Below are 55,571 nucleotides of genomic sequence, written 5' to 3'. Positions count from 1 at the left end.
CTTCGTTGTTGCCCCTTCTATGAGGCTGCGTCGCGCGGCGATCGCATTGAATATCGCAGACTCCGTGACATGGGATTTTCCCTGCGATCGGAGATGCTTCAGTGCCGCCTTTTGCTCCCACAGGGAGATTCGGTCACGCCGCAAGTCGGCAAAGCTTGCCTCAACGTATTCCTTGCCATCGGCACTGACGAAGACTTTCGATAAGTCCTCCGGATAGTATCTCACCACGACGCGACGATTAGCTGCGCGCCAGGCGGCGAAGATCGGATGCCAATAGTGCAGATAGAACAGCATTAAGCCGTCAGCCTGGATGGTGCGACGGGCTATTGGCAGGAACTGAATAAGGAAGCGAAGCTCTTCGGCAGCCGAGTCGGGAAGAAGCCGCGGCTTCGATGCTTCAGACAACGTCGACCACGCTGAGTATGGTGTTGCGCCGCTTAACCCTCGATGGGCACTGTGATGGTAGGTCTGACCGATTTCATACATCAACCATTGCTCAAACTCTCGGAGGGTCAATGCGGCCTCCGCTTCTGGCTTGCGAGCATTTCGTCCTTTCGTCGAGGATCCGGTCGAGCCCGGCAGACTGTGTACCTTTTCCATCATGGTCCGGTTCAGTCTTTCTATATGGCCCCCGAAGTAGGGTCGGCCAGGCGGGCGATACATCAGCTCGATTCCGTACTGATTGCAGCCCGCTTGCAGTGCCCTACTCTTGAACTCGGCAGCGTTGTCGAGATGCAATACCTTCGGCACGCCATGCATCGGCCAATCTACAGCGACGTCTCTGCTCGCCAACCAGGGCACCTTCGGCAGAGCCATCCGCGTGAGAAGTAGAGCGACAGTCGCCGCGTTAGGGCGGTCGAAGCCGACATACAGGGCCACGACTGATCGTGTGGCGACGTCGATTGCCAAAGTTAGCCACGGTCTGCCAATCGTGTGGCGAAACACCTCATCGACCAGCATGATGTCGGCAAGTGTGTGATTGATCTGAACAATACCCAAAGGATGCTGTGCCGCAAAGTGGCCCGGCGCTGCGCCGGAAAGCTTCATGTTTTCCTTGTCACGGTGGTCGGCCCACCGGCGGGATATCGTTGGCCGTGAAGGTGGTGTGGCGCATGCAGCGGCGCACCGCATGTGAACCTCTCGGCAAATCGCATCAAGGGGATGCGCGAGATGCTTCTGCCGCGGAAGCCAATCGGATAGGACATCCTGAACGATTGCCTCCACTTGTTCCGACAACATGTATTGCCCTCGCCGTGGTCCTGACGGAGATAGGAGCAATGACGCTGTCACCGGGTCTTCTAGAAAGCGTCGGCGCAACCGGTAAACGGAAGAACAGTGCAAGCCTAATAGCTGTCCTGCAAGCGCTGCCTGCTTGCGGGTGAGTGGCGCTTGGCCAAGCGGGCGGAAGATTTGCGCCGCTGCCAGTTCGCGCTTGCCGGGCTCCTCTTTCATCGAAGGCCCCAGTGGTTTTTCGTCGTCTTACATTAGGCGATTTTTGGTCGTTTCGACGTAGTCTCAAGAATGTTGGGCATCCAAGGCTCCGGCGTTGCTTTTCAGCAACTGTCGTAAAGCGTTCTTCCGGACGAATTTCGCTTAGAAATCAAAGCATTCTGGCAATCTGCCGCGATGTGCTTGCTCTTACACAATGTGTGCATTGCTCGCACGAACCTTGTTCCTCTACACTAGCGGCCGGCAAGAAGCTGGCGCTCAGCCATCGGGACTGGCGCCCCTTTGCCGGGCCGCTGTCGCCCACCCAACAGCGTGCGCCGGCGATGGTGATCCTGAACGCGCTCTTTGCCTGGCTGACCGAAGCCGGCTACTTGGCCGGCAACCCGCTCGCGCTGGCCCGCCGCCGGCGCGCGCTTGTGGGCGACGTGAAAGACGCCGTCGAGGCGATGCCGACCGCGACCGAGCGCGAGCGCCCGCGTGCGGCGCGCTGTCGCTGGCTCTGTACGGTGCTCTATCTGGGCGGACTGCGGGCGTCGGAGGTCACCAGCACGGCCATGGGGGGCGTTCTTCTTCCGGCGCGATGCCCAGGGCATCGAGCGCTGGTGGCTGGAGGTGAACGGTAAGGGCAACAACACCCGGCTGATGTGACGAACTGATTGCCGAGTTGGCGCGCTACCGCCGCGCCAACGGGCTGGCGCCGACCCCGCAGCCCGGCGAGACGCGTCTGCTGGCGGTCATCGGTCGCGACAAGGGCAGCGACAAGGGCAGCGACAAGGCCGCGGACCCTCCCCGAAACTCTATCTTTGCCGCAAGAACCGGCATTACGTACCACATAAGACTTATCGCTGGGAAGAATGACCTTCGATGCTGCTTGAAGATACGGCGCGCGCAGGACGGCGTCGACTCAGGCTATCGCACTGGCGCGACTGGTCAAAGTAGCCGACCCGGCGATGGTAATCCCCAGAATGAGACGAATGAGCATTCTATTGAGCATCCAAGGGCTTATACGGATCACCGTTGCGACTTAAAGTGCAGGCTCCTACCCACCTGATAAAAGGAGTAACGCCATGAGCCGTATCGCCGTACGCGCCATCGCATCTGCCACCGGCGCCACCGCCGAAGTCTATGCCCAAGTCAAGAAAGCCGCTGGCGGCATCCCCAATCTGTTCGCCGCGCTGAGCGTCGCGCCGTGAACGTGCGTACGGGTAACCTGACGTGCTTCGACAACACGAAGATGCGGCTCGCGCCCGAGCATTTCATGGCGTCCGGCGCGCTTCCGAGATGTAGGGCATGTTCCGCGGAAAACGACAAACCGATGAGACCAGGGGTCAAGGAGAAGCGACTATGACCAGCAAGATTGAGGCGCTCATAAGCGAGTGCGCTGCAAGTGGCGCAGGTGGGGAACCGCCGGCGCTGCCCGGGCAGGTCGTACTGGTTCTGCAAGGAGGGGGCGCACTCGGCAGCTACCAAGCCGGGGTTTATCAGGCACTTCACGAAGCTGGCATCGAGCCTGACTGGGTCATCGGGACGTCGATCGGTGCAATCAACGGCGCAATCATTGCCGGCAACCGCCCCGAGGACCGTTTGGCTCGCTTGCGCGAGTTCTGGGACGGGGCGACCTACCGCGACCGATGGCCGCCGATCGGCCTTTACGCCGGCGCCGGCGACAGCTTCCGCAAGCTGGAGATCATGGTGCATGGCATTCCGGGATTCTTCAAACCCCAGGGCGGCGCCTGGCTCAGCCCGCACGTGTCGTTCGGCGCCGAGTCGGCGTCGTACTATTCGACGGCTCCGCTCAACGCATCGCTCGGCAAACTCATCGACTTTTCATACCTGAATGAAAGGCGCGTGCGGCTCAGTGTCGGGACCGTCAACGTTCGCGCGGGCGCCCTGCGCTATTTCTCCAATCGCGACACCTCGCTATCCGTGGAGCACGTCATGGCCTCCGCCGCGCTTCCCCCAGCCTTCCCGGCGGTGCGCATCGACGGCGATTCCTACTGGGATGGCGGGGTCCATTCCAATACGCCGATCGAGGCTGTGTGGGACGACTCCCCGCGGCGCGATGCCGTTGTTTTTGCTGTCCAGCTATGGCCGATGAGTGGTCCGGAACCGGAAACGATTTGGCAGGTGATCAGCCGGCAAAAAGACATTCAATATGCGAGCCGGACCGAAAGCCAATTGGCGCGGCAGCGTCAAATTCACCATTTGCGACATGTCATCCGCGAGCTTGGGCGCCACATGACTGCCGACGAGCGCGAGACGACCGCAGTGAAGAAGCTCTTGGACTGGGGTTGCGGCACCACCATGCACGTCGTCCAGTTGAAGATGCAACGAATGCGGGGAGAGGATCACACCAAGGATATCGATTTCAGCGTCGACGGCTTGCGGGCCCGTTGGGATGCCGGTTACGCCGCGGCGCGCGGCGTGCTGGAGAGCGCCCCGTGGCGCCAGGCAGCGGACCCGATCGAGGGTATTGCCGTCCATGAGGCGGCTCTTCCGGTCGCTTAGTCTGGTCATTAACCGCAGGAGCGGAATCCCACGAAGAGGTCTTGCGGTACGGCAGAGAGAAGTTTCGGTAGCGAGGGTGACGCATCCGCTCGTGTGTGGCGAAAGAGCCGCCACGTACGGAGCGGTGTGTCCGAAACCACGGCGCCGAATAGTCCTGATACAGGTCAGCTGAAAATCCCGGGTACGGTTCGAACGGATCCGCAGTCCACTCCCACACTGATTCGCCCCAGCGGAACAGCTCATGGCACGCGGCATGTTCCCGATCATCTCGACGTTGCTGGAGCAGTTTCTGCTGAAAGAAGTCGCGCTGTTGGCCGCATGCTTGATGCTGCTTCTATGCTCTTTGTCGCCGCGCTCTACGGCTTCGTGAGGGGGCCGCGCGGAAGTGCGGCCTATCCCTCATGACCGGACGTTCGCGAACGGATGGCGGCGGAGCGCTCATGTCGAAAGCGGGCACCCGTGAGTCCTGACCGCTGGTCGTGCCGCTGTGATGTTCTCGCTCAATGTGGTTCATGGGCGATGTTATCGGGCTGTTCTCAAATAATGTTGGCCCGTTCTCACGTAACGTGGTCCCGAGCGCTCGGATATTCTCAGCTAATGTGGTCCCGAAACCACCGATGTAATCGGTCCCGACCATTTTCGTAATCGGGCCGCTACACATAGCCATCGCCGTTGGCGCCAGAGGCACTAGTAACCAGAATGCGCATGTCGAATCCTGCGAGGTAGACCGAATGTGGTGCGGCGAAGTCCATTTTTGTCGCATGAACGGCGCTATGCGCTTCGGGGCGTAAGACTTATTGTGCGGAAGAATAATCGTCAATGCTGCTGGAAAACACGGGGCGTGCGCGACGGCGCCGGCTCGGGCTAATCGCCCTCGCGAGCCAGTGAGAGCAGTCGATCCTGGAAGTATGGCAATCCCCGAAATGATACTAATCAGCATTTTATCGAGCGTTTAAGGTCTTATGAAGATTATTGGCTCGGCTTAAAGTGGAAACTCCTACCCACCTGATAAAGGAGTAACACCTGAGCCGCATCACCGTACCCAATATCGCATCTGCCACCGGCGCCACCGCCGAAGTCTATGCCCAGGTCAAGAAAGCCGCCGGCAGCGTCATCTGTTCGTCGCGCTTGGTGCCCTGTCACCCGAAGTGCTCAAGGCGTTCCTGAATGCCGAAGGCGTGCTGGCTTCGGGCACGCTGAGCAAGCAGGAAGTGGAGACGATCAAGCTGCTGGTCAGTGAACTGACTGGGTGCGACTACTGCGTTGCCGCATTACGTTATTGGGCAAGGTGACGGGCCTGTCGCCGGAAACGCTCAAGCAGATCCGCGCCGGCCAGCCTACGGGGGACGCCAGGCGCGACGCGCTGGTGCGCTTCGTGCAGAACCTGCAGCAAACCAGCGGCACGATCAGCGCAGACGAGTTCGCGGCGATCAAGGCGGCCGGCTACACGGACGCGCAACTCGCGGAAATCACATTGGCCATCGCGTTGACCGTTTTCACGAACGCCTTCAACCGCATCAACGACACCGACGTGGACTTCCCGCTGGTGAAGTAATGCGCAACGGGCAGGTGCTCCTTTCCAGCGCCTGTTGCAGTCTAATCGAAGAGTGGGATGCGTCACGAGCCGTCTGGACGAATGCATCGCAATTTTTACGGACACGGGATGAAAGATCATGAACATTCATTTTCGAGTGGCAGAAAAGAGGTGTGTCGGGCTCGTATCTGTAAGGTGTATTTCGCGCTCCCTTTGTATCGCGCATGTGTCCCATTTCGACGGGCTTCTATGGCCAGTGAAATGCGCGCGGTCGTAAGGAAAACCAGGGACCTCTTCATGATCGCCGGCTCGCATCGCGGCATACCGGCTTATTGCGGGTGGCCGTCGCGATGCCCGAGAAACATCACTAAGGATGGAAACCCAAATGAAACACGCCCGACTCTTTTCACTCGCCGCTATGCTCATTGTCTCGGCGCTCACTTCGGCAGCCCATGCGGCTGATGGCGGCGGCACGGCACATCAATTGACACGTGAAGAGGTACGCGCCGACCTCGACGCATGGTACCGTTCGGGCCTTGCAGAACTTTGGAGCGGGGACGTCACGCCCGACGTCAGCAGTGCCGATTATCAACGACGGCTGGCAAGCTATGAACGTCTGCGTGCGGCCCAGGCCCCCAAAGCCAAGCATTGATCTCTCATGGCAGCCACGGCACGCTGATGGAAAGCGTGCCACTGGCCGCGTCGAGACCCACCCCGACACCACCAATCCGTCACCGTGGCTGCCTGCGCCCGCAATGTACGGTCTCAGCGCACCTCGACGATAAGCACGCGCCGTGTGGCAACTGCACTATTCCAACCGCACTTCGCGCATGACGCCCCCTGTCGGCAGACACTGCGGCGAAAAGATCGCTTGCGGCGTTCGTCACTTGACGCTGCGCGGTGAAGTCCGCGGTCGACTGCACAAACCTTGTTAGCTTGACGATCCGCGATCCTCTCGGATTTGCGGCCAAACTGCATACGCTGCAACTTGGCAATCCACAGCTTCAGATGCTCGATCTCGAGCGCCCTGTCCGAGACGGTCTTCTGTAACGTCGAGACAGTGCCGCGCAATTGCTCGAGGTCGCTGTCGCGCTCGCGCAGCGCCGGGGCCTTCTCATGGTCGTCCTCCGCAGGTTATCCGGCGCAGCACGAGAGCTGCTTCACATCCTTCGAGAAGGTCTGCGCGGCGAGCTTGAGCCCCTCGACCATCGTCAGATACGGGAACAGCTGGTCGGCGAGGTCCTGCACGGTCATCCTTGCGCGGATCGCAATCGCGGCCGTCTGGATGAGTTCGCCTGCCTCGGGTGCCACCACATGCACGCCGATAAGCCGGCCGCTGCCGGCTTCCGTTACTAGCTTGATGAAGCCGTGTGTGTCGAAGTTCACCAGCGCGCGCGGGACGTTATCGAGCGTCAGCGTGCGACTGTCGGTCTCGATGCCCGCCTGGTGCGCCTGCGCCTCGCTGTAGCCGACCGTTGCAACCTGTGGCTCGGTGAAGACGACCGCCGGCATCGCGTGGAGATCGAGCCGCGCATCGCCGCCGGTCATGTTGATCGCCGCACGCGTGCCGGCGGTCGCCCCGACATAGACAAACTGCGGTTGATTCGTACAGTCGCCCGCCGCATAGATGTCCGATGCGCTCGTGCGCATGCTGGCGTCAATCACGATTGCGCCGCGCTCGTCGAGCTGCACATCGGCGCTCGCCACTTTCAGACTACCGGTGTTGGGAGCGCGGCCCGTTGCCACCAGCAGCTGGTCGGCCCGCACCTCGCCGTGGTTCGTGGTGAGGACGAACTTGCCATCAGCGTGCGACACGTGGCTCGCCTGGGTCTGCGTCAACACCTCGATGCCCTCGGTGCGAAAGGCCACCGTCACGGCTTCGCCGATCGCCGGGTCCTCCTGGTAGAGCAGTGTGTGACGGGCCAGGACGGTGACATGACTGCCCAGCCGTGCAAAGGCCTGGGCCAGTTCCACCGCGACCACCGACGATCCGATTACGGTGAGCCGTTTGGGGATGACGTCGCTCGCCAGCGCCTCGGTCGAGGTCCAGTACGGAGTGTCCTTCAGACCCGGAATCGGCGGCACCGCCGCCGTTGCACCCGTGGCAATCAGGCAGCGATCGAACGACACCGTGCGTTCGCCGCCGGCGGTCAGCATGACAGTGAGCGTGTGGCTCCCCGTGAAGCGCGCCTCGCCATGCAGGACGTTGATGTTCGGGCTCGTGTCGAGAATGTTTTCGTATTTGGCGTGGCGCAGCTCGTCCACGCGCGCCTGCTGTTGGGCGAGCAGGCGCGGCCGGTCAATGGCCGGCGCCACGGCGCTGATCCCTACATCGAAAGGGCTTACCTGCCGTAGATGCGCGATGTGGGCTGCACGGATCATGATCTTGGAGGGCACGCACCCGACGTTGACGCAGGTGCCGCCGATGGTGCCGCGCTCGATCAGTGTCACCTGCGCGCCGTTTTCGGCGGCCTTCAGCGCAGCTGCCATGGCAGCGCCACCACTGCCGATGACGGCGACCCGCAGCGCGCCGTCACTGCCGCTACGCTTCCCCCCAGTCCCCACCCAGCCGGGCGCCCTGTCGGGCAGGCCTGCGGATTGGGTCGGCACGTCGGCAACTCTGGCGTGGTAGCCGGCTGTCCTCACCGCGGCAGCCAGCGTGTCGTGGCTGACTCCTCCCTCGACCGTCACATCGGCCAGCGCTCTGGACCAGGAGACCGCTGCCGAGCGCACGCCGGGCACGTTTTCCAGCGCCTGCCGGACGTGCTCCGCGCAGGAAGCACAGGTCATCCCGTCGATCTTCAAGGTTGTCATGGGCTTGCTCCGCTCTTTCATGGATTGAGTTGGCTGCGTCACGGCTCAGCCTTTGCGCACGTTGCTCGTGCTCAAATTACACGATTCGGTGGTACAGACGCGGTGCGCCGGGGAGATCAGGTCCCAGACCGAGGTCGCCAGCATGACGGCGAGGCCGGGATAGAGCAGCCAGCCGCTGCGCTCGCCGTAGGCCCGCATCACAAACACGGCCGTCAGCACCAGTACCGGGCCGCTCAGGCCGGGCGCGGTACGGCGCCACTGCCGATGATTGAGCCACCCGATCGCATTGGCGAACAGCGCGATACCGGCAAAGGCTGGTAGCAGGATGCGGATGAACACCCCTTCATACTGGTTCAGGAAGCCAAGACCAACGGCCGCACCCAGACTGGCGATCGCGGGAAAGCAGCTCGCACAGCCCATCGCCGACACAATGCTGCCAATCAAACCGGCCTTATCAGCCGCGCGCGTGACGAATGACATTGCAGTATCTCCGTAACTTCAGTGCTTGACCGACGACGGATAGCCCGCGACCGCCGTGGCTTTGGTTAGCATCTGGACATTGGTCTTGTCGTCGTCGAACGTCACGATGGCTTCCCTCTGCTCGAAACGGACGTCCGCTTTTTCGACGCCGGCAACTTTGGACAGCGCGTGTTTGACCGTGATCGGGCAGGCCGCGCACGTCATGCCGGGCACAGACAGCGTGACCGTCTGCGTCGCGGCCCAGACCGGGACGGCAACTACGGCGAGCGCGAGTGCAGCAAACATCTTTTTCATGATGAACTCCAGGTTCAATAGAACAGGGGCAGTACGTAGGGGAAACCGAGCGCGATCAGTACTAGCGAGACCACGATCCAGAAGATGAGCTTGCACGCGGCGCGCACCTGTGGAATCGCGCACACCTCGCCGGGCCTGCATGCCGCAGCGGGCCGGAAGATGCGCCGTCCGGCGATGAGCAGCGCCACCAGCGCGGTCCCGATGAAAGCCGGCCGCCAGGGTTCGAGCAAAGTCAGGTTGCCGATCCAGGCGCCGCTGACACCCAGCGCGACGAGCACCAGCGGCCCGAGGCAGCAGGTCGACGCGAGGATCGCGGCCAGTCCACCGGCAGCGAGCGCGCCGCGCCATTTCTGTGGTTCCGCCATACACTTGCCCTTCCAGATTTCAGATGAGTAGCATAACGTTACTTCCGTACCTATGTACGGAGTCAATCGGTATGGAAAACGGTAGCGAAAATCTGACCATCGGCGCCTTCGCGAAGGCGGCCGGCGTCAACGTGGAGACGATTCGGTTCTATCAGCGCAAGGGCCTCCTGCTCGAGCCGGAGAGGCCGTACGGCAGTATTCGTCGCTACGGCGCAGCGGACGTGACGCGGGTGCGGTTCGTCAAATCGGCCCAGCGGCTCGGCTTCAGCCTCGACGAAATCGCGGACCTGCTGAAACTGGAGGATGGGACGCATTGCGATGAGGCGAGCAGCCTCGCGGAGCACAAGCTCCGCGACATTCAGGACAAGCTCGCCGATCTCGAGCGCATGGAATCGGTGCTCACCCAACTCGTGCGCGCGTGCCATTCGCGCAAGGGCAATGTGTCATGTCCGCTGATTGCCTCGTTGCAGCGAGGCGAAGAACCGCGTGACGCCGGCGCCGTGTAAAGGGGCATTCGGCCTTAACGTACGCAAAAGTCCGTTTCGTGAGGCCCCCCCCGATTGGTCCGACACACCAAAACGCTATGGAGCGGAGAATGCCGCCCCGATTTGGCGGGCTCGTTTCGCCTAGTCGCCGTGCAGGTAGCGCAAATGTGCTGCAGCACATTTTCTCTCCCCCAAAGTCGCCACCAACACCACTTTCTCCACCTCCAGTCCCTTCGATCTGCTGCCGCACCCCGAGCCCATCCCGCCCGCACCGTCTGCACGGACTACCGACAGGACACCGTGCGCAAGACCATGACACTCACGGCTGACGAGTTCATTCGTCGCTTCCTGCTGCATGTCCTGCCCGACGGCTTCAAGCATATCCGCAGTTACGGGTGGCTGGCCAGCCGCTGCCGTGCGCGCCTCCCACTGTCGAACCGCCCGTCGTAACGGAAGACTATCGCGACCATTACCAACGGCTTACTGGCAAGTCGCTGCGCGAGTGCTCCGTCTGCGGCAAGGGGCACATGGTCTGTATCGACACGTTCCTGCCGGGGCGCACTTCCGCGGGCACCACCCCCCACTTCCCATGAGTCCTGATCCCTTAAGACGACGCCGCGCACCACGTTGCTATCGACTTGCCATGGCAACGCGTCCGTCCTTGTGCGCCCGACCCGGACCCGCCCGCCAATGTTGTGCAACACCTGGCATTCAGGCATTCATTCCCTGCTGCTGCCCATCACATGGTTTTCGCGCTACAGTTTCACAAACGAGGCGCTCGGTTCATTCATTCGGACTGCGTCTGGTCAACCTGCAGCAGCGATTCAAGGCCCATAGCGGCGACCGCCTGTGGAGCAGTTCAGCACAAACGGTTTTTTGGTTACCGGTCGCGGTCTAACCGCATCTACCCTGGTTCGCTATGAAGCCGCGACCGCCAACCAAAGAACCCTCTGCTTTCTCAATAACATGCCTACAGCGCCAACGGATGCGAGCACGCCGATAATGGCGAACACCATCACAAGGGCTCTCCATATTAACGATTTGCTCATATGCCACCTCTAATCCTCGCCGGAGGGCTGGGCACGAATCCGCGACACGTGCCCTGCGCCCTCCAAGCGTACCGTCACTTTTTGCTCTGAAGCGGATCTGGCTCATGCTCTTGCCGATCCTCGGTCATCGCGCTCACTCGATCGCTCATGCTCTTCATCATCAGCCACATCGATAGCGGGCAGAGTAAGAGCAGGAGATAGGGTCCCATACCAAGTACAAGCGCCCGGACCGGTGGCAACGCGGCATAGGCGGCGGCCAGTACAGCCATCAGGGCAAGGCCTGCGGCAATCATTGTCTTCATATTGCATTTCATATGCAGTACTCCTGTTGGGGTGGTTCGAATCGGAACGGCGCCCTTACTTCGTCGGAGGCGTCTGGATCTTGTCCGCGTACTTGCGCATGATTTCGCCCATCGTCCGCATCATTTCCGCGTGCATCTGCATTGAGAGCTTCTCGTTCCCCGGAGGCAGTTGCCCCATCATTGGACAACTGCCCATCATCCCGCCACCCATCATCTGGTCCTTCATCATGTCGTGCCCTTTATCCTTTGCGAAAGCCTTAGTCCCTTCCGCAGCATCGGTTGCGGTAGCGGCCGCAGACCATCCACTAGCGCCGAGCATGAGAGCAAGGGTTGCAGCCATTAGCGACTTCATATTCATGTTGATCTCCTTGTCGAACCGGATTCAATGGCCCGCACCAAACCAGCGTCGGATCGGTGGGTGCGGACGAATCGCGCGGTGGTTGACAGCGCTTCGCCAGATCAGTCGAAGCGCGCTCAATCACTTGGACTCGGAAGCCCCCTTCTGGCTGCCGCCGCCTGCCGGATGGGAATCCATTTGCTTCATCATTTCGTCGCAGCGCGCCAGCATCGCGTCTCTGGAGGCAGACGTACTGGGTGGCGCAGCAGGGTGTTGCGCTGCAGTGCGCGCGCGATTGATGACGTCCCAGTCGGGACCCGCGAACGCCTGCGCGGTCGCGACGCCAAGCGAAATGAGAACGATAGTTTTGAGAGTGGAGTGCATGATGATCTTCCCCATAATTCGGATTGGCTCAGCCGAGACGGGGTCATAGCACCCGTGCTCGGGCAGAGCAACGACAATCGAGCGCGTGGCCAAGGTGGGCCACGCGTGGGGATAGATCAGATTCGCAAGCGGGCCGTTGCGAGATAGACCGGACCAGGCGATGTGTTCGCGCTGTCAGCCGTGTGGAAGATTCGGAAGGCGTACGGCGTGGGCGGAAGAATGTGTACAAGCCCAGCCTTAGCCGGCAAGACACCGAGATCGTGAGCGTGACCGTTGCTGTCGGCCCAATGCCGACCGTCCTGCTGATGGTCCGCGCACAAGGCTGGCTGCGCGCGGTCCATCTCCAGGCAGCTTGTCATGGTGGCCATTGCCACCGGTTCCATTGCCCCCCCGGACTCTTGCGGGCATAGGTACCCTGCCACCGCGAGGCGCGCAAAAAATACCGTCGCCAACAACAGCAGCGCGAGCAACCGGGCGAAGGGGCTATGACTATGCTTCATGAATCATGCCAATCATTAATCCTAGTCTATGCTGCCAAAACGGGGCAGCAAGGCGAGGAGACGTTGTTGGGTGCGGTGGCATCCCACGCATAACGATCTGCCGATATACGATCGCTAGGACACTCGGCTTCGCAGTCGTAGTGCGTTGGAGATTACCGAGACGGAACTCAGGCTCATGGCCAATGCCGCAATCATCGGCGACAGCAACCACCCGGTGAACGGGTACAGCAATCCGGCAGCCAGCGGGATACCCAGCGCGTTGTACACAAAGGCAAAGCCCAAGTTTTGCCGCATGTTGGCGATGGTGGCTTCGGAGAGCTCCCGCGCGCGAGCGATGCCGCGCAGGTCGCCCTTGACGAGGGTCATCTGGGCGCTGTGCATCGCCACATCGGTACCGGTTCCCATGGCGACGCCGACGTCGGCTTTGGCCAACGCCGGCGCATCGTTGATGCCGTCGCCTGCCATCGCGACCACGCGTCCTTCCCCTTGCAGTTTTTCAACGAGCGCCAACTTGTCGGCCGGCTTGACTTCGCCGTGAAACTCATCGATGCCGAGGCGGCCAGCCACCGCACGTGCCGTGACAACACCGTCGCCAGTGGCCATCACGACGCGTATGCCGGCTTCCTTGAGCGTCGCAAGCGCTTCGGGTGTGCTGGCCTTGACGGGATCGGAGACGGCAAGCACCCCTGCCAACCTGCCGTCGGCGGCTAGATACATGACACTGGCGCCTTGCTGCCGAAGGGCATCAGCCTGAGGCGCTAGTGGCGCGACACTGATTTGATCCTGGTGCATCAGGGCGGCATTGCCCAGCACGAGCTGGTAGCGATCGACGCGGCCGCGTACCCCCATGCCCGTATCCGAGGTGAAATCCTCAGCCTTCGCCAGAGGCAGCCCGCGTTCACGCGCTGCGGTGACGAGAGTTGCAGCCAGCGGATGCTCGCTGCCTTGGTCGAGGCTCGCCGCCAGACGGAGCACTTCGGTCTCTTCAAAAGAGCCGACGCCAAATGCCCGTTCGAAGGTCGGCCGGCCTTCGGTCAGGGTGCCGGTCTTGTCAACGATCAGAGTGTCGACGTTGCGGAAATGCTCGATGGCCGCCGCGTCCCGGAACAGAATGCCCTTGGTCGCACCGTTCCCGCTTGCCACCATGATGGACATCGGAGTGGCAAGCCCCAGCGCGCAGGGACAGGCAATGATTAGCACAGCCACCGCATTGACCAGGCCAAAGACCCAGCTCGGCTCAGGGCCGAAGATGCCCCAGGTGAAGAAGGTGAGTAAGGCGATGGCTACGACCACCACCACAAACACGCCGGCGACCCGGTCCGCCATCCGCTGCATCGGCGCCTTGGAACGCTGCGCCTGGGCCACCATCTGCACGATCTGCGACAGCACCGTCTGGGCGCCAACCTTCTCCGAGCGCATTACCAGGCTGCCCGAGGTGTTGATGGTGGCGCCGATCACGTGATCGCCAACGCGCTTGGAGACGGGCACGGGCTCACCGGTGATCATCGATTCATCGATGGCGCTGGCCCCTTCGGTCACGACGCCATCGGTGGGTACCTTCTCGCCCGGGCGAATCCGCAGCAGATCGCCGACATGCACGTGCGTCAGCGGAATATCGTCCTCGCTGCCGTCCGGATTAAGCCGGCGTGCCGTCTTGGGTGCCAGGCCGAGCAGCGACTTGATGGCCGCCGAGGTCTGCGAGCGCGCCTTCAACTCAAAGATCTGGCCGAGCAGTGTCAGCGAAATGATGACGGCTGCGGCTTCAAAGTAAACGGCGATGCGGCCATGCATGATAAAGGCCGGAGGAAAGAGTCCCGGCGCAACCGTGGCCACGACGCTATACACGAATGCCGTCCCCGTACCGAGACCGATCAGCGCCCACATGTTCGGACTTCGGTTCCGGAACGACTGTAAGCATCGGTAGTAGATGGGCAAACCGGCCCACAGGACCACAGGTGCGGACAGCGCCAGTTCCACCCAGCTTTGTGTCACGGGGTCCAGACCCGCGAAACGGTCCCCTAGCATCACAAGCAACACGACAGCGATCGTCAGCGGCACGGTCCACCAGAAGCGATGGCGAAACGCTTCGAGTTCTGGATTCTTGTCGTCCTCGAGGCTCGGCATGACGGGCTCAAGTGCCATCCCGCACTTCGGGCACGTCCCTGGATGGTCCTGGCGAATTTCAGGGTGCATCGGGCACGTGTAGGTTGTACCCGGCGCCGCTTCGACTTCATGGGGTGCCGATTCGTTTTGCTCCTCCACATAGCGCGTCGGATCTGCCTCAAACCGCTCCTGGCAAGCGCTACTGCAAAAGAAATACTGCTCCCCGGCATAGCTCGCTTGGTATGGTGCATCGCGCTTGACTGTCATGCCACACACCGGGTCGCGCGCACTGGCCCCAGACGTAGGAGTCCCGTGACCGGAGAAGCGCTGATCCCGTTGATTCGGCGCGTGTTCGTTCACAGTGCCGTGCCCACAGTGCGCGTGCATTTCGTCTTGTGCTGCGGCAATGGCGTGGCTTGGCGCAACGCCTGCAGACCGCCGGTGCCGATCGCTCATCTTCATCGCCGTCAATGCCTCGTTGTGTGCAGCCCCGTATCTTCTTGCGGGACTTCGCCGCTGATTTCGTCAAGGATCGGACAGGCGGGGCGACTGTCGCCTTCGCAATGCGCCGACAAATACAGGAGTGTGTCGCGCATGCCGGAAAGCGCGGCAATGCGGGCGTCCAGTTCCTGAATCCGCTGTTCCGCGATCGCCTTCACCGTTGCGCTCGCGCGCCGCTTGTTTTGCCACAGCCCAAGCAGCTCCCGAATCTGCGCCATCGGGAAACCCATCGTCCGCGCTCGCCCGATGAAGCGCAGCGTATGGATCTCTGCTTCGCCATATGTCCGGTAGTTCCCCGCGCTTCGCTCCGCGGAAGTCACCAGGCCGATACTCTCGTAGTAGCGGATCATCTTGGCCGAGACCCCGGATACGCTGGCGGCTTGTCCGATGTTCATGATATGTGCTCCTTGCCTCTCGTCCCTTGTCGGTCCGGCGGGCACCGCTCGCCGCAGGCCGCCTGCTGATGGGCAACCGAGTGTCGATGACTTGACGATAGACCTTGCCCCCGTGGGAAGGTCAAGGAAGCGGTTCCTCTGAATTCGGGCTGGGCGCTATCAGCCGTTGCAACAAACAATGCCTGGGCCAAAAAGTCAGGTTGCATGACCCGAAAAAAGCAGTATCCTTGCCACAATCACACCCACGGCAAAGCACTCTTGCGTCACTCTGCTCGCCGGCGTCCCTTCTTCGCCGGCCTCCTGCTCGTTGTATTCCTGACAGTTCAACTGGCAGCGGCCGCGTACGCCTGTACCGGTAGCCGCTACCAGATGGAAGGCAGCGGCACGACGGCGGCAATGACCGAATCTTGTGCCGACATGGCGGCTGACAGTGATGACCATGGCGCTGACCAAAGTGCGCTCTGCCTGGCGCACTGCCAGGCCGATTCCAAGAATGCCGACCATGTGTCGCCACAGCTTCCGGCATTCCTGCCGGTGCTGGTGAGCGTCATTGAACCCACGCGCGTGGTCCTCGCCGATGTCCGCATCGCGCTGCGCGCAGAGGTGGAGGCGCGCGGCCCGCCGCCCCTGAACATCCTTCACTGCAGTTTTCAAACGTAGCCTCCAGATCGACGTCAATTTCGTGCTGCCCCTCTAGACTCGGGTAGCTGTCGTCGTTCATGGAGGCTTTATGCTTTTTCTACGTCGCCTGACGCTGGCGCTGCTTTGCGCGCCCGCATTCGGCTTGGCGGTGTCGCAAGCCGCGGCTGCGCAATCCGCCCCTTCTCTTTCCCTCGAGGAAGCCCTGGCGCTCGCGACCACGCACGCCGGCGATGCCGAATCCTCGCGCGGCGCCGTCGAGGCGGCCGTGCAAATGGCGGTCGCCGCCGGCCAGTTGCCAGATCCTGTGCTCAAGCTCGGGCTGAACAACGTCCCGGTGAATGGGCCAGACCAGTTCTCGCTCAGCAGGGACTTCATGACCCAGCGGTCCGTCAGCGTGATGCAGGAGTTCACGCGCTCGGACAAGCGCCGCGCCAAGGCGGCGCGCTTCGAGGCGGAGGCCTCTGCCGCCGAGGGGCAACGCGCGGTCAGCCTAGCCAACATGCAACGCAATGCAGTCTCCGCATGGCTAGACCGGTGGTATGCCGAACAGACCGGCATCCTGCTCGGGCATCACGGCCATCCACTCGAACTGGCTCTCCAGGCGGCAAGCGCTGCCTATCGCAGCGGACGCGGTACGCGCGCAGACGTCCTTGCGATGGAGTTGGAACTCCAAAAGCTGCATGACCGCCAGGACGAAAACCGCGCCACCATTGCGACCACTGCCGTGAATCTGGAGCGTTGGGTCGGCCCCGCGGCCAGTCGTCCGCTGTCAGACCGTCCGCCGCTCAATGTGCCCCTACGCATCCAGCAGCTCGCGAAAGGTGAGTTGGACACAGTGCCAGAGATGGCGGCGGCGCAGCGCGAAGTTGCGTTGGCCGAGTCGGAGATCCGGATTGCCACTGAAGCCAAAAAACCGGATCTTACGGTTGAACTGGAGTACAGCCAGCGCGGTTCTGCCTACTCCAATATGGTGTCGCTGAACGTCAGCTTCCCCTTACCGTGGGACCAGGGCAATCGTCAGGATCGTGACGTTGCTGCCAAGCTGGCGCAGGCAAACGACGCGCGTGCCAAATCCGAAGTCATCCGGCGCAATACCCAGGCCATGGTGGGAGTCAAGCTTGCCGAACTGCAGCGCAATCTTGACCGCCTCCGGCGCTACGACGAGAAAACCTTGCCGCTCGCCAACACGCAGGCGGAAGCGGCCCTGACGGCCTACCGGGCAAACACCGGAACACTGCTTGCCGTCGCCGAGGCAAACCATCGCGCCATCGATACGAAACTGGAGCGGCTGACACTGGAAGCCAAGACTGCGAAGCTTTGGGCCGACTTGACCTTCCTGGTCCCGCTGCCTACCGCACAAACCGAGCCGGCCATCAAGGAACTCAAATGAAGAAACAAGTCATTGCAACGGCGGCAGGCCTCGTTCTCGTCGGGGCCGCTACCTATGGCGCCTACCACCTTGGCGTCACGCGCGGGACACAATCGGCGCAGTCGTCGGCTGCGCCTGGCGCGGAGTCCGCTCCCAAAGCAGGCAACACCGATCCGAAGACCGGCAAGAGCATCCTGTACTGGCATGATCCCATGGTGCCTGGCCAGCGCTTCGACAAGCCGGGCAAGTCCCCCTTCATGGACATGCAGCTCGTGCCGGTCTACGCGGACGGGGATGGTGGCGGGGTCGACAGCCGTGTCGCGCAGAATCTCGGCATCCGCACGGCCGAGGTCAAGGCCGGATGAGCGCCGTCCTCGAGGCACCTGGCAATGTCGCCATCGACGAACGCAGCGTCCAGGTGATCCAGGCACGAACGAACGCCTTCGTCCAGCATGTCGCGGTCAAGGCGACCCTTGACCCGGTTCGGCGGGGGCAAGCGCTGGTGAGCCTGTACTCGCCAGACTGGGTGGCCGCGCAGGAGGAATATCTCGCCGTGTCCCGCATGGCCGCGGGTGAACAATCCGGCCTGCGCGGCGCGGCCAGGGCCCGCATGCTGCAGGCAGGCATGACGCCCGGTCAGGTCAGCGCTGTCGAGACATCCGGCAAGCTCCAACCCAGTCTTGGCATTGTGAGCCCCGTCGATGGCCTCGTGACCGAGGTTGCCGTTCGTGAGGGCATGACCGTCTCCCCTGGCATGGCCCTGTTCCGCCTGGCCGACCTGAGCCAGGTTTGGGTAATTGCCGAGGTACCGGAGGGCCAGGCACGTGCCATTGTGCCTGGCCTGGCGGTCAAGGTGTCGCCGACCGGCGCGCCCGAGCCACTGGTTGGTAAGGTCGATACTGTCCTGCCCGACGTCAATCCGGCCACGCGAACCATCAAGGTGCGCATTGTCCTGCCCAACAAGGGCAGGCAAATGTTGCCGGGCATGTTCATGACGGTCCGGTTTGACAGCGGTGATCAAAAGGAAGCCCTCCTGATTCCGTTGGAGTCCGTCATCCGCACGGGCCAGCGCAGCATCGTCATTGTGGATGGCGGCAAGGCAGGCTTTGTGGCAACGGAAGTCAAGACCGGCCGCGAGGCCGCAGGCATGGTCGAGGTGCTGTCCGGCCTCCAGGCTGGCCAAAAAGTGGTCACCTCCGGGCAGTTTCTCATCGACTCGGAGGCCAGCCTGCGTGGCACCACCGAACGCATGTCCGCGACACCGGCGGCTTCCACCCCTGCAGCTCCGGCGGCCGAGCATGAAGGTGTCGGGCGCATCGAGGCGGTGACGGGCGACGGGCTGACCATCTCGCATGGCCCTATCCCCTCGGCACAGTGGGGCGCAATGACGATGGATTTTGCTGCGCCGCCCGCCGGCTTGCCCAAAGGATTCAAGCCCGGCGACCGCGTTCGGTTCCGCTTCCATCTGAATAGCGACGGCATGCCCATCCTGTCCTCGGTCGAGGCGGCTGCCAGCGCCCAGGGAGCCAAGCCATGATCGCCCGGCTCATTCTCGCGTCCATCCGTAATCGCTTCCTGGTCCTGCTGGCAACGGTCATGCTGACCGCATGGGGATTGTGGGCCGTGCGCAGCACGCCGCTCGATGCCTTGCCGGACCTGTCGGACGTGCAAGTGATTATCCGCACGCCGTTCCCCGGCCAGGCGCCGCAGATTGTCGAAAATCAGGTCACCTACCCGCTGACCACCACGATGCTGTCGGTGCCGGGCGCCAAGACGGTGCGTGGCTACTCATTCTTTGGTGACTCCTTTGTCTATGTGCTGTTCGAGGACGGCACTGACCTGTACTGGGCGCGCTCCCGGGTGCTGGAATATCTGAATCAGGTGCAATCCCGCCTGCCGGCCGCGGCCAAGCCAGCGCTGGGCCCGGATGCCACCGGCGTTGGCTGGATCTACGAGTACACGCTGGTGGACAAGACCGGGCAGCATGACCTCAGTCAACTGCGCGGGCTGCAGGACTGGTTCCTTCGCTTCGAGCTGAAATCGCTGCCCAATGTCGCCGAGGTCGCCTCCCTCGGCGGGATGGTGAAGCAGTTTCAGGTCGTTCTGATGCCGGACCGCCTGCGCGCCTACAACCTGTCGCAGGCCAAGGTGCTGGCGGCACTCAAGGGCGCCAACCAGGAGACTGGTGGCTCGGTCCTGGAATTGGGCGAGGCGGAGTACATAGTCCGGGCCAGCGGGTACCTGAAGACGCTCGATGATTTCCGGCAGGTTCCGCTGGTAACCAGCGATGCCGGCATTCCCGTGCGGCTGGGCGATGTTGCCACGGTGCAGCTCGGGCCCGAGACGCGGCGCGGTGTCGCCGAGCTCGATGGCCAGGGAGAGGTCGCCGGCGGCGTCATCGTGATGCGCTCGGGCAAGAACGCGCTGGAGACCATCGAGACGGTCAAGGCGAAGCTCGCCACGCTACAGAAAAGTCTGCCGCCTGGCGTCGAGATCGTCTCCACCTACGACCGGTCGGCGCTGATCAACCGGGCGGTAGAAGACCTGACGCACAAGCTGATCGAAGAGTTCATCGTCGTTGCGCTGGTCTGCCTGCTCTTCCTGTTCCACCTACGCTCAGCCTTGGTTGCCATTGTTTCGCTGCCGCTGGGCGTGCTGGCCGCTTTCCTGGTCATGCGGTACCAAGGCGTCAATGCCAACATCATGTCGCTGGGCGGCATCGCCATCGCCATCGGCGCCATGGTCGATGCCGCCCAGCGACATGATCGAGAACGCGCATAAGCATCTGGAGCACTGGCACGCGGACAATCCCGGGCGGGAAATGACAGGACACGAGCGCTGGAGCGTGATTGGCGAGTCAGCCGCCGAGGTGGGACCCGCGCTGTTCTTCTCGCTGCTGATCATTACGCTGTCGTTCATCCCGGTGTTCACGCTGGAGGCGCAGGAAGGCCGCCTGTTCTCCCCGCTGGCCTTTACCAAGACCTATTCGATGGCGGCCGCGGCAGGCCTCTCCGTCACGCTGGTGCCGGTTCTGATGGGCTACATGATCCGCGGCAGAATTCCTACGGAGCAGTCCAATCCGCTCAGTCGGTGGCTGATCCGCGCCTATCAGCCGGTGCTGGCCAGGGTGCTCGCCTATCCCAAGGTCACCGTGGCCATTGCCGCGGTGCTGCTGGTCGCCACCGCCTGGCCGATCATGCGCATCGGTGGCGAGTTCATGCCGCCGCTCGACGAGGGTGATCTGCTCTACATGCCGTCGGCACTCCCGGGGCTGTCCGCCGGCAAGGCAGCCCAGTTGCTGCAACAGACCGACCGCCTGATCAAGACCGTGCCAGAGGTGGCCACCGTATTCGGCAAGGCAGGCCGCGCCGATACCGCGACCGACCCGACGCCTATAGAGATGTTCGAGACCACCATCCAGTTCAAGCCCCGCGACCAGTGGCGTGCCGGCATGACGACCGACAAGCTGGTGGAGGAACTCGACCGCGTCGTGAAAGTGCCAGGCCTCTCCAACATCTGGGTGCCGCCCATCCGCAACCGGATTGACATGCTCGCCACTGGCATCAAGAGTCCGGTCGGCATCAAGGTGGCGGGCACGGACCTGAAGGAGATCGATCGGCTGGCCACGCGGATCCAAGAAGCCGTCAAGACGGTACCGGGCGTCACCTCGGCGCTCGCCGAGCGTTTGACCGGAGGGCGCTACATCGATGTCGACATCGACCGCATGGCGGCCGGGCGGTATGGACTCAACATCGAGGATGTCCAGCGCATCGTGTCCTCCGCCATCGGTGGCGACAACGTCGGGGAAGTGGTCGACGGGCTGGCGCGCTTTCCCATCAATGTCCGCTATCCGCGAGACTACCGCGACTCGGTGGAGCAACTGCGAGCCCTTCCCATCGTCACCGACAGGGGCCGGCAGATCACGCTGTCCGACGTGGCACGTATCCAGGTGGTGCAGGGCCCGCCGATGATGCGCAGCGAAAACGCCCGCCTATCCGGCTGGGTGTACGTAGACATCCGCGGACGCGACCTGCGCTCGGCCGTCCACGACATGCAGGCCGTGGTGGCCAAGGCGGTGCCGATGCCAGCGGGCTATTCCCTCAGTTGGTCGGGGCAGTTCGAGTACCTGGAACGGGCTACCGCGAAACTGAAGGTGGTGGTGCCGTTCACGTTGCTGATCATCTTCGTGTTGCTGTACCTGGTGTTCGGCCGCCTGGATGAGGCGCTGCTAATCATGGGCACGCTGCCGCTTGCGCTCATCGGCGGATTCTGGCTGCTCTATCTGCTGGGCTACAACCTGTCGGTGGCCGGCGTCGTCGGCTTCATCGCCCTGGCCGGCGTAGCGGCCGAGTTTGGCGTCATTATGCTGCTCTACCTGAAGCAAGCCTGGAGCGAACGCGAGGGCCGAGGCGAAACCAGCGTGCCCGCGTTGCTGGACGCCATTCAGGAAGGGGCTGTGCTGCGGGTGCGCCCCAAAGCCATGACGGTCGCTGTCATTCTCGCCGGCCTGATTCCCATCATGTGGTCGCATGGCACCGGCTCAGAGGTCATGCAACGCATTGCGGCCCCGATGGTCGGCGGCATGGTCACCGCGCCATTGCTTTCCCTGTTTGTTGTGCCGGCGGTGTACTTGCTGATACGCAGACGCCAGACCAAACCTGTCCCACTTTCCACCCACCCCTCACTTCAGGAGGAATCACAATGAAACACCTCAAGACTCTCGCCATCATTGCTGCTCTCGCCGCCGCACCGGTTGCATTTGCAGCAGGGTCGATGGATGGCATGGACAAAGGCATGGACATGAAGGGCATGGACATGAAGCCGTCAGCCGATTCGAAGCAGGCCCCACACCCCGTGGCGGCGGAAATCAAGAAAATTGATGCGAAGGCCGGAAAAGTTACCCTCAAGCACGACCCGATCGAGAACCTCGGCATGTCCGCTATGACCATGGCGTTCCCGGTCAAGGATCGCGCCTCGTTGAAGAACTTCAAGGAAGGGGAGTCAGTGTCGGTCATGTTCGACAAGGTCAACGGCAAGCCGACCGTCGTGGATATGCAGCGCAAGTAAGCACGTCTAGTCGCATGCGGCCGTTTTTGGCGGCATGTGTAGGTCGCTCAGGCCGATGTATCCCTTGTCATTGAAGTGGGGCCGAGCACCATGAGCGAATTCAAGCACTATGTTCAATCTTCCAGCTCACGTCATTGCGGCGATCCTGATCGCCTTGGCGTTGTCGTTCTCTACGATATGCTTGTTCGCCTGGTAGCTCAGACGCCGGTATGGCGCTCGCCGTCCGCCCGTATCCGAGCGTGTGGTTCGCTCGCGTAAAAGTCGTCGCAGGTCCGGAAGGGGCCGCAAATAGGCCGTCTCTGGAAGAGCTGCCAACAGGGCGATTGGCACAGGGAACTTCGCGCCGCAAGAAGAGGACGGCATTCCGGCGGCCGGAGGCGAGCTGGCATGCAAACTGGAGGTGTTCAATGATTCGACAATCTGGCCTAGGTGCGTTCGCAGCCGTGGCCACGCTTGCTTTCATCGCTCCAGCTCGCGCCGAAGGTGACATCGCGCGCGGTGCAAAAGCCGCCCGCGCCTGCATGGCCTGCCATTCGTTTGCGCCGGGGCGCCACATGACATGGCCGAGCCTGGTTGACGTCTGGGGTCGCAAAGCCGGTACGGCAGATGGTTTCGCCCGCTATTCGGATACCCTCAAGCGGTCAGGCCTGGTCTGGGACAAACGGAACCTGGATGCCTCGCTCAAGAGTCCAGCGGCGCTGGTGTGCAGGTAACACGATGAGCTCTCCCGGTATTCCGGACGCGCGCACCCGAGCGGATCTGGTCGCTTATCTTGAAGCGGTTTCCACTGGTCAACTGTAAGCGCTAAATCCAGCACACCTTGAGGGTTCGGTTGTTACCCGGTAACGTTTCCGCATGGAATGTTACCGTGTAACGATCATGAGGGAGTGCAGGATGGCGCAAACGACAGCACAGCGGCAGGCCGCCTATCGGGCAAGGCGCGCGACGGCTGGCAACGAGGGCAACGGAGAGCGACGCCTAGACATGTGGGTCAGTACAGAAGCCGATCTCGCTCTTGCACGGCTGGCGCGCCGCTACGCGGTCACGAAGCGTCAGATGTTGGAGCGACTGATCTTGCGAGCGGACGACGCGATCGTGCGCCTCGATCCAGATTCGGAGCAGCGGGATCAATACTTCAACGTGCCCCGCTAGCGCCTCGCTGTTACCGGGTAACCAGTTTATCTCGTGTGACCGAGTACCGGGCTTGAGCGCGACGATCGTCCCGTCGCTCAGGCAGAGTGCGGCGGCGCGGTTTGCTGTTGAGGACGTGAAGCAGATAGGCGTACAGCTCGACGTCACAGGCGCGGCACGTAAGCATCAGGCTGTAGATCATGGCGCTCGCCTTTTGAGTTCGGGGGCGTCGGTCTCGAGCGTGGCACTCAAGGCTGGCATCAACGCCAACCAGCTACGCAAATGGATTGGGCAGAACCGACAGGCAATGCAGTCCGACGAGGGAGCGCTTTCGGCGCTTGTACCGGTAGTGGCCGCTGCGCAGTCGATTCCTGCGAGTTTGGCCCGTCGGCGCTGCCCGGCCGAGGCAAGAACGCGACACCACCGGCGCCGCCCGCTGAAGCAGGAGCGGCGGGCATCGACGTGACACATGCAGATTTTGTCATCGCTCCCTTGGCCGCCTGAAACGCACGAAACCAACACGCCCCGGTGTGCGTTTTTGCCGTGGCCCTACTGCGTTTTGCGTCAAACCTCGCGGCGTCGCGTTACGGAGGCGAACAGAAGCGTGAGGCATGCGGCAAGCAGTGCGAAATCCTTGATGAGAAACTGTGCAGGCAACGTCGATATAAACGGAAAGCCCGTCGGACTCCGCAGGATGATGCCCGGCGTGCTGAAGACGAACGACGATGTCAGAATGAACGTACCGCTCGCCATCGCTCCGCCAAGTGCAGATGCGATTGGACTGACCGAACCGATGATCAAGAGCGCCGCCGTGATGAATTCGATCGTCCCGATGACCCTCGCCTCGCCTATTACGCCGAATACTGTCAACCAGCTCATGAACGGGCTGTGCGATATGAGCGGGGCGATCGCGTCGGCCGCGTATGACGTGAATTTCTGGATCCCAAACCAGATAAAAATTGCCACCATCGCCCATCGGATCAACGCAAGATGCCAATTGCCCGACTCGTTTCGTTCGGCTACTTGAAGCTGAAATTTCATGATCGATCCTTCTCCATCGTTCGCCACCACGGAGCAGCGTTGCTCCCGGGAGCGATCTCAAATCAGGCGATGCGCAAAGCCAGCAAAAACACGCAACTCGGCCGCGTCATTTCATCGCCAAACACAAGCACGTTACCCTGAATGTCCAAGTGCAACAACATACATTGGTATCGTGCGAGTGTACTTACTAGCTCACACCAGCACGCTCCGCTTAGATTGGATTCGCCAGAGTGCTCCGCGCGGTTCGAGTTCCTTCCTTCCGACACGGTTATACCTGCGACCACGGGAGCATCAGGTCGCCCCAGCACAACGCTACCCCCGTGACAATAGACGCTAAAACTTGTTGGGACCGTTCAGCCCGCATGACAGCACTGTAGATACTCGCCCGTCGAAAAGAAATCCTCGATCGGATCAAAAGAATGCTCGCGCGTCTCACGCCCCCACGAAGCTTCGGAGGCTGCCTACCTTCGACGGAAGCGCTCTGGTAAAGCACCGCGCGCCTGCACCTTGCCCGATATCGATATCGGCCGGCGTCGCCCCGACGGGCGAGTCCGCGTGGGCGCGTTTGACTGTGCGAGGAGGTTCTATTTTCTTGTCGCGCAAGACGCCCCTTGCTTGAACGCGGCGGTATTCCGCTAAGGAATGAAAGTTATTACCAAATCGCCTCTTCTGGGAAGCCAGATTTACCATGAACATCTCACCATCCCGACACTGACTCTAGGATGACGCAATGAGCAAGCTCTTTAGCAGCACGAAAGTCAAATCTTTCCAAACCGAAGCATCGTGTTGTGATGGCGCCGCTCACGCGGATGCGCACGGACGCAGGGAATGACCCTGGCGATCTCATGGTCGAGTACTATACGATCCGATCAGATTGCGCAGAATTTCAGATGAATGGGCACCAGGCCGCGCCCTACCATTCCGGAATCGCGAAGAAAGGCGGGCATGCAGACCCACCTCTGACAGAGACAGTATGAATTACTTTCTTGCCATCGAGGCATTCGTGCGCGTGGCGGAAGCCAGCAGTTTTGCCGCGGCGGCGCGACAGTTGGGATTGGCCGGTTCGATCGTGACTAGCCGCGTACAGCAACTCGAGAAGTTCATCGGCGCGCCGCTGTTCCACCGTAGTACGCGCCACGTGCGCCTCTCGGAAGTTGGCGACGCCTACTACAAGGAATGCGCTGAGGTGGTCTCTCAGCTCAATAGCCTGACTGACCAGATGCGCGATCTCAAGGGCACCCCCACCGGGCGCCTGCGCATCCAGATGCTGCCCGGCTACGCGATCGAGCATTTCGGCGAACTGCTCAATGCCTTCACGCAGCGCTACGGCGGCATCCAGCTCGACATCATCGTCAACGACCGCGTGGTCGACCCGATCGAAGAAGGATTCGACGTTGCTTTCCAGATCTTTCCGCCGATTTCCGGTTCGCTGATCGAGAAGCGGCTGTTTCCCGTGCGGCGGCTGTTCTGTGCCACGCCGGAATACATCGCGCGGCACGGCAAGCCGGCCGCGCCCGCCGACCTCCTGCAGCATACGACGGCGCTCTACGCGGGATATCCCTCGCGTAGTCGCTGGGTGTTCACACGCGGAGACGAAACCGTGTCGCTGGAGCTGTCTGGACAGGTGCGCTCCAACTCCGTGCATCTGCTGCGCGACTACGCCGCCTCGGGCGCCTGCATCGTCTGCCTGCCGACCCTGGTCGCCAGCTCTGATCTCCAGAGCGAGCGCCTGGTTCCCGTTCTGACCGACTATACGCTCGCGCCGTTTCACTTCGCGGCCGTCTATCCCATCACGCAGCGCCATGCGGTCAAGGTGAGGATGCTGGTGGACTTCCTGGCCGAACGCCTGGCCGGCGAGCCGGCGTGGGACATCCCGCTGCTCACGCGCGGCTGGGTTTCCTGAGAGCCTGTTCCGGACGTCGATCTGAATATTTCCCGTCGCCTTCGTGCCGACGGGGTCGGTGCTTTCGCCCTTGCCTCAGAACAAGAAGCTCCGTTCCCGCGTTGCCGGGAACGGCGCTCGTTGCCATGCGTCGGCTAAAGCTTCACTGAGGACCCATTCTTCGGAATTCACGAAGGGCACATTCACCATTCAGGCAATTGTTGTTGCGATGCGATGGCACTTATTGTTCTGCCAACGACTCTGCCATGACAAAAGGAGACAGTCATCATGACTACCGCATACAGGACCGTGTTCGGCGCCCTCGACAACTACCACAAGGGAAGCATCGAAGTGACGCAGGGCGATGCGCGCCACTATGTGTTTTCCAATGTGTTCGAAGTTGCCTCGAAGGCAAGGCCTTACGAAAGAGTTGTGGTCGGCAAGAACCTCGAATACGTCGTCGAGGTACTGCGCGCCGAGGGCGATTCCCCGTGGTTTGCCTGCGCCCATGACGAATTCGTGATCGCCATGGATGGCGAAGTGCGCGTCGAGTTCATTGCGGTGGAGCAGCCAGTGGCACAAGCCGACGGTGCCGTGCTCGCCGGCACGGACCCGGCAGGCCGCAGGATGGGCTACGTGGCCCTGCGCAAAGGCCACCAGAGCCTGCTGCCTGCCGGCTGCGCCTATCGCTTCCTCGCCCCTGCGGCGTGCACGCTGGTGCTGCAGACGAAGCAAGGCGCGCTTTCGGTGGAGAAGTGGGCCGAGATCTGCCTGCAGTGATCCCCGCTTTCCGCTTTCCGCCTTCCGCATCCCTAACCTCGCCATCCATTCAGGAGCCCTCTCATGGCCATGCTCGATCTCGCCGACAAGCCGGAAACCCTCGCCCAAGGCTTTGCCGCCGACAAGGTGCAGGCAAGCGCGCCCGACGCCGGCACCGGCTACCGCACCTTCACGCTCGGCGCGTTCCGCTTTTCGCGCGACGCCTATTTCGCCACCGTCCAGTGGCCTGCCCTGGGGCAGACCCGCACACACGCCATCCCGGCCGACGCCTTCCTGCGCGCGATGATGCGCGATGTCTCCTGGGGCTTCTTCTACGGCTGGGTCAACTTCGACCACGTGATCGGCACGCGTAACCACTACGGCAAGGTGGACATGTACGCGGGCGCCTTTAACGGCGTGATGAAGGAGGCCGGTGTCGACTACACCGAGACCTTCGAAACGCCCCTGATCATGGCCACCTTCAAGGCCATCCTGCACGACTGGACCAATGAAGGCTTCGATCCGTTTGCCGCACCCGAAGAAACCGGCACCGCGTTCGGCAGCAAGCATGGCGAGAACAGCGCCGCCATCGAGCGAACGCGCATCGCCACGCGCCGCATGCCGGGTCTGCCCGACGACTCGCCGCTGCGTGACGACCTGCCGGTCAACCGCGCTTTCCTCGATGTGCCCCAGGACGAGCCCGAGATCCACGCCGAGCCCGGCTTCGAAGGACAGCTGCATGCCTTCAACCTGTTCAAGTACCTGTCGCGCTCCGACGTGACCTGGAACCCCTCGGTGACCTCCGTCTGCGGCCAGAGCCTGTTCTGCCCCACCACCGAGGAGTTCATCCTGCCCGTGTTCCACGGCAACGACCGCGTCGAGTGGTTCCTGCAACTGTCCGACGAAATCATCTGGGACATCGGCGACAAGAACACCGGCGCCCCGCGTGCCCGCATCACTGCGCGTGCGGGCGATATCTGCGCCATGCCGGCCGACATCCGACACCAGGGCTACTCGACCAAGCGCTCGATGCTACTGGTCTGGGAGAACGCCACGCCGAACCTGCCCAAGCGCCACGAGAGCGGGGAACTGAAGCCCTACCCGGTCGAATTCTGACGGTCCAATTCCGACGCCTCCTCCCGACCGACTTTACGAAAACGATTGCACCATGCAGAACAAGCTATTCATCAACGGCCGCTTTGTCGATGCCATCGGCGGCGGCACCATCGACGTGCTGAATCCGCACGACGGCAGCGTGATCACCGCGATTGCCGCCGCAGAAGCGGCTGACGTCGACCTGGCCGTAGAGGCCGCTGCCCGCGCGTTTCCCAAATGGTCGCGCATGGCCGCGGCCGAGCGCGGGCGCCTGCTGCTGAAGCTGGCCGACAAGATCGAAGCCCACACCGAGGAGCTGGCACAGCTCGAATCGCTGGACACGGGGCACCCCATCCGCGATTCGCGCATGCTGGACGTGCCGCGCACGGCTGCCTGCTTCCGCTACTTCGGCGGCATGGCCGACAAGCTGCAGGGCTCGGTGATCCCGGTCGAGACCGGCTTCCTCAACTACGTGCAGCGCGCGCCGATCGGCGTGGTGGGACAGATCGTGCCGTGGAACTTCCCGCTGATGTTCACCAGCTGGAAGATGGGGCCGGCACTGGCCGCCGGCAACACCGTGGTGATCAAGCCGTCGGAGCTGACGCCGCTGTCCTCCCTGCGCATCGCCGAACTGATGGCCGAAGTGGGCATTCCCGAGGGCGTAGTCAACATGGTGCCGGGATATGGCCATACCGCCGGCCAGCGGCTGGCCGAGCACCCCGGCGTGGGCAAGATCGCCTTTACCGGCTCCACCGCCACCGGCCGTCGCATCGTCGCCGCCTCGCAGGGCAACCTCAAGCGTGTGCAGCTGGAGCTGGGCGGCAAGGGCGCCAACATCGTGTTCGACGATGCCGACCTGGATGCCGCCGTCAACGGCGCGGCCTGGGCGATCTTCCACAACCAGGGTCAGGCTTGCATCGCAGGCTCGCGCCTGGTGCTGCACGAGCGCATCGCCGATGCCTTCCTTGAGTGCTTCAGCGCGCTGGCCGGCTCGATCCGGCTGGGCAACCCGCTCGATCCGGAGACCGAGATGGGTCCGCTGACGTCAGCGCAGCACCGCGACCGCGTGCTGTCCTATTTCGACATTGCGCGCGAACAGGGCGCCCGTGTGCTGGCGGGCGGCAGGGCGCCAGCGGCGCAGGGCTTGTCGGCCGGCTACTACGTCGAACCGACCATCGTCGAAGCCCGGCCGCATGACCGCGTGGCGCAGGAAGAAGTGTTCGGCCCCTTCGTCACGGTGCTGCGCTTCGGTAATGACGAAGAAGCTTTGGCCATCGCCAATGCGACGGAATACGGCCTCGGCAGCGGCCTGTGGACGCGCGATCTGTCGCGCGCGCACCGCCTCGCCGGCGCCATCCGCGCGGGCATGTGCTGGATCAACTGCTACAAGCGCGTCAACCCGGGCAGCCCCTTCGGCGGCGTGGGCCAGTCCGGCTACGGCCGCGAGATGGGCTTCGAGGCCATGCACGACTACACCGAGGCGCGCTCGGTATGGGTCAACGTGGATGCGGTCGTGCCGCCGCATTTCAAGCGCTGAGAGGTTGCGATGGAAGCCTTTGTCTACCAGTGCGCGCCGTCGCGCGTAGTCTTCGGGCACGGTGCGCTGACGCAGCTGCCTGATGAAGTGGCCCGGCTTGGCGCGCACCGCGCGCTGGTGCTGACCACGCCAGAGCAGCGCGGCCTGGGCGAGCGCGCGGCGGCGCTGCTCGGCGAGCGCCCCGCCGGCGTCCATGACCAGGCGGTGATGCACGTGCCGGTCGAGGCCGCCCGCGCTGCGCGGGCCGAAGCGCAGCGGCTCGGCGCCGATTGCTACGTGGCCGTGGGCGGCGGTTCCACGATCGGGCTGGGCAAGGCCATCGCGCTGGAATCGGCGCAGCCGATCCTGGCCGTACCCACCACGTATGCCGGCTCGGAAGTCACGCCGATCTACGGCATCACTGAAGGCCGCCTGAAGACCACCGGGCGTGACCCGCGCGTGCTGCCCCGGACCGTACTCTACGATCCGGAACTCACGCTGACGCTGCCCGCAGCCATTTCGGCGGCCTCCGGGCATGAATGCCATGGCCCATGCCGTGGAAGCCCTGTATGCTCAGGACGCAAACCCGATCATCAGCCTGATGGCCGAGGAAGCGATCCGCGCGCTGGCTGGCGCGCTGCCCGCGGTGGTGCGCAATCCGGCCGATATCGACGCGCGCAGCCGCGCGCCTTATGGCGCCTGGCTTGCCGGCGTGTGCCTCGGCAACGTGGGATTGGCGCTGCACCACAAGCTTTGCCACACGCTGGGCGGCACCTTCAACCTGCCGCACGCGCAGACCCATGCCGCCATGCTGCCGCACACCGCCCACTACAACCACGCCGCCGCGCCGCAGGCGCTGCTGCGCGCGGCGCGGGCGCTGGGCGGCGAACAGGCTGCCGATGCGGGGCCGCTGCTGTTCAGGCTGAACCAGGCGCTGGGCATCCCGACGGCGCTGGCTGAAGCCGGCATGCCGGAAGCGGGACTGGACGAAGCCGCCACCCTGGCCTGCTCCAATCCCTACTACAATCCGCGGCCGATCGAGCCGGCGGCGATTCGCGCCCTGCTCGGCCGCGCCTGGCGCGGCGAGATGCCGGCGTGAGCGCCCGCCTCGCGGCGCCCCCCAAGGATAACCCATGGAGACATCCCACACCGCTGCCGAGGCGGCTCTGACCGAGCAGGTCGTGGCGCGCCTGGCCGATACGCCGGACCCGCGTATGCGCACGCTGATGCAGGCGCTGGTGCGGCACCTGCACGCCTACGTGCGCGAAGTGGAGCCGACCCAGGAAGAGTGGTTCGCCGCAATCCGCTTCCTGACGGACACCGGCAAAATATGCGACGGGCTGGTGCGGCACGAATTCATTCTGCTGTCCGACACGCTGGGCGTGTGGATGCTGGACGATGCGATCAACCACCGCCACGCCAGCGGCGCCACCGACACCACCGTGTTCGGCCCGTTCTACATCCCCGGCATGCCCGAGCGCGCCTGTGGCGAAAACATGGCGGCTACAGCGGGCATGCCCGCGCTGGTGCATGGGCGCGTCTGCTCGACCGACGGCACGCCGCTGCGCGACGCCGTCCTCAACGTCTGGGAGACCGCCGCCAACGGCATGTATTCCGGGCAGGACATGGCACAGCCAGGCGGCAACCTGCGCGGCCGCTACCGCACCGATGCCGACGGCTACTACGCGATCCGCACCATCGTGCCAGTCTGCTACCCGATTCCCACCGACGGGCCGGTGGGCCGCATGCTCGAGGCCACCAACCGCCATCCGTGGCGGCCGGCACACCTGTTCATGATCGATGCGGCGGGGCATCGCAAGCTGGTGACGCACCTGTTCAACCAAGGCGATCCTTATCTGGCATCGGACGCGGTGTTCGGAGTCATGCCGTCCTTGCAGGTCGCCTACGAGGAACGCGATGCCAGTCATCCGCTGGCCGCGCGCTTCGGCTTCGACGGCCCGTTCCGCGAAGCGCACTACGACTTCGTGCTCGAGCCACGGTGAGCCTCATGTCACGCTTCTATGCCATCTTCGCCACCGACAAGCCGGGCATGCGCGCCGTGCGCGATCGGGTCCGACCCGCCCACCGTGCCTACCTGCGCGCCGCCGCCGACCACCGGGTCTTTGTGCGCCTGGGCGGCCCGACCCTTGACGCACAGGACGAGACCATGAACGGCACGCTGCTGGTCATCGAGGCCGAGCATCTCGAAGACGTGAAACGCTTCCTGTGCGGCGACCCCTACATGCACGCCGGCCTGTTCGAGCGCATCGAGATCCGGCCCTGGGACTGGAGTCTGGGCAACCCCGAGAGGCGGGTGTAGATCATGGCTGGCGTACTGTTGTGCCGGCTCCAATCCGTACCCGACGGCGGCGCCTGCGTGGTCGATGCCGGCCACGCCGACGGCACTGGCGTGGTGGTGGTCCGCCGCGGGCAGGATGCCTGGGCCTACCTCAACCGCTGTCCGCACTTCTCGGTGTGCCTGGACTACGAACCAGGCCAAGTGCTGACCTATGACGGCCAGGTGCTGATGTGCGCCCATCACAGCGCGCTGTTCCGCTTCGAGGACGGCCACTGCATCGACGGGCCGTGCACAGGCGCTGCGCTGACGCCGGTAGCGATCCGCGTGGTCGACGGCGAAGTGCGCTGCGCCCCGGGCATGCCCTTGGCGCCCTGACCACACCACACGACACAGGCAATCCGCCTCGCAATACGGCGCCAGGGAGCTCGCGCCGCAGGGGAGCTTTTTCCTAATACAACGCTCGCGCCGCTGGCACAGGCAGCCGGTTCCCGCACGCTGAAGATCGGCTACGTGTCGCCGCAGACCAGTCCGCTGGCGCCGTTCGGCGAGGCCGACCGCTTCATCATTCAGCAGATGCGACAGGAGACAGGAGACAGGAGACAGGAAACCCAATGAACTCGCATCCATTCGATTGCAAGCAAGCTCGCGGCGGGCGGCGCACTCGCCGTCGCGGCACCCATGCGCAGACCGCACTGAAGTCGGGTACGGCCTTGGGCGGCAAGACGTATCCGGTCAGCATCCTGGTGAAGGACAGCCAGTCCAACCCCAACCCCGCAGGCGAGGTGGCGAGCGACCTGATCCTCAAGGACAAGGTCGACATCATGCTGGTCTCCGGCAGCCCTGAAACCGCCAACCCCGTGTGCGATGCGTGCGAGCTGAACGAGACGCCATGCGTATCCACCGTAGTGCCGTGGCAGCCATGGTTCTTCGGCCGCAAGGGGGATCCGAAGAAGGGTTTCAACTTCACCTACCACTTCTTCTGGGGGCTGGAAGATGTGATCAGCGTCTACACAGCCATGTGGCAATCGGTGCAGACCAACAAAACGGTTGGGGGACTGTTTCCGAATGACGGCGACGGCAATGCGTGGGGCGATGCCAAGTTGGGCTTTCCCCCTGTGCTGACGCAGAAGGGCTTTACGCTGAAGGCATTTCGAACGGCAAGGCGCTGTTGTTTCCGAGCGATCGAGACGCTGGGCGATTTGGGCGACAGCTAGACTCCAGGACCAGACGTGCTGATGCCCGACGAGCCAACTGCTACATTCCGCAAACTGGGGATGGTAGAGGCCGATGTGACAGGCCAACGACAAGCAGCAACCGCCGGCTGCCGTGGCCTGGCGCGACACCGGATTCGGGGCGGGTTACGCTCGTAACCGATTTGATAAAACGTGCAGCAGCTTAAATACGGCCGCTCGCACGAGCGATGGGATCACATTTTGATAGTTCGCGCTCGATGGCGAACAGGGGCTGCGGACTGGCTACGAAGTCCTCAACGATTCCAAGAAGTGACGCCGGTAGAAGGCCACGCGTGGCAACGATGCAAGGCAACGTGCGCTGCCAGTTGTCGATCCAGATACGCGAGGCCGCCAGTTCCGCGTCCTGGACCAACCGGACGTTTCTGTCGCCGGCGTCAAGATTCGCGATTGGTTTCGCATCGTCTCCAACAATTGGATCGGGCAGGATAACAAGAAGTTCTTGCCGATCTGCGTATGACACGAGGAAGTCGGCGAGGCTCCGTTTACCTCGGAACTGAATATAGCCAGGACGCTCGCAAAACACGCGAACTTCTGGATCGGACTCAATCACGATCCACAGGTCGAACGCGGGCCGTCGGTACAACCATGATCCGTCGATTCAGCTTTAGACTAAAAGCTTCGAGGCGGTGTGCCCCGTAAGGTCGGACAATTGCGATCGGCTCGGAGACTTTCCAAGAATCTTCCATAAGATCAGTACCTTACGGGCGGGATTCGAAGTCTAGGATGCAACAAGACGAATTTAATTCGGACTAATGCGAATTGACTGATTCATTTTTTCTAGAGCGTCGATAAAATTGTCAATTCATTTTCCGCCACCTTTGTGCGGCAAGTGTTCCAGCCGGATACCCCCGGTGACAAATCTATTTTGCGCTACGTTTTCTGAAGCGACCTCTCGATGGGGCAGGGATATGGCGCACAGGCTTACAACATCGCGCGGCCCAGAGTGCGGTCAATCATGCAGCTTGGAAAAGTCCGCGGGCACGAGCCACTGAGCGATGTAGCGCCCCATCGCCTCGAGCAGCACGTCCGATGTAAGGCCCGATGCGCCGGCCAACGCCGGGCAGACGACCCAGACCGTGCCGTCGTGCTCCATCACGTCAAGCATCTTGGCGAGATCGGCCGGCTGGAGAATTTGCCGCCAGCGTTTCGCTCTCTCCAGATTAAAGGCTTGCACGTAGTCACGCATGTGCCGTTCGCCCAGGCACAGCACGACCTTTGGCCGCCAGCGCGCACGTATTTCGGCGATAAAGCGGAAGCGGCTCCCGGTGCGACACAGGTCAACATAGCGCTGTTTTGGCACCAATACTGGTTGCCCGCGAAACGCCCTCGACCACGGTGTGCCTCCCGCGAGCGTCAAGGGCAGCGGGAAGAGACTCAGCTTGAACTCCGCCCCGTACTGCGCATAGAGGTGGCGTTCAAAATAGCGCTTCCAATCGCATTCGCTTTCCGGCCGCTGATACGTCTCCGAGCGTGCCGCAGACATAATGCGTGCGATCTTCTGATGGCTTTGCCACCGGCCCATGCTGTCACGATGACGCTCACGAAAAGCTTCGTCCCAGGCTTTGGGGAACGCGCACGGAATCAGTGGCGAGACGAGTGATTCCTTCCATGGCTGAGGATTGCGATCACAGATCCAGACCGCAGCGGCTGGATTACCACCGTCCATTCCTACATAGGAGGCAAAGTACGCGTCCAATTGCTCCCCCGAAAAATATTTGTTCTGCTCTATATCCATTTCTTCAATTTTCAGTGTTTGCCTAAGGCACCGATTTGCATAATTATTTTTAATAATCAGAAGATCCCAACGAACCAATCCGCGCCAGTTTTATAGTGACGAGCATAGATTCCGGCTTCCGCGTGCTTTATCCCGCTTTCGCGCGGTTCCCGGGGCAGTTTTAGCGCTCAAGATCGGAGGCTCCCAGGACTGCTACGAAATTGTCCCCTCTGGCAAGTGGCGGATTGTCGAAGCCAAACAGCCTCAACCGTGACGCCGTGCTCTTGATATAAGTTGAAATTCCCGTTCCTGTATTAATTCTTTACTTTGTTATTAGATTTTCCATACAAACGACTGCAGATATTTCAGCAGCCTGTTAGCGTGGTCAATAGACATCCTGATCACGGTTGCTCGAATAATTTATAGGCCGGCGCAGAGTTTTGGGGAGAGGCGACGGAAATGCATCCCTCTATCTGGGGGGATTGGCTCAACTCAGCTTTCCCTACCCACGCAGGGTACCGGCGGATGTGGCCGCACCGCACTATTCGCACGAACCCGGGCATTGGCGGCTGGTGTTCGCGCCAATACGAATTTCCCAATATTCCGCTTTCGCAAGCCCGGACCTCTCCTCCTGGGCGCTCTGTGCTGGAAACCCCAAGGTCTTTAACACTCCCCCTCTGCCCGTCAAGTTGGCGCCATGGGCCGAATCTCCTTGCAGATCAAAGACTTGGATGAAACGAAGCGAAAGTGTCACTGCCGTACCCACACCGGCCTGGATATACACCAGCTTCTTGCGCTGGTATGGATGGTCGATAGCGTCGGCGACCGCGCTAACACCGTCTCCGCCAAGTACGCGCCGGCCGGCGCCCCGCAGTCGATTATTGATCGCATGGCCAAGGAGACTGCCGCAGCCACGGGCAACTCCGACGTCGCGAAGAAGCTGACGAACCTTGGCTTCGTGCCGGCAGGCGGAACCTCTGGTGAATTCCGTAAGCTGATCGACGCGATATGACGGTTATGCCGAGATCGTCAAGGCGGGCAAGATCACCCTTGATTGAGGGCGCCGGCAGTGCGTTGGCCTGACAGTGCCCTGCCAAGGCATCGCCCCGTCGTTGGAAAAACCGGTGGCGGCCAATGAGATGTGCGATCAGTTCACTGGCGGTTCCAACGCCGTACTTGCGCATTAAGCGAGCACGATGCGCCTCCTGTCAAACTGCAGTATGTAACTTCTGCGCCGCTTCGGCATCCCCAGTTTCAATCGCCGGCACAGCCGCGAAATTCCGTCGGGGATCATCAACTCGACGGTGGCCCACAACGGCCGAATTAGGGTCGTCTAGCACACCTCGATACCCCCTGTTCGGTGGAACCTGTGCCCAGGGCATTCCACGAAAGAATGGGTGTTATTCGTCAGCGGTACCTACCGACGTAAGCGGTCTTATCCCAAGATGGTGTCCAAGACGAACCCAATTCGCCTGTCCCAGACGATACCCACGTAACCAATGGAGATCTAAGATGGCACTTCAAGACAAACTCGACGCCTTCAAAGCAGACTTCAAGGCTGGCAAGCCGCCTTACAACGCTCCGCCGGAAATTCACCCGATCATGGAACGTGCCACGGCAGAGCTCATCGCCAGCGGCCAAGCATCGCGAGCGATCAAGGCCGGCGACCGTGCCCCCCAATTCCGTTTGCTTGACCAAGAGGGCAATGAGGTTTCCTCTACAGAACTCCTCGCCCAAGGTCCGCTCATCGTGAGCTTCTACCGTGGAGTATGGTGTCCGTACTGCAATATCGAACTTCAAGCTCTGAATGAAGTGCTTCCGAAGTTCAAAGCCTTGGGAGCAAATGTCGTTGCCATCTCGCCGCAGACGGCAGTAAATAGCCGCAAATCGGTTCGAACGAACGAACTTGGCTTCCCTGTGCTGAGCGACGTCAAGAATGAAACTGCCGCCGCGTTCGGCCTGCGCTTCAACCTGCCCGACTACCTCGTTGATCTGTACAAGATGCTCAAGAACGATCTGCCTGCGTTTAACGGTGATCCGAGCTGGACGCTGCCGATGCCGGCGCGTTATGTAATCGGCCAGGACGGCGTGGTGCTCTATTCGGAAGTGAATCCGGATTACACGCATCGTCCCGATCCTTCGGAGATCTTCCCGGTCCTGGAGAAGGCGGCGCAGCGCACCTGAGATTACGCTCGCCTCACGGTTAGGGGGCTGGAACCGCTGCCATGCGCGCTCCGACTTCGCTGGCGCTCCGGCACCAGCGCGGCGCTGCATGGCGAGCGCTCCGCCGCAGCGAGGTCGCGCGCCCTTTCCGATAGGCGTTCCTGAGCGCCCGACCGCTTCCTCTGGCACTTATTGTCCGACACGGTCGTCGTTCGGTGCGACTGGTCCAACTGAACATTGTATGTACAACGTTTTTGCGTTTTCGACACCAAACAGCGTGAAGGTTCCCATCGCTCTTGAGGAGCTTGGGGTTCCCTATAAGCTGCATGCTGTGAACGTGCGCCAGGGCGAGCAAAAAAGCGAGAGCTTTCTCGAGCTCAACCCTAATGCAAAGGTGCCCGTGCTTAACGACACCGACCGGGCGATTGTCCTAAGCGAATCAGCCGCCATCCTGGTCTACCTCGCAGAGAAACATGGCAAGCTTCTTTCGCAGAGCCCTGTCACCCGGGCACGAACCTTTGAGCAGCTCTTTGTACACGCGTCGGGGTTGAGTCCAGCCTTCGGACAAGCCGGTTACTTCCAGAAGTTTGCGCCTGAACACCTTCCGCTCGCCGTTGAGCGGTTCGTCACCGAATCCAAGCGTCAGCTGAGCCTTCTTGATGGCGTTCTGGAGCGTGGAGAGTTTGTTGCCGGTAACGAATTCTCGATCGCCGACATTGCTCATTTTGGGTGGATCTGGCGCCGCGGCTTTCCTGACTTGACACTAGACGATGTACCTAACGTCCAGCGTTGGTACGAAGCTGTGCAACGCCGCCCTGCAGTCGTGATGGCAATAGAGAAAGTCGAGAGCCTGGTCCCTTTGGCCGCGTGATGATGTTGCGTGCACGTTTCCGGAACAGACCTACTTCCAAGGAGAGCTCGTGGATCGACTATTAAACAAAACAGCCGTCATAACCGGTGGAAACAGCGGCATTGGCCTCGCCACGGCGAAGCGGTTCGTTGCCGAGGGTGCCTATGTATTCATAGTCGGTCGCCGGCAGGAGGAACTCGAGCGGGCGGCCGCAGAAATCGGTCGGAATGTCACCGCGGTCAAAGCCGATGTGACAAAGCTCGAAGACCTGGACCGACTTTACGCGATTGTGCGTGAGAAACGGGGTAGTATCGACGTACTATTTGCGAATTCCGGAGCAATCGAGCAAAAGACACTTGAGGAGATTACTCCGGAACACTATGACAGGACTTTCGATGTCAACGTTCGGGGATTGATCTTCACCGTGCAGAAGGCACTTCCTCTGCTGCGAGACGGCGGCAGCGTGATCCTGACAAGCTCGGTAGCCGGCGTCCTAGGATTACAGGCGCACGACACGTATAGTGCCGCCAAGGCAGCGGTAAGGTCGCTCGCGAGGACATGGACCACTGAGTTGAAAGGTCGCGGCATTCGTGTCAACGCGGTAAGCCCAGGGGCGATCGACACGCCTATCATCGAAAACCAGGTCTCTACACAGGAAGAAGCTGACGAGCTGCGTGCGAAATTTGCAGCTGCGACGCCCCTGGGTCGCGTCGGACGACCTGAAGAGCTGGCAGCGGCTGTGCTATTTCTTGCATCGGACGACAGTAGCTACGTAGCCGGCATTGAGCTGTTTGTGGACGGTGGATTGACCCAGGTCTAAGCGCGATCAAGGATGGATGCCGCGGCAACCTCGTGGCATCCATAACTACGCCAGCCGATTTCGCATCGCATGACTTCATTGTTTGAAGCCAGAGCAGAAGTAATCGAGTATGGACGTTTCGCAGAGATGAAGCGGAAGTTTCCCTGTCCTTCTTGGGCCGCTTGTCGCTGAACGCCACGGAGGGCGTGCGTGAAGCTGTCCTCGCAGGCGCCGACCTTGCCGTCGTCTCCGAATAGAGGTTTGAAAAAGAGCTCCGATGCGGTCATATCAGGCCTGTCTTGGAAGACTGGCGCCTACCGCCATGCGAATTATGGGCGGTCATTCCTGCGGGCCGCATGCAATGGAAGTGAATCCCGCGAGCGATTGGAGGAGACATGCTTGCATCATGGCGCGAAACCGCAAGCTGCGAATGTCGGCGATGCTGGCACCGGTAGCGCATTGCCATAGCCTCAGGGCGACTGTGCGGCCAAAATCGTCTCAACAAATGCCACGAACGCCCGAGCCTTTGAAGTTACCAGTCGTCCGGAGGGAAAAAGCGCCCAGAGATCTATGGGCGGCAATCTCCAGTCCGTGAGTACTGCTCGAACTTTTCCTGCCGAGAGCTCGGGAGAAAACATCCATTGCGAGGCAACGGCGAGACCGATATCTCCAAGTACCGCCGTCCGAATCCCTTCTGCCGCGCTAACGCGGACCCTCCCCGAAACGACCACCGAGACCTCTCTGCTTCCCTGGCTGAAAGCCCACGTTTCGCCGCCCCCACGCTGCGAGTAAACAATCGCCTCGTGCTGGCTGAGGTCGGCCGGTGTCACCGGGACGCCGGCCACCTCGAAATATCGCGGCGTGCCGACTACAACTCTGGGACTCTGCGCAATATGGCGCGCCGTCATGCTAGAGTCCTCCAACGATCCCATGCGGAATGCTACGTCCACGCCCTCTTCCAGCAGATCGACATTCCTGTCGTCCAGCAAAATATCGATCTCGAGGTGCGGGTGCTCATCCATGAACGCTTTCAGCGCAGGCAGAATATGCAGGCGCGCGAATGTAACAGCCGCACATACGCGAAGTCGCCCGGAAAGACCCGCAGATGAATCCCGTGCTGCCTGCTCGGCCTCGGCCGCTTCCTCCAGCGCCCGTTTAGCGCGATCATAGAATCTCAGCCCGGCATCGGTCGTCGTGAGACCACGTGTCGAGCGAAGGAGCAGGCGTGTACCAAGATACTCCTCAAGTTGCGCGACGGATTTTGAAACTCCCGGTTGGCCCAGGTTAAGCCGTTTTGCAGCGCCCGAGAAAGAACCCGCCTCGACGACGCTGACGAACGTTTCCATTGCTCCAAAGCGGTCCATCCGTTCCTCCTTCCAGAATCATCGGTATTCTATTTGGAACGGCGCATCTCGTGTTTCCGCGTTGGGACCGCGGGCGCTCTGTCGGGGGCAATGATGAAAGCATCCGAATGGTCGGGTGGAGCAGACATCGCAGCTAGGACGGGCGCGGCGCCGTGGCGGGCCAGCCCCCGGAGAAATCAATCACCGCACCGGTCAGGGATCTTGTTGGGTCGTAGCCAGGAACGAAAACAACTTCACCGATCTCTTCCGGCCTCCCCAGCCGCCCAATCGGCACATAAGCATCAACGTAAGCCTTGCCGCGAGGACTTTCCACAAAGATGGAGCGAGGGTAGTAGGCCTCGCTGTAAAGGAAATTTGGGCACCGCCGAATCGGCCTCAAAAGGGAAACAGGCGGAATCAGGGCGATGTGGTGCGCCAACTGCCAACTGTTGCCACTGCACCCGCCAGGCCAGGTTTTCGGGTAGCGGCGAGAACGGTATGGGCCGCGCTTGTTCCTGCCGCAAGGCAACCCAGCCGCTAGGCCCATGGCAACCCCGATCGCCCTTGATCGCGGACGAAAGTAAACGACTGGGGTTGGCTGTCCCATAGGTCGGCGCATTGCAGGCGTCGTGGTCATCTGCGGCTTGCCGGGAGGGCGGGCTCGCGGTTCGTCCTCCCCGGCTGCTAAGTCAGTTCGCTGGGGGGAAATCCAGGTCCGTGTCGTTGACGCGATTAAACGTGTTTGTGAACACGGTCAGGCCGATCGTCAGTGCGATGTCCGCCAGTTGCGCATCGGTGTACCCCGCGCTGCGAATCGCGGTGAATTCCTCATTGCTGATAGTCCCGCTCGTCTCATGGATCGCTCGAACGAATTGAATCAGCGCGTCACGCTTCGCGTCGCCAGTGGACTGGCCGGCACGAATCCAGCGAACCGTTTCGGGTGATAGTCCCGCCATCTTGCCAAGCATGACATGTGCAGCAATGCAGTAGTCGCAACCGGTCAACTCGCTGACTAGCAGCTTAATCGTCTCCAGGTCTTGCTTGCTAAGGCTGCCGGCTGCGAGAGCCCCCTCTGCGTTCAGTACTGCCTCAAGCGTGGCGGGCGCAATGTGACCGAGCGCCGCGAAAAGGTTGGGCACGCTACCGCCCGTCGCGCGCTTGACCTGTGCATAGACTTCAGCGGTGGCACCAACTGCTGAATCGATTGCTGGTACGGTAATACGGCTCATCATTGACTCCTGAAGAAATCGGTTAGGTGAGGCTTTAGTGTAGGCATGCCGAATGATCTTGCCGAGGCCGCATTGACTCATAAGAGTGCTCCAAAGGCTCAGGTCGCGGAATCATGTCCCCCTCCTAAAGATTGGCTGAGCAGACTGCTTGAAATCATGACTGTCACAGGTCAACTCGACGATGTGCCTACGGCTCGCCATGGCACATCGTCTATGAGGAGTCCCAGCTGGGCATTCCATACCATGTCGTGCTCAACGGCTCGGCGATTCTCGACGGGCCGGCCAACACCGCGCCAGTTGTGCTTCAGGCGGGTGATATCGTGCTATTGCCACACGGCTCGGCGCACACGCTCCACGACGGAAGTGGCCGCCTGGCCGTGCCCGCGCGCGTTCGAAGCGACGTCAACGTTACGGTCAGTGAGAACGACGGCCAAGGGGAACCGCTCGACATGCTCTGCGGCCGCTTCTTTGTCGCTCCTCCACATGATCGATTGGCGCGCGAGTTTCTACCGACAGCACTTGTGGTTAGAGCATCGGAATCTGAACCGGCGGGCAGCACGCAGGCGCGACTCACGAGCCTTATGGAACTGTGCGGGCTGAATCCCTGGGATTTCGCCTGGGCGGGCATGCGATGCTTAACGCGCTGTCGACGATGTTGTTTGCGCTGAGCATGCGTTTAGCGAGCGAATCGGACCAACCCCCTAACCGGTCTTCTGGGCTTGGCGGGGCATCCGCGGTTAGCGCCAGCGATTTCCGCGAACTTCAACGAGCCCGCGTTTCCGTGGACGGTGCCCGAGCTCGCACAGCGCTGCAATATGTCGCGCGCGACTCTTTAGCGCGTTTGCCGCCAAACTCATTCGAACGGCGAGTAGCAAGTCATGGGCGGTGCGTCCGAAGCTTTGCTGGAACTGCCGCATGAACGATCCCATGACGAAGGTTGCAGAAAGCTGTCGGATATCAATCGGTCGCCGCATTCCGGCGAGCATTTACTGAGCTGCTGGGCATGACGCCCGCCCAGTGGCGTCGAACCATCGGCGCTCCGTCGCATTCGGATGAGCGTGCAGATGATGATGGTCTTCCTTTGGACGAGTCGACCGCAGCCGGGTACGAGCCGGCGGAGTAGGTGAGCGGGACGTTCGCTCGCGGCGCCGGAAGGAGCCACCCGGGGCCACGCAGTGACTGTGCCGTCGAGACTGACGCGAGCGAGCTTGCACCGACGGCCCTAGACCAGCGACTTTCCGATCGACGCTCCGCCGTCGACGAAAAGCGTCTGACCTGTGATGAACGCAGCGTCTTCTGCCAGCAGGTGGCTTCGCGACTGTGTCGCCCTTGACGACAAGCGTTTTGTCCTTACCGGGGCGCAAGTGCCACAGGTGCGTTGGGCGCACGAGCGCTCACCGCTGCCAATGGAAACCAGTCTTTCCGGCGTGTTCGCTGTTGGCGACGCAAGAAGCGGCTCCGTCAACCGGGTCGCCGCCGCTGTAGGGGAAGGCGCCGCAGCGGTCCAGTCGCTTCACCAGTTTTTCGCGTGGTAATGCGAAGGACACCTTTGTATGGTGGTCGCAAGGCTTCCGCCCGCATAGCATTCTAACTGCCTCGCAACAGCGAGACCCGGTGCTTCTTCCCGAGCCCGCCGGCAACGTGGGCTCTTTTTTTGCCTCATCAATTTCTGGAGGAGGTGACCCGGCGAGCTTTGGACCGTTAGGACGCCTCCTAGGAATGGAAGTTATTACTTAGTACGCGGCGGAGGCGCGCTCGAGGTGCCAAGTAGCGGAAGAGGTATCGCGTGATACTTTTGAGCAGCATCTTGATTACTCTGGGCCTAAACAAGCTCACGCGCAAGACATATAGTACAGCTCACCAACAACCTCTCTTTGGAGTCAAGGATGACCAGACATCATCGAGGTATCCAAAATCCTCTTGGCAACGCTGTACGCCATATGGCCGCTGCAGCGCTGGTTGCAGTAAGCGCGAGCTCTTTCGCTGCTCAAACGGTTGAACCAGATGTGAGCCTGCAAACTTCTTCCGTCGCCAAGCTTTTCGGCGAGCGAGCTTCATCCGTTGACGGTGTGCGCGAGGTCCGAGTTACTTCGCAAACCAAAGCGATTCCGGTACACGCGGGAGAAACGGTCCGTTTTGACTTCGGACCTACGTCGGCGGGTTGGACCTTCGCGGCCCGCCCAGGAAACACGGCTGTAGAACTGGTCAGTCTGTTCCCCGATATCTCTGCAGCCAGAGGTGTCTGGATCCACCAGAACGGGTCCAACGCATTTGCTCGCCATTGAAGACTAGCAGCAAGGTCGACTGTAAAGGATTCACCCTTCCCTTCATTGGAAGCGAACAGCCAGCATAGCTTTCCCAATTCCGAAACGATACCACTCGAGGTCCATCATGAAACTGCTCACCAAAGCAATTGTTGCAAGCACCATTGCCTTAACGCTCGGCGCGGCAACCACCGTTGCGCACGCAATGCAAGGCGACTACCCGTATGAGAAGAACGCCCACATCGCCGGCGCTCGGGGCCCTCATGCGTATGCCGGACGCACCGTTACGGATAAACGCGATCCGTTTGTCGACGGTGCTCGTTCCGTTACTGATCGACGTGACCCCTTCTCCGATGGAGCGCGGTCGATAACCGAGCCGCGCAGTGCGTTCGCTGACGGCACGTAGGACGGGAATGGGAACCTTCGTCGCAACCGTGACAATTGTTCCCTTCATCCCTGATGGATGCGCGGAATCAGCCCGTGGATTCCCTGCAATGATCGGTCCCGTTGCGTTTCTGATGAAGGACGTCGTCCTGCTTGCTGTAGCCGTCTACCTCCTCAAGGAAGATCGACAAGGGGCATTCAACCGTATTCCGCACACATCTAGTCGCAGAGTCTGAATGGAAGCTCATGCTTCTGTCCATGAAAGATCAAATTTCTGTGACGACGTAGAGGCGATTCACAGAAGTGCTCTCGCGGACGCCCCATAGGCGTGCCCGTCAGTCCACGAACTGAATCCGTGAATTCACGGGCACACCCACGGGTTTCCCCTCGGAAGAAGTCGTCGATTCCGACTGACATCGAAATCTCGTGCGATCGGAGTCGCTGCCACTCCGCCGCGCCTGGTGATGCGTGGTCGCTGCTGCCGCCTAATGGCGAATCAGCTCGGCCTGCAGTCCAGGAAATGATGGTGGCAAACCGTCTTCGTCCGGGAAGCAACCGGTAAAGGCAATCTCAAGGAGTTCATCATGATGACAATGAAGATGGCAATCGCTGCCTTCACCCTCTCCCTCCTCGGTGTGTCCACCGCGTCGAGCGCCCCCAACAAGGACGCAGGTCCGGCGCAATCCGCATCCGCCGTGGCAGTCAGCAAGGCCGCAACGCTGTTCGGCAGCCAGGCGCCAGCCGGCACGGCGACGCGAACGGTTGTCCTGACACCGGGCATGAACAGCGTCCGCGTGAACTCAGGCGAAACGGTGGCCTTCCGTGTCGGCGAAAAGGCGATCGAATGGACGTTCATCGAGGCACTGAATGGTGGCTCGCTGGAACTCGCCCTGCTGTTCCCGGAAGCACCGCAGGCCAACGGTGTCTATGTGTACATCTCGCCAAGCCAGATCTTTACCGGAGGGTGACGGGCCCTGGCGGGGGAACCGGACTGGGCGGCTGCCTATGGTGCCCGCCTCATCGCCTGCGGCCAGGGTCCGCGCGTGCTCCAGTACCGCCTTGCGTTCGCTCGCGGCCGCGGCGCGCGCAATGAAGATGGTCACCGGCGTGCTCACCAAGGATCGAGGCAGCCTGCTGACGTTCTACGACTATGTGTTGGCCGAGCACTGACAGCACATCCGAACCATCAATGCGATTGAATCAACCTTCGCGACCGTGCGTCATCGCACGACCCGCACACGCAATTGCGTGTACCGAACGGACCCTCCTTAGCCTGGCCTTCAAGCTGATCGAGGAAGCCGAGAAAACCTAGCGCGTATCAACGGTGCCGAACACATCGAACTGCTCTTGAAGGGTGTCCCCTCCCAGGACGGAACTCCGGAGAAAATCGGCCCCGATCAGCCCTCGGACACCAGCTTTGACAATATCTCGAACCGGCGTCCACCTGACCGATCTCTTTTTGGATCTGCTTGGAAGGGTATCTGAAGTCTATGCGACGTCCCCTCGAATCGGTAAGGCTGTAGCAATACGATCTCCCTGCAACTGCGCTTCGAGTCCGGAGCGACCGGCTCCATGAACTCCGTTCTGGAGACGCTCTCTATATGCGCCTTGCGGTTTTCGGGTCGGCTGGCTGGGCAGATGTACGAAATCTCGAACACCCAGATGCGCGGGGTTCAAGTACTCTGGAAGTGAAGATGACTAGCGGCTACGAACGACTACTCACGTTTGATTGGAGCGACGCAGTACAGAGGAAAACCTTGAGGGTTCCATCACGTCTACTGCGAGAATGAGCTCAAAAAGCCCACACTGGCACCGCTATACCAACGTATGGTGCCTTGCCCCCCCACAATCACTAACATTGGCGGATTGCAAATGCTATGTGCTCTACGACGAAGAGATTCGCTACCCCCAGCCAGGCTACCTCGACCGCCGTGGTCAAAGACTCCCGCTACTGTTGCTTCTCAGGCGGAACCCCCGGTTATCAATTCCATGAAGAGCGGATGAGCAACCTTGTGAAACGTTCGACTCGCATCCAACTGCGACAAACTTACTCGCCAGGAACGAACAACCCAATACGGAGCGGAACAGGACGACAGCGAGGAGGCGTCCCGTTGGAAGAAAATCACCATGTTCCCGGTGGAAACTTGTGGGACGGCTGCGACGAGCTTAGATTTTGCTTCGCAAAAGCCTCGTCTTCCTCACGTCGTCCCGCTTCCAGATGGTCAGACGACCAACGCAACCGTATCGCTCGTCGAGCGCCATTCAACCGGCACCGTAGTCCTGTCTTGGCGAGATGCAACTGGAAGTTGCTACGGTAACCAGAGTTGGCGCAAAGGGCGTGCCAAGATGAACGGTAAATGCGCTGTTTGCGGGAAACGAATAGTTTGTGGAGATTTAGTGTTTCGCCCAACCTTGGGTAGTAGCCGTCCAGGCAATGCGTCGGCGATGATCCTGGCAAAGTGTCTGGAATCTCTGCTGCCTGACTCGGAGACTTCAGGCGGCTCCTGCCGCCACCCGAGAGGCGCGAGTTCGTAATTGAGCCAATACGCTGAGCGTGATCACGCCGGTAACCGGCCGCATGCGCGCAGGCGGCCGTACAGCGCGAGAACAAGATGACGAAAAACTGTAGTGAGAGGAGGGGTTATCAAAGGAACGGGCGGCGACCGGCTATGAGCCGTATTCTCATGATGATTCTTTTCTGTCCCGTCCAATTCCGAGCGCATCAGCCTTCCTAACTAAGTCCGCGACAGATTTTACCATCATCTTCCTCATGGTCATTCCGCGATGCCCCTTAACTGTGATCTCACTTAGATTCATCTCAGAGGCAATTTGTTTGTTCATCATTCCGGAGACAACTAGCGCCATTACTTCCCTCTCACGTTTAGTTAGAGTGTTATAAGCTGCGCGAAGCGATGCCATCGACTCTTCTTCGGCTAAGCGCATTCTATCGAAGGCCAGCGCCTGATTAACTGCATCGAGAAGATGGCCGGCTTGGAAAGGCTTGAGAAGGAAATCGAAGGCTCCGGCCTTCATTGCCTTGGCGCAAGTCCTGACATCTCCTTGGCCTGTTACAAACACAACTGGCATTCTCAGCCCATAACTCGGCATCGCTCTCTGAAATTCCAGTCCACACGCATTGTGGATGTTCACGTCGAGCAGAAGACAGCTCGGTATGTTGGATGCTCCAAAATCGACAAATTCCTGCGGGGATTTAAAAGATTCAGAGTGCAAGCCAGCAGACCGAAGTAGCTTATATGTAGATAGACACACAGATTCGTCATCATCGACGACGTAGACGATGGATCGGTTGCTCATGTTCATGAAGATTTTAGTTGGAGTACAGAGGCGGCACACGCACAGCGGAAAGCGTGCCCAACGTCATAGACACCGACGAGCAGCGGCGCATCGCATGAAAGGGCCTCCCACGCCCCATTCATGCGGGGTATGCAGCATAGTCTCGATGAATTTCGATCGCAGCAATACGCACCTTCGTATGGGTGATGCTCTCCAGATGATGCTATGGTCGGCAGGTCTTCGTGAAGCACGGAGCTGCTCCAGATTGCAGGAAAGAGCAAAAATCAGGGTCCTTCCCGGTCGCTGTAACTCTGGTCCGAGGAACAGATCCGTGCCGCGGGGCCTCCTGGAAAATAGCCATGAAGACAAAGATCAAGCATATCAAGTCAGCGTGGCGCTATGTCGCCAAGAAATGAATGCACGCTGCGACCCTGCCGAAAAGTGCCGTATTGCGCTTAGAAGCACAGCGGATTCCACAGCATGCGCGGTGACTAGTAGACGAGAAAGTCCGGCTATCCCACTGGCACAACGAACTGATACTTGCTCGTGAAGCAAAACAGAATTGAATAATTATCGCCATTGCTTCCCCGCTTCCCTTGTCGATACAATGTGATGACTCTCAACCACGCTTGCTTAAAAGGAGATGTGACGATGAATATCCCCGAAGATCGTATGTACACTGAGACGCATGAGTGGGCCCGCCTAGAACCGGACAGAACTATGGCAGTGGGGATTACCGAGCATGCCCAGGACTCGTTAGGCGACATTGTTGGAGTGGAACTACCCGAGATGGGAAGAGCAGTCACGGCTGCAGAGTCCGTCGCAACGGTGGAGTCCGTTAAGGCCGCATCAGATATTCACTCGCCGATCTCCGGTGAGATCGTTGCCATCAACCATGAGGCGATCGCCGACCCGGGGCGGGTAAATTCGGCCCCCTACGACACTTGGCTGTTCCGGGTAAAGCCATCGAAAGAGGCCGAGTTCGTCAGCTTAATGGCCGGGCAAGCCTACGCTGAAGCAGTCGGTGACTAATTTGCATCGATCAACTTCACTCGGTCGGGCGCAAGGAATGATATATGGATCTCTCTTCGGTTGAGGCTTTCGTTCGGGTTGCAGAGGCGAAAAGCTTCACCGAAGCCGCCCGGGCGATGGGGCTGACAAGTTCTGGAGTAAGCCGAGCCGTTAGCCGACTCGAGGGGCAAACAGGCGTTTTGCTCCTGAACCGGACAACGCGGAACGTCGGCCTTACTGCTGAAGGCGCAGCGTTCTTTGAACGCTGCCGCGGAATTCTTGCGGGCCTGAAGAGGGCAGAGGTGGAGTTGCTGGAATCTGCCAACGGTCCAACTGGAAAATTGAGAATTTCGGCTCCAGTCAGTTATGGAAGATCCATATTGGTTCCAATGATGCCGCGTTTCCAGCGGCTCCATCCCAAGATAATAGTCGAGACACGCCTGTCTGACGGCATCGTGGACCTTGCGGATGACGGCTTTGACCTGGCAATCAGAGTGGGGGAACTGATCCCCCCTAAGCTGGCATCCTGCCGCCTTGGCGTTACGAAGTGGATTGCTTGCGCCAGTCCAGACTACCTTCGCGAGCGCGGCTTCCCGCAGGTGCCTGACGATCTATTTGACCATGATTGCGTCGCATACTTTTCTCCCAGCACCCGGCGGTTTCATGACTGGCAATTCTCACATGGAGGCAGGGTCTGGGCCTTGAAGATTGGGGACACTGCGCGTCATGTCATTGACTACTGCGATGCGCTCGTGGACGCTGCTTTGGCCGGGGCGGGTGTCGTCTATTTGCACGAATACGTTGTTGAACGCTACGTCAACAGTGGCGCGCTGTTGAAGATTCTCGCAGAGTTCAAGACGCCTGAGCGGTCAATTCAAGCTCTTTACCCGGCCGCGCGCGGCCTATCGCCAAAGATTGGCGCATTCATTGATTATGCTCTCAATGGCGTCGAATCAGCTGTTACTCGAAAGATCGCAGTCGCGTAGGAAGTGCTCTCTTACTCAGCGAATAGGGGCACAAAGCACCGGCTAACACGGGGTTGGTGCCGCGCGAATTTCGCGGCGCCACCCAACCCTTGATCGTGCCTAGACTCGGACCAGTCCACCGTGCACAAAGAGCTCAATTCCGGCTATAACACTACCGCCGTCCCGCAGTTGGGGGAAGCGCTTTCTGCACTGTGGAGATCAGTCCCCGAACATTGACATCGAAAGTCTTGTCATAGTGTTCAGGATTAATCTCTTCTATCGTCTTATGCTCCATCGCTCCCGAGTTCTCAAAAGAATGTCGATGTTTCCCCGTTGCTCACGCTCAATTGACTACAGTCGGTCTAAGTCCTCAAGCTATGTTACGTCGGCCTTGACCGACGTGACGTTCCGGCCAATTTCTGCGGCAGCCCGCTCGAGTTCCTCCCGCCGGCGATCGACGATGAAAACGTAGGCGCCTTCATCAACAAACCCCTTCGCTGTAGCGAGACCGATGCCGCTGTTTCCACCGGTTATGGCCGCTGTCTTGTTCAATAATAAGTCCATGGGAGTTTCCTTATTGAATCGCCGGCATGATGGGGCCAATCTGTCGCCGACGTCGCGTAGTCCAATGCGTCGCGTTATCCGGACGCTGTTGGGTCGCTCTTGCGACGAGAAGTGGCAGATTCAGGCGCTTGACCGGACCCAGCGAGGCCTGCCGTTGACGCGAGGTCGCTGTCAGACGATCACTCACGACTACAAGCGTCATGGTGTGACGACCTTGTTCGCGGCGATAAACACCCGCGATGGAAGCATCATTGATCAGCGCATGACAAAGCATCGACACCAAGAGTGGCTGCGCTTCTTGCGGCAGATTTATCGAAGTACGCCCAAGGACCGTGAGCTTCATTTGATTGCTGACAACTATGCACCCCACAAGCGCCCCAATGTGAAAGCGTGGCTCGACAAACACCCCACGATTTCACATGCATTTCACCCCCACCAGCGCCTCCTGGCTGAACATGGTCGAACGCTTCTTTCGTGACCACTCGGAGAACCAATTGCGGCGAGCGGCTTTTCGCTCGGTACCCGGATTGGTCAGCACCATCGGGCAATACATGGAGACACACAATCGTGATCCGAAACCGTTCATCTTGACCGCCAATGCTTCTGACATCTTTGCGGAAGTCACGTTGGTCATGCCAACGGTATTTAGGCTTGCCGGACGCCGGTCGATCGTCATGCATGTCGATACACGACGCATGCCGGTTGGGTTAAACGGAGTTGCGTACCGTCGGGCCTTGACCGTGCACAGTCTCGATAGAATTTGTTGCTATCCGAAGGGAGTAATGGAGCAAGCACCGCGGGTGGGAAGCGCGTATTCCTCCCCGCAACCCTCAATGAACTCAATTTGGTTCAGCATTCCCAAGGTATCCTGGACAAATCCAACGAAGGCGCGAGCCTTAGCGCTCGCCATACGGCCCGCCGGAATAATGGCCCATAGTTCGCATTGGGGGAGACGCCAGTCTTCGAGGACTGGCCTGACAAGGCCGCAACGGAGCTCTCTCTCAAACGTCCATTCCGAGACCACGCCAAGGCCGGTGCCAGCGAGGACAGCTTCACGAACGCCCTCCGTAGCATTCACCGACAGACGACCGGAGAATGACAGAGAAATCTCTGCTTCACCTTTGCGAAAGGTCCATAATCGATCATCCCCTTTCTGGCTTGAGACAATAAAATGATGCGACGCGAGTTCGGCTGGTGTAGTTGGGACACCTGCCGTGGCGAAATATTCTGGGGACCCAACTATGAGGCGGCGAGCCTCTCCCAACTTGCGCGCAATAACGCCAGAATTGGCCAAGGAACCAACTCGAAGTGCAACGTCGACTCCTTGTTCGAGTGGGTCCACACTTCGGTCATCGAGAATCACGTCTAGCGACAGTTGCGGGTGTTTATCTAGAAATCGGCCTATCGCAGGGATGATGTGCAGCCTAGCGAATGTCACGTCGGTACTGACGCGAATCCGCCCAGTGAGACTGGTACCTTCTCTATAGGCGACATGTTCCGCCTCCTCGACGTCCAACATAATGCGCTTGGCATACTGGTAGAACGCCTCGCCCGCATCGGTAGGTGTTAGCCCCCGAGTCGAACGGAGCAGAAGCCTGACGGAAAGGCGTTGCTCCAACGTGGCAATAGCCTTTGAAACGGTGGGCTGTCCGACGCCCATCGAACGCGCAGCGGTCGAGAAGGAGCCAGTCTCTATCACCTTGATGAAGGTCTCTATCGCCGTCAGTCGGTCCAATTCGATCTCTCCATCTTATCTCTAGGCAAAAGGCCGCGCTTGCGGCTTGCCCCACGGGTTTAGAACAGCCTCACCGAGAAGCATAGCCGCTTCACTGACGCGCCCGCAAGCATACATTAGTGTCGATTCAGCGCCCCATAGCCAAGATTGCATCGTGTCGGACCTTACCTTAGTAACGCGAGCCTGTTCGGTAAGATTCCGTTGCGAGTTGCAAGACTCGAGAAAAAATGTGTCGGGGGAGCTTCGGTTTTTACCCAACCTTCCACCAAAAGAAAATCACTATTTCACCGCGTAGTCATTGTGCGCTCTTGCGACGATGTGCCAGAATCCCTTTCGTTTCATTGTGGCGGGGGAACCGAAAGACAAGAGGCGTCGCCATTGAAGCAGGCGATCCATCGTCATGAGCTTTTGCTCATTCGCATCGCGCATGCTCAATGATTTTTTTCCACCTCCTCACTAAAGCGCCCAAGAGGAGATGCACGAAATAACAAGGATCATGAAGGAATGAACAACCGTCTAGCCTTCTTGGCGGCCATGTCGCTTTTACCCGTGGGGGCCCACGCCCAGAGCAGCGTCACGCTGTATGGTGTCGTCGACGATGGCATCGAATATATCAACCACCTGCCCAAGTCTGGAGGTGGCAGCGGCTCGGCGCTGCGCATGTCGGCGGGCAACCAGTCGACCTCGCGCTGGGGAATCCGTGGCCGCGAAGAGCTTGGCAGCGGCCTTGCTGCCGTGTTTCAACTCGAGAGCGGCTTCGATGCAGACACGGGGGTTGCTAACCAGGGTGGACGCCTATTCGGACGGCAGGCTTATGTGGGCCTGGCCAACCGCTATGGCACGCTGAGCTTCGGCCGCCATCAGAACCTGGTCTACGATTTTTCCACGCCGTACGACCCGATAGCGGTTTCCACGCGTTACTCTTTGCTCTCACACGATCGCTGGATGTCGAGTCGATCAGACAACTCCATTAAATTCACCGGTCAGTCTGGCACGATCTACTACGGCCTGCTCTACAGTACCGGCTACAACAGCACGGCCGGTGGCGAAATTCCTGGCGCGCCCAAAGCAGGACGTGAAGTGAGCGGTGCGATTGGCTACACCTCCGGCCCGCTCACTGCGCGAGTGTTTTACGACGAGTTACGCGGAAGCACGCTGGCCTTGGACAAAAATACCGAACGCCGTGCGGCGATTGGCGGTATTTATTCAATCGGGGCAGCAAAGATCTACGCGGGCTATCGCTGGTACTACGGAAACTACCAGACGAGCGAACTTCGCACCAACCTGTACTGGCTCGGAGTTCAATACCAGGCTACCCCAAATCTTTCCGTCACAGGGGCTGCTTACTACACCGACGTGCACAATACTGCCGCCGATCCGTTCAGCTTCGTGCTGAAATCGTCATACACATTCTCCAAGCGCACCGATCTGTACGCCGTACTTGGCTACGTCTGGAACCGACATGCCTCAAGCCTCGGCCTCGGCGGTTTCGGGCCGTCGCTAACCAGCGTGTCGAACACGCTCACCACCACGGCAGAGCAGACCGTGGCTGGCCAGAGCCAGCTTGGTGCGGTGATCGGGATTCGCCACCGATTCTGACGGCTCAGGCCTCGCACAAAACAAGTCTCGCTTCGGCGGGATTTGTTTTGGTCCGTGCAGAACGTCAGGCACCGCATCTAGCCGAGGTGTAACTTGGTTATGGACATCGCGGAGCGCTCCGGGGAGCCTTTCAGCAAGTTTCGTCTCAAGTGATGTCGGAGCGACGCAGTGGCCCGTACGGCCTGCATTGGCGCCCTTCTCTGCCTCATGCGGGGCTCTTTAGTACGCGGCGGGGGCGCGCTCGAGGTGCCAAGTAACGGAAGAGGTATCACGTGATACTTTTGAGCAGCATCTTGATTACCCTGGGCCTAAACAAGCTCACGCGCAAGACATACAGTACAGCTCACCAACAACCTCTCTTTGGAGTCAAGGATGACCAGACATCATCGAGGTATCCAAGATCCTCTTGGCAACGCTGTACGCCATATGGCCGTGCCGCGCTGGTTGCAGTAACCGAGCCGCGCAGTGCATTCGCTGACGGCACGTAGGGGACGGGGAAGCTGTCGGGTTCAGGCTTGAACCAAAGCGGCTTCGGCTGTTCCCAGCATCCCTTCCAAATAGCAAACGGCAGGATCGTCCCGGACGTTTCGCTTAACTCAATTTTTACAGTATCGTAAAGCTTCGACTTTTTTTGGAAATATAGAAATGGACTCCATTGTCAACAAGCTATCAATTCTTCTTAAGAAGGACACTGACTATCACATAGTTCGAGCGTCAATGGTAATCATGTTCTTCTTCTTTGGATATCAGAAGTGGTTCGAGTATGAGGCCGAAGTTCTGATTCCGTATATTAGCAACGGCCCACTCATTTCGTGGATGTACCCGGTATTCGGGGTTCGCGGCGCGAGTCTATTCCTTGGTATCGCCGAGTGGACGTTCTGTGCTCTTATCCTTGCTGGTTTTTGGAACAAGAAGCTTGGGATTCTTGGCGCGATTGGGTCTGTGGGAACCTTCGTCGCAACCGTGACAATTATTCCCTTCATCCCCGACGGATGGGCGGAATCAGCCGGTGGATTCCCTGCAATGGTTGGCCCAGTTGCTTTTCTGATGAAGGATGTGGTCCTGCTTGCTGTATCGGTCTACCTTCTCAAGGAAGATGTTCATCGACAGGTGGCGCTCAACCGAATTCAGCGTGCCTAATGGGCTAGTTTCCGGGCACCAGTGAGCGGCGCCGACCAATAACGACGTCGTTCTGGAACTAGCGCGACAAGGCGGGGCATCTACCCTGCCTTGTTCTCGTCTTCCGGGGTCGGAGCGCGTCTCCAGCCCACCGCGTACAAGGTGGATTTCTGCAGGTCCGTTTCCTACGGAGCCCCATATCCGATTTCCACCGATCAGACGGTAGAGACAGTCGCAGTCCTAGCGGCTGCAGCCACGTCGCTGGAGCTGCATTTCCCGGTGGCATTGCCTTAGGTAACGCGGTCGCATCGCGTTACCTAAGGCAATGCCACCGGGAAATGCTTGCAATGCTGATTATTGAGCTTTCCATAGCATCCGCACTTCGAGATCGAGTGGGACGCGTTCATTTCAATTCAGGCAAGGCGCTCGATTTTCGAAGTGCTCCAGAAACACGGCTCGCTTGATCTGCTTGCTGATGATCTCATCCGTATTCGGTTCGACCCAGTGCAACTGGAACACTCGTTTCGCGACATCAACGCCGACTGCGGTAAACTTCATCCGGGTTCTCCTGCCTCAAGTGGTTCATTTCGGTGCCACTTTGGCACATCTGATGCCGTCGGCTTGGAGAAGCCGCTTTCAACCTTGCTCACTCCCCCGACGTAGCCATACGTCAGCCCTTGCGGGGGGAGGCGTTCATTCCATTTTCCTGAAGATCCGGGCAGCCTTCCCCGGAAATCGGTGAAGAGCCAAAAGAAAGCCCGCCTTGCGGGCGGGCTCAAAGGAGGGAGAAGCACCGGGCCTCGCTGCCGCGAGGCACTTGGAATGCTACGCGGACGGGCGCCGGGCCGCAACCATACAAAGGTGTCTTCCGCTGCTGCCACTGATATCGGAACGTGGATTTGCCCCCGTGTCCCCGGACACGGTCACACCCTTAGGTTGATAAGGCCATCGCACGCCTGAACTCCCGCGGCGAGCGGTAATTCA

General features: G+C 60.5%; 50 protein-coding genes and 15 pseudogenes (1 of these 65 running past the window's edge). 42 read left to right on the top strand and 23 right to left on the bottom strand.

Going from position 1 to position 55,571, the window contains the following annotated elements; all coding sequences use genetic code 11:
* On the bottom strand, nucleotides 1-1,047 hold the 5' portion of the coding sequence (locus tag ACW4E8_RS32295; RefSeq protein ID WP_456808222.1) for a Mu transposase C-terminal domain-containing protein. It extends 159 nt beyond the left edge of the window; the window shows 1,047 of its 1,206 coding nt (coding positions 1-1,047); its start codon is at nucleotides 1,045-1,047; its stop codon lies beyond the left edge, outside the window.
* Nucleotides 1,048-1,682: 635 nt separating this feature from the next.
* Here ACW4E8_RS32295 and ACW4E8_RS32290 point away from each other — a divergent pair.
* From ACW4E8_RS32290 to ACW4E8_RS32280, 3 genes and pseudogenes are all read left to right on the top strand, one after another.
* Nucleotides 1,683-2,230: pseudogene (locus ACW4E8_RS32290) on the top strand (tyrosine-type recombinase/integrase); the annotation flags it as partial.
* A gap of 286 nt (nucleotides 2,231-2,516) precedes the next feature.
* Nucleotides 2,517-2,642 carry a hypothetical protein gene (locus tag ACW4E8_RS32285; protein WP_456808221.1) on the top strand — a complete coding sequence of 42 codons (126 nt, stop codon included), beginning with the start codon at nucleotides 2,517-2,519 and terminating at the stop codon, nucleotides 2,640-2,642.
* Between the two features lie 151 nt (nucleotides 2,643-2,793).
* A complete protein-coding gene (locus ACW4E8_RS32280) occupies nucleotides 2,794-3,957 on the top strand; it encodes a patatin-like phospholipase family protein (protein WP_456808220.1) in 1,164 nt (387 codons plus the stop codon).
* A 118-nt stretch (nucleotides 3,958-4,075) separates the two neighbouring features.
* Here ACW4E8_RS32280 and ACW4E8_RS32275 read toward each other — a convergent pair.
* Nucleotides 4,076-4,174 (bottom strand): annotated as a pseudogene (locus tag ACW4E8_RS32275) (hypothetical protein); the annotation flags it as partial.
* 24 nt (nucleotides 4,175-4,198) lie between these two features.
* Here ACW4E8_RS32275 and ACW4E8_RS32270 point away from each other — a divergent pair.
* The 3 genes and pseudogenes from ACW4E8_RS32270 to ACW4E8_RS32260 all read left to right on the top strand — a co-directional run bounded on the left by ACW4E8_RS32270 (nucleotide 4,199) and on the right by ACW4E8_RS32260 (nucleotide 6,143).
* Complete coding sequence (locus ACW4E8_RS32270; RefSeq protein WP_456808219.1) at nucleotides 4,199-4,327, top strand: hypothetical protein; 129 nt, start codon at nucleotides 4,199-4,201, stop codon at nucleotides 4,325-4,327.
* Between the two features lie 653 nt (nucleotides 4,328-4,980).
* A pseudogene (locus ACW4E8_RS32265) lies at nucleotides 4,981-5,512 on the top strand (carboxymuconolactone decarboxylase family protein).
* Between the two features lie 364 nt (nucleotides 5,513-5,876).
* Entirely contained in the window at nucleotides 5,877-6,143 is a 267-nt protein-coding gene (locus ACW4E8_RS32260) for a DUF4148 domain-containing protein (protein WP_456808218.1), read from the top strand.
* 272 nt (nucleotides 6,144-6,415) lie between these two features.
* Here the strand turns inward: ACW4E8_RS32260 and ACW4E8_RS32255 are convergent.
* The 5 genes and pseudogenes from ACW4E8_RS32255 to merT form a co-directional block, all read right to left on the bottom strand.
* Nucleotides 6,416-6,595 (bottom strand): annotated as a pseudogene (locus ACW4E8_RS32255) (IS66 family transposase); the annotation flags it as partial.
* Between the two features lie 30 nt (nucleotides 6,596-6,625).
* Nucleotides 6,626-8,305 carry a mercury(II) reductase gene (gene merA, locus ACW4E8_RS32250; protein WP_456808217.1) on the bottom strand — a complete coding sequence of 560 codons (1,680 nt, stop codon included), beginning with the start codon at nucleotides 8,303-8,305 and terminating at the stop codon, nucleotides 6,626-6,628.
* A gap of 45 nt (nucleotides 8,306-8,350) precedes the next feature.
* Nucleotides 8,351-8,785: an organomercurial transporter MerC gene (gene merC, locus ACW4E8_RS32245; RefSeq protein ID WP_456808216.1), complete on the bottom strand. Its 435-nt coding sequence runs from the start codon at nucleotides 8,783-8,785 to the stop codon at nucleotides 8,351-8,353.
* A gap of 18 nt (nucleotides 8,786-8,803) precedes the next feature.
* Complete coding sequence (gene merP, locus ACW4E8_RS32240) at nucleotides 8,804-9,079, bottom strand: mercury resistance system periplasmic binding protein MerP (RefSeq protein WP_456808215.1); 276 nt, start codon at nucleotides 9,077-9,079, stop codon at nucleotides 8,804-8,806.
* A gap of 14 nt (nucleotides 9,080-9,093) precedes the next feature.
* Entirely contained in the window at nucleotides 9,094-9,444 is a 351-nt protein-coding gene (merT, locus tag ACW4E8_RS32235) for a mercuric ion transporter MerT (protein WP_456808214.1), read from the bottom strand.
* Nucleotides 9,445-9,515: 71 nt separating this feature from the next.
* Here merT and merR point away from each other — a divergent pair, with 71 nt between their 5' ends.
* Together merR and ACW4E8_RS32225 are read left to right on the top strand one after the other, a co-directional pair.
* A complete protein-coding gene (gene merR / locus ACW4E8_RS32230; RefSeq protein WP_456808213.1) occupies nucleotides 9,516-9,950 on the top strand; it encodes an Hg(II)-responsive transcriptional regulator in 435 nt (144 codons plus the stop codon).
* A 261-nt stretch (nucleotides 9,951-10,211) separates the two neighbouring features.
* Nucleotides 10,212-10,529, top strand: a pseudogene (locus ACW4E8_RS32225) (transposase); the annotation flags it as partial.
* A gap of 523 nt (nucleotides 10,530-11,052) precedes the next feature.
* Here ACW4E8_RS32225 and ACW4E8_RS32220 read toward each other — a convergent pair.
* The 5 genes from ACW4E8_RS32220 to cueR form a co-directional block, all read right to left on the bottom strand.
* Entirely contained in the window at nucleotides 11,053-11,280 is a 228-nt protein-coding gene (locus tag ACW4E8_RS32220; protein ID WP_456808212.1) for a DUF2933 domain-containing protein, read from the bottom strand.
* Nucleotides 11,281-11,335: 55 nt separating this feature from the next.
* Entirely contained in the window at nucleotides 11,336-11,638 is a 303-nt protein-coding gene (locus tag ACW4E8_RS32215) for a hypothetical protein (protein ID WP_456808211.1), read from the bottom strand.
* 120 nt (nucleotides 11,639-11,758) lie between these two features.
* Nucleotides 11,759-12,001 carry a hypothetical protein gene (locus ACW4E8_RS32210; RefSeq protein WP_456808210.1) on the bottom strand — a complete coding sequence of 81 codons (243 nt, stop codon included), beginning with the start codon at nucleotides 11,999-12,001 and terminating at the stop codon, nucleotides 11,759-11,761.
* Between the two features lie 614 nt (nucleotides 12,002-12,615).
* A complete protein-coding gene (locus ACW4E8_RS32205; RefSeq protein WP_456808255.1) occupies nucleotides 12,616-14,991 on the bottom strand; it encodes a heavy metal translocating P-type ATPase in 2,376 nt (791 codons plus the stop codon).
* 80 nt (nucleotides 14,992-15,071) lie between these two features.
* Nucleotides 15,072-15,500, bottom strand: coding sequence for a Cu(I)-responsive transcriptional regulator (cueR, locus tag ACW4E8_RS32200; RefSeq protein WP_456808209.1), 429 nt, complete (start codon nucleotides 15,498-15,500; stop codon nucleotides 15,072-15,074).
* A 204-nt stretch (nucleotides 15,501-15,704) separates the two neighbouring features.
* Here cueR and ACW4E8_RS32195 point away from each other — a divergent pair, with 204 nt between their 5' ends.
* The 7 genes and pseudogenes from ACW4E8_RS32195 to ACW4E8_RS32165 all read left to right on the top strand — a co-directional run bounded on the left by ACW4E8_RS32195 (nucleotide 15,705) and on the right by ACW4E8_RS32165 (nucleotide 23,730).
* Entirely contained in the window at nucleotides 15,705-16,160 is a 456-nt protein-coding gene (locus ACW4E8_RS32195) for a hypothetical protein (protein ID WP_456808208.1), read from the top strand.
* Nucleotides 16,161-16,230: 70 nt separating this feature from the next.
* Complete coding sequence (locus ACW4E8_RS32190) at nucleotides 16,231-17,532, top strand: TolC family protein (protein WP_456808207.1); 1,302 nt, start codon at nucleotides 16,231-16,233, stop codon at nucleotides 17,530-17,532.
* Nucleotides 17,529-19,048 (top strand): annotated as a pseudogene (locus ACW4E8_RS32185) (efflux RND transporter periplasmic adaptor subunit). Before ACW4E8_RS32190 ends, ACW4E8_RS32185 begins: the two are co-directional and overlap by 4 nt.
* Nucleotides 19,045-22,216, top strand: a pseudogene (locus ACW4E8_RS32180) (efflux RND transporter permease subunit). The pseudogenes ACW4E8_RS32185 and ACW4E8_RS32180 overlap by 4 nt, the downstream one beginning before the upstream one ends.
* A complete protein-coding gene (locus ACW4E8_RS32175; RefSeq protein ID WP_456808206.1) occupies nucleotides 22,213-22,578 on the top strand; it encodes a copper-binding protein in 366 nt (121 codons plus the stop codon). Before ACW4E8_RS32180 ends, ACW4E8_RS32175 begins: the two are co-directional and overlap by 4 nt.
* A gap of 407 nt (nucleotides 22,579-22,985) precedes the next feature.
* Nucleotides 22,986-23,291, top strand: coding sequence for a c-type cytochrome (locus ACW4E8_RS32170; RefSeq protein ID WP_456808205.1), 306 nt, complete (start codon nucleotides 22,986-22,988; stop codon nucleotides 23,289-23,291).
* 181 nt (nucleotides 23,292-23,472) lie between these two features.
* Nucleotides 23,473-23,730 (top strand): hypothetical protein, encoded by a 258-nt coding sequence (locus tag ACW4E8_RS32165; RefSeq protein WP_456808204.1) that lies wholly within the window; start codon nucleotides 23,473-23,475, stop codon nucleotides 23,728-23,730.
* 10 nt (nucleotides 23,731-23,740) lie between these two features.
* Here the strand turns inward: ACW4E8_RS32165 and ACW4E8_RS32160 are convergent.
* Nucleotides 23,741-23,923: pseudogene (locus ACW4E8_RS32160) on the bottom strand (hypothetical protein); the annotation flags it as partial.
* On the opposite strand from ACW4E8_RS32160, the gene ACW4E8_RS32155 reads away from it, so the two are divergent.
* Nucleotides 23,846-24,175, top strand: a complete 330-nt coding sequence (locus tag ACW4E8_RS32155; protein ID WP_456808254.1) for a transposase — start codon at nucleotides 23,846-23,848, stop codon at nucleotides 24,173-24,175. The pseudogene ACW4E8_RS32160 and the gene ACW4E8_RS32155 overlap by 78 nt on opposite strands.
* A gap of 98 nt (nucleotides 24,176-24,273) precedes the next feature.
* On the opposite strand, the gene ACW4E8_RS32150 is transcribed toward ACW4E8_RS32155, so the two are convergent.
* Nucleotides 24,274-24,750, bottom strand: coding sequence for a DUF417 family protein (locus ACW4E8_RS32150; protein ID WP_456808203.1), 477 nt, complete (start codon nucleotides 24,748-24,750; stop codon nucleotides 24,274-24,276).
* Between the two features lie 973 nt (nucleotides 24,751-25,723).
* Here ACW4E8_RS32150 and ACW4E8_RS32145 point away from each other — a divergent pair.
* The 9 genes and pseudogenes from ACW4E8_RS32145 to ACW4E8_RS32105 all read left to right on the top strand — a co-directional run bounded on the left by ACW4E8_RS32145 (nucleotide 25,724) and on the right by ACW4E8_RS32105 (nucleotide 33,515).
* Entirely contained in the window at nucleotides 25,724-26,653 is a 930-nt protein-coding gene (locus tag ACW4E8_RS32145) for a LysR substrate-binding domain-containing protein (RefSeq protein ID WP_456808202.1), read from the top strand.
* A 264-nt stretch (nucleotides 26,654-26,917) separates the two neighbouring features.
* Complete coding sequence (locus ACW4E8_RS32140; protein WP_456808253.1) at nucleotides 26,918-27,412, top strand: hydroxyquinol 1,2-dioxygenase; 495 nt, start codon at nucleotides 26,918-26,920, stop codon at nucleotides 27,410-27,412.
* A gap of 69 nt (nucleotides 27,413-27,481) precedes the next feature.
* The gene (locus ACW4E8_RS32135; protein WP_456808252.1) at nucleotides 27,482-28,507 is read left to right on the top strand and encodes a hydroxyquinol 1,2-dioxygenase; all 1,026 of its coding nucleotides are present in this window, start codon (nucleotides 27,482-27,484) and stop codon (nucleotides 28,505-28,507) included.
* Between the two features lie 52 nt (nucleotides 28,508-28,559).
* Nucleotides 28,560-30,023 (top strand): aldehyde dehydrogenase family protein, encoded by a 1,464-nt coding sequence (locus tag ACW4E8_RS32130; protein WP_456808201.1) that lies wholly within the window; start codon nucleotides 28,560-28,562, stop codon nucleotides 30,021-30,023.
* A gap of 9 nt (nucleotides 30,024-30,032) precedes the next feature.
* Nucleotides 30,033-31,101 (top strand): annotated as a pseudogene (locus tag ACW4E8_RS32125) (maleylacetate reductase).
* Nucleotides 31,102-31,135: 34 nt separating this feature from the next.
* Nucleotides 31,136-32,005 carry a dioxygenase family protein gene (locus ACW4E8_RS32120; protein ID WP_456808200.1) on the top strand — a complete coding sequence of 290 codons (870 nt, stop codon included), beginning with the start codon at nucleotides 31,136-31,138 and terminating at the stop codon, nucleotides 32,003-32,005.
* Between the two features lie 5 nt (nucleotides 32,006-32,010).
* Entirely contained in the window at nucleotides 32,011-32,322 is a 312-nt protein-coding gene (locus ACW4E8_RS32115) for a YciI family protein (protein WP_456808199.1), read from the top strand.
* A 3-nt stretch (nucleotides 32,323-32,325) separates the two neighbouring features.
* On the top strand, nucleotides 32,326-32,676 hold the full coding sequence (locus ACW4E8_RS32110) for a Rieske (2Fe-2S) protein (protein ID WP_456808198.1): 351 nt from the start codon (nucleotides 32,326-32,328) through the stop codon (nucleotides 32,674-32,676).
* Between the two features lie 236 nt (nucleotides 32,677-32,912).
* Nucleotides 32,913-33,515, top strand: coding sequence for a hypothetical protein (locus ACW4E8_RS32105; RefSeq protein WP_456808197.1), 603 nt, complete (start codon nucleotides 32,913-32,915; stop codon nucleotides 33,513-33,515).
* A gap of 181 nt (nucleotides 33,516-33,696) precedes the next feature.
* Here the strand turns inward: ACW4E8_RS32105 and ACW4E8_RS32100 are convergent, their stop codons facing one another.
* The gene (locus ACW4E8_RS32100; protein WP_456808196.1) at nucleotides 33,697-34,137 is read right to left on the bottom strand and encodes a hypothetical protein; all 441 of its coding nucleotides are present in this window, start codon (nucleotides 34,135-34,137) and stop codon (nucleotides 33,697-33,699) included.
* Between the two features lie 366 nt (nucleotides 34,138-34,503).
* On the bottom strand, nucleotides 34,504-35,283 hold the full coding sequence (locus tag ACW4E8_RS32095) for a transcriptional regulator (protein ID WP_456808251.1): 780 nt from the start codon (nucleotides 35,281-35,283) through the stop codon (nucleotides 34,504-34,506).
* A gap of 697 nt (nucleotides 35,284-35,980) precedes the next feature.
* On the opposite strand from ACW4E8_RS32095, the gene ACW4E8_RS32090 reads away from it, so the two are divergent.
* The 4 genes from ACW4E8_RS32090 (at nucleotide 35,981) to ACW4E8_RS32075 (ending at nucleotide 39,101) form a co-directional block, all read left to right on the top strand.
* Nucleotides 35,981-36,280: a hypothetical protein gene (locus ACW4E8_RS32090; protein ID WP_456808195.1), complete on the top strand. Its 300-nt coding sequence runs from the start codon at nucleotides 35,981-35,983 to the stop codon at nucleotides 36,278-36,280.
* A gap of 500 nt (nucleotides 36,281-36,780) precedes the next feature.
* Entirely contained in the window at nucleotides 36,781-37,452 is a 672-nt protein-coding gene (locus tag ACW4E8_RS32085; RefSeq protein WP_456808194.1) for a peroxiredoxin-like family protein, read from the top strand.
* A gap of 220 nt (nucleotides 37,453-37,672) precedes the next feature.
* Nucleotides 37,673-38,302, top strand: a complete 630-nt coding sequence (locus tag ACW4E8_RS32080; RefSeq protein ID WP_456808193.1) for a glutathione S-transferase family protein — start codon at nucleotides 37,673-37,675, stop codon at nucleotides 38,300-38,302.
* A 49-nt stretch (nucleotides 38,303-38,351) separates the two neighbouring features.
* Entirely contained in the window at nucleotides 38,352-39,101 is a 750-nt protein-coding gene (locus tag ACW4E8_RS32075; RefSeq protein WP_456808192.1) for an SDR family NAD(P)-dependent oxidoreductase, read from the top strand.
* Between the two features lie 449 nt (nucleotides 39,102-39,550).
* Here ACW4E8_RS32075 and ACW4E8_RS32070 read toward each other — a convergent pair whose 3' ends face one another.
* Entirely contained in the window at nucleotides 39,551-40,444 is an 894-nt protein-coding gene (locus ACW4E8_RS32070; protein ID WP_456808191.1) for a LysR family transcriptional regulator, read from the bottom strand.
* A 668-nt stretch (nucleotides 40,445-41,112) separates the two neighbouring features.
* Complete coding sequence (locus tag ACW4E8_RS32065) at nucleotides 41,113-41,652, bottom strand: carboxymuconolactone decarboxylase family protein (protein WP_456808190.1); 540 nt, start codon at nucleotides 41,650-41,652, stop codon at nucleotides 41,113-41,115.
* Between the two features lie 156 nt (nucleotides 41,653-41,808).
* On the opposite strand from ACW4E8_RS32065, the pseudogene ACW4E8_RS32060 reads away from it, so the two are divergent.
* Nucleotides 41,809-42,775, top strand: a pseudogene (locus ACW4E8_RS32060) (cupin domain-containing protein).
* A 99-nt stretch (nucleotides 42,776-42,874) separates the two neighbouring features.
* On the opposite strand, the pseudogene ACW4E8_RS32055 reads toward ACW4E8_RS32060, so the two are convergent.
* Nucleotides 42,875-42,958: pseudogene (locus ACW4E8_RS32055) on the bottom strand (SDR family oxidoreductase); the annotation flags it as partial.
* A 1-nt stretch (nucleotide 42,959) separates the two neighbouring features.
* Between ACW4E8_RS32055 and ACW4E8_RS32050 the strand changes: the two are divergent.
* From ACW4E8_RS32050 to ACW4E8_RS32020, 7 genes and pseudogenes are all read left to right on the top strand, one after another.
* Nucleotides 42,960-43,187: pseudogene (locus tag ACW4E8_RS32050) on the top strand (copper transporter); the annotation flags it as partial.
* 351 nt (nucleotides 43,188-43,538) lie between these two features.
* Nucleotides 43,539-43,937: a CzcE family metal-binding protein gene (locus ACW4E8_RS32045; protein ID WP_456808189.1), complete on the top strand. Its 399-nt coding sequence runs from the start codon at nucleotides 43,539-43,541 to the stop codon at nucleotides 43,935-43,937.
* A 106-nt stretch (nucleotides 43,938-44,043) separates the two neighbouring features.
* A complete protein-coding gene (locus ACW4E8_RS32040; RefSeq protein ID WP_456808188.1) occupies nucleotides 44,044-44,322 on the top strand; it encodes a hydroxyquinol 1,2-dioxygenase in 279 nt (92 codons plus the stop codon).
* Between the two features lie 7 nt (nucleotides 44,323-44,329).
* Nucleotides 44,330-44,536, top strand: coding sequence for a DUF417 family protein (locus ACW4E8_RS32035; RefSeq protein ID WP_456808187.1), 207 nt, complete (start codon nucleotides 44,330-44,332; stop codon nucleotides 44,534-44,536).
* A 348-nt stretch (nucleotides 44,537-44,884) separates the two neighbouring features.
* Nucleotides 44,885-45,268, top strand: coding sequence for a CzcE family metal-binding protein (locus ACW4E8_RS32030; RefSeq protein ID WP_456808186.1), 384 nt, complete (start codon nucleotides 44,885-44,887; stop codon nucleotides 45,266-45,268).
* A gap of 142 nt (nucleotides 45,269-45,410) precedes the next feature.
* Nucleotides 45,411-45,686: pseudogene (locus ACW4E8_RS32025) on the top strand (IS256 family transposase); the annotation flags it as partial.
* A 741-nt stretch (nucleotides 45,687-46,427) separates the two neighbouring features.
* Nucleotides 46,428-46,835, top strand: a complete 408-nt coding sequence (locus ACW4E8_RS32020; RefSeq protein WP_456808185.1) for a DUF3331 domain-containing protein — start codon at nucleotides 46,428-46,430, stop codon at nucleotides 46,833-46,835.
* 147 nt (nucleotides 46,836-46,982) lie between these two features.
* Here ACW4E8_RS32020 and ACW4E8_RS32015 read toward each other — a convergent pair whose 3' ends face one another.
* The gene (locus ACW4E8_RS32015; protein ID WP_456808184.1) at nucleotides 46,983-47,621 is read right to left on the bottom strand and encodes a response regulator transcription factor; all 639 of its coding nucleotides are present in this window, start codon (nucleotides 47,619-47,621) and stop codon (nucleotides 46,983-46,985) included.
* A gap of 624 nt (nucleotides 47,622-48,245) precedes the next feature.
* Between ACW4E8_RS32015 and gcvH the strand changes: the two genes are divergently transcribed.
* Together gcvH and ACW4E8_RS32005 are read left to right on the top strand one after the other, a co-directional pair.
* The gene (gene gcvH, locus ACW4E8_RS32010; protein ID WP_456808183.1) at nucleotides 48,246-48,626 is read left to right on the top strand and encodes a glycine cleavage system protein GcvH; all 381 of its coding nucleotides are present in this window, start codon (nucleotides 48,246-48,248) and stop codon (nucleotides 48,624-48,626) included.
* 44 nt (nucleotides 48,627-48,670) lie between these two features.
* Complete coding sequence (locus ACW4E8_RS32005) at nucleotides 48,671-49,591, top strand: LysR family transcriptional regulator (RefSeq protein ID WP_456808182.1); 921 nt, start codon at nucleotides 48,671-48,673, stop codon at nucleotides 49,589-49,591.
* A 354-nt stretch (nucleotides 49,592-49,945) separates the two neighbouring features.
* Here ACW4E8_RS32005 and ACW4E8_RS32000 read toward each other — a convergent pair whose 3' ends face one another.
* The gene (locus ACW4E8_RS32000) at nucleotides 49,946-50,134 is read right to left on the bottom strand and encodes an SDR family NAD(P)-dependent oxidoreductase (protein WP_456808181.1); all 189 of its coding nucleotides are present in this window, start codon (nucleotides 50,132-50,134) and stop codon (nucleotides 49,946-49,948) included.
* 100 nt (nucleotides 50,135-50,234) lie between these two features.
* On the opposite strand from ACW4E8_RS32000, the pseudogene ACW4E8_RS31995 reads away from it, so the two are divergent.
* Nucleotides 50,235-50,760 (top strand): annotated as a pseudogene (locus ACW4E8_RS31995) (IS630 family transposase); the annotation flags it as partial.
* Nucleotides 50,761-50,900: 140 nt separating this feature from the next.
* On the opposite strand, the gene ACW4E8_RS31990 reads toward ACW4E8_RS31995, so the two are convergent.
* Nucleotides 50,901-51,869, bottom strand: a complete 969-nt coding sequence (locus ACW4E8_RS31990; RefSeq protein ID WP_456808180.1) for a LysR family transcriptional regulator — start codon at nucleotides 51,867-51,869, stop codon at nucleotides 50,901-50,903.
* A 504-nt stretch (nucleotides 51,870-52,373) separates the two neighbouring features.
* Between ACW4E8_RS31990 and ACW4E8_RS31985 the strand changes: the two genes are divergently transcribed.
* Entirely contained in the window at nucleotides 52,374-53,468 is a 1,095-nt protein-coding gene (locus ACW4E8_RS31985; RefSeq protein ID WP_456808179.1) for a porin, read from the top strand.
* Between the two features lie 645 nt (nucleotides 53,469-54,113).
* Nucleotides 54,114-54,608, top strand: a complete 495-nt coding sequence (locus ACW4E8_RS31980) for a YkgB family protein (protein WP_456808178.1) — start codon at nucleotides 54,114-54,116, stop codon at nucleotides 54,606-54,608.
* A gap of 393 nt (nucleotides 54,609-55,001) precedes the next feature.
* On the opposite strand, the pseudogene ACW4E8_RS31975 reads toward ACW4E8_RS31980, so the two are convergent.
* A pseudogene (locus ACW4E8_RS31975) lies at nucleotides 55,002-55,145 on the bottom strand (IS110 family transposase); the annotation flags it as partial.
* Nucleotides 55,146-55,571 lie beyond the last annotated feature (426 nt).

It is taken from the genome of Cupriavidus sp. CP313, from assembly GCF_054072015.1.
The sequence above is the reverse complement of the archived record's forward strand: the minus strand, read 5'-3'. Positions and strand labels throughout refer to the sequence as shown.

Bases quoted from the DNA above. Each gene is read 5' to 3' on its own strand.
- ACW4E8_RS32285 (WP_456808221.1), top strand. From the start codon at position 2,517: ATGAGCCGTATCGCCGTACGCGCCATCGCATCTGCCACCGGCGCCACC.
- ACW4E8_RS32280 (WP_456808220.1), top strand. From the start codon at position 2,794: ATGACCAGCAAGATTGAGGCGCTCATAAGCGAGTGCGCTGCAAGTGGC.
- ACW4E8_RS32270 (WP_456808219.1), top strand. From the start codon at position 4,199: ATGGCACGCGGCATGTTCCCGATCATCTCGACGTTGCTGGAGCAGTTT.
- ACW4E8_RS32260 (WP_456808218.1), top strand. From the start codon at position 5,877: ATGAAACACGCCCGACTCTTTTCACTCGCCGCTATGCTCATTGTCTCG.
- merA (WP_456808217.1), bottom strand. From the start codon at position 8,305: ATGACAACCTTGAAGATCGACGGGATGACCTGTGCTTCCTGCGCGGAG.
- merC (WP_456808216.1), bottom strand. From the start codon at position 8,785: ATGTCATTCGTCACGCGCGCGGCTGATAAGGCCGGTTTGATTGGCAGC.
- merP (WP_456808215.1), bottom strand. From the start codon at position 9,079: ATGAAAAAGATGTTTGCTGCACTCGCGCTCGCCGTAGTTGCCGTCCCG.
- merT (WP_456808214.1), bottom strand. From the start codon at position 9,444: ATGGCGGAACCACAGAAATGGCGCGGCGCGCTCGCTGCCGGTGGACTG.
- merR (WP_456808213.1), top strand. From the start codon at position 9,516: ATGGAAAACGGTAGCGAAAATCTGACCATCGGCGCCTTCGCGAAGGCG.
- ACW4E8_RS32220 (WP_456808212.1), bottom strand. From the start codon at position 11,280: ATGAAGACAATGATTGCCGCAGGCCTTGCCCTGATGGCTGTACTGGCC.
- ACW4E8_RS32215 (WP_456808211.1), bottom strand. From the start codon at position 11,638: ATGAATATGAAGTCGCTAATGGCTGCAACCCTTGCTCTCATGCTCGGC.
- ACW4E8_RS32210 (WP_456808210.1), bottom strand. From the start codon at position 12,001: ATGCACTCCACTCTCAAAACTATCGTTCTCATTTCGCTTGGCGTCGCG.
- ACW4E8_RS32205 (WP_456808255.1), bottom strand. From the start codon at position 14,991: ATGCACGCGCACTGTGGGCACGGCACTGTGAACGAACACGCGCCGAAT.
- cueR (WP_456808209.1), bottom strand. From the start codon at position 15,500: ATGAACATCGGACAAGCCGCCAGCGTATCCGGGGTCTCGGCCAAGATG.
- ACW4E8_RS32195 (WP_456808208.1), top strand. From the start codon at position 15,705: ATGACCCGAAAAAAGCAGTATCCTTGCCACAATCACACCCACGGCAAA.
- ACW4E8_RS32190 (WP_456808207.1), top strand. From the start codon at position 16,231: ATGCTTTTTCTACGTCGCCTGACGCTGGCGCTGCTTTGCGCGCCCGCA.
- ACW4E8_RS32175 (WP_456808206.1), top strand. From the start codon at position 22,213: ATGAAACACCTCAAGACTCTCGCCATCATTGCTGCTCTCGCCGCCGCA.
- ACW4E8_RS32170 (WP_456808205.1), top strand. From the start codon at position 22,986: ATGATTCGACAATCTGGCCTAGGTGCGTTCGCAGCCGTGGCCACGCTT.
- ACW4E8_RS32165 (WP_456808204.1), top strand. From the start codon at position 23,473: ATGGCGCAAACGACAGCACAGCGGCAGGCCGCCTATCGGGCAAGGCGC.
- ACW4E8_RS32150 (WP_456808203.1), bottom strand. From the start codon at position 24,750: ATGAAATTTCAGCTTCAAGTAGCCGAACGAAACGAGTCGGGCAATTGG.
- ACW4E8_RS32145 (WP_456808202.1), top strand. From the start codon at position 25,724: ATGAATTACTTTCTTGCCATCGAGGCATTCGTGCGCGTGGCGGAAGCC.
- ACW4E8_RS32135 (WP_456808252.1), top strand. From the start codon at position 27,482: ATGCTCGATCTCGCCGACAAGCCGGAAACCCTCGCCCAAGGCTTTGCC.
- ACW4E8_RS32130 (WP_456808201.1), top strand. From the start codon at position 28,560: ATGCAGAACAAGCTATTCATCAACGGCCGCTTTGTCGATGCCATCGGC.
- ACW4E8_RS32120 (WP_456808200.1), top strand. From the start codon at position 31,136: ATGGAGACATCCCACACCGCTGCCGAGGCGGCTCTGACCGAGCAGGTC.
- ACW4E8_RS32115 (WP_456808199.1), top strand. From the start codon at position 32,011: ATGTCACGCTTCTATGCCATCTTCGCCACCGACAAGCCGGGCATGCGC.
- ACW4E8_RS32110 (WP_456808198.1), top strand. From the start codon at position 32,326: ATGGCTGGCGTACTGTTGTGCCGGCTCCAATCCGTACCCGACGGCGGC.
- ACW4E8_RS32105 (WP_456808197.1), top strand. From the start codon at position 32,913: ATGAACTCGCATCCATTCGATTGCAAGCAAGCTCGCGGCGGGCGGCGC.
- ACW4E8_RS32085 (WP_456808194.1), top strand. From the start codon at position 36,781: ATGGCACTTCAAGACAAACTCGACGCCTTCAAAGCAGACTTCAAGGCT.
- ACW4E8_RS32080 (WP_456808193.1), top strand. From the start codon at position 37,673: ATGTACAACGTTTTTGCGTTTTCGACACCAAACAGCGTGAAGGTTCCC.
- ACW4E8_RS32070 (WP_456808191.1), bottom strand. From the start codon at position 40,444: ATGGACCGCTTTGGAGCAATGGAAACGTTCGTCAGCGTCGTCGAGGCG.
- ACW4E8_RS32065 (WP_456808190.1), bottom strand. From the start codon at position 41,652: ATGAGCCGTATTACCGTACCAGCAATCGATTCAGCAGTTGGTGCCACC.
- ACW4E8_RS32045 (WP_456808189.1), top strand. From the start codon at position 43,539: ATGACCAGACATCATCGAGGTATCCAAAATCCTCTTGGCAACGCTGTA.
- ACW4E8_RS32040 (WP_456808188.1), top strand. From the start codon at position 44,044: ATGAAACTGCTCACCAAAGCAATTGTTGCAAGCACCATTGCCTTAACG.
- ACW4E8_RS32035 (WP_456808187.1), top strand. From the start codon at position 44,330: ATGGGAACCTTCGTCGCAACCGTGACAATTGTTCCCTTCATCCCTGAT.
- ACW4E8_RS32030 (WP_456808186.1), top strand. From the start codon at position 44,885: ATGATGACAATGAAGATGGCAATCGCTGCCTTCACCCTCTCCCTCCTC.
- ACW4E8_RS32020 (WP_456808185.1), top strand. From the start codon at position 46,428: ATGTTCCCGGTGGAAACTTGTGGGACGGCTGCGACGAGCTTAGATTTT.
- ACW4E8_RS32015 (WP_456808184.1), bottom strand. From the start codon at position 47,621: ATGAACATGAGCAACCGATCCATCGTCTACGTCGTCGATGATGACGAA.
- gcvH (WP_456808183.1), top strand. From the start codon at position 48,246: ATGAATATCCCCGAAGATCGTATGTACACTGAGACGCATGAGTGGGCC.
- ACW4E8_RS32005 (WP_456808182.1), top strand. From the start codon at position 48,671: ATGGATCTCTCTTCGGTTGAGGCTTTCGTTCGGGTTGCAGAGGCGAAA.
- ACW4E8_RS32000 (WP_456808181.1), bottom strand. From the start codon at position 50,134: ATGGACTTATTATTGAACAAGACAGCGGCCATAACCGGTGGAAACAGC.
- ACW4E8_RS31985 (WP_456808179.1), top strand. From the start codon at position 52,374: ATGAACAACCGTCTAGCCTTCTTGGCGGCCATGTCGCTTTTACCCGTG.
- ACW4E8_RS31980 (WP_456808178.1), top strand. From the start codon at position 54,114: ATGGACTCCATTGTCAACAAGCTATCAATTCTTCTTAAGAAGGACACT.